Genomic DNA, 57,671 nt, shown 5'->3' with positions numbered 1-57,671 from the left:
CGCAAGAAATCCAAGACCTGGGCTCGCTGGACCGCGAAGCAATGCCGCAAACTCTTCGCCGCCAAACCCATGCCCGAACTCCAATCCCCCGCATGGGAGCACGCCTTCTCCTCCGCCAACCTCCGACGTCCCGCCTTCCTCGGCCCCCAGGAGAATCCGTCCCCCTTCACTGTCATCACAAAGCTATAGCAAGTCAGCGGATCAGCAAGCACGCTGATTGAATTGCCTTGCCAACCTCTTCCAAAGATGCAAAAGTGTTCCCCTATGGGAGCACAGCGAATCTTTCATCCTCCTCTGCCAACTGTTGCGTTCATAGTGCTGGCGCTTTTTCTTCACTGCCCACAATCTGGAGCACAGCAAATTCCCACTTCGCCGGCCTCTCCCGACAGGCTCGATAGGAACGCTTTTCGAACGTTGTTCCGGCAATCGATTACATACGAGAAACTCGCCGATGAAGCCGAAGCTTCGCACGATCCTAAACCATATTTCAGGCGCCTTTTGGCGGTCCGATTCCAACTGAGCGACGTTGACAGTGCAAATCTAAAAAGACTGTCGCTCGCCTATCAAGGAGAAATCGATCCAATTCATGCGCGGGTCGTCGAGATCATCACCCGGTTTCACGCTCGTTTCCCCTACGGCGTTATTGGACCAGGAGAGGACCCGAATCCTCCAACAGAGCTCAAAACTTTGGAGCAACAAGAAGATGCCGTCACCCTTCGGTATCGCGATCTACTTCGTAACAGTATGAGAGAAGAGGCTTTCAAAAAGCTCCATGCAACGATATTGGAGAGTTTTGGAAAGCCGCTCTGAAGGTGTTTCCATACGCCACAAACACATTGAGGAGATACGATATGAGGCGTCTTACTCGAATCATCTTTGCCGTCCTTCTCTGTATCTGCCTTGGCCGCAAAGGATCGGCTCAGGGAGTAACGGGGAGCACTTCAATCGATTTCGACGAAGTAAGTGGCATGTTGATCGCGACATGCGAGACCGATTTGGATGCCACCACACAGGTCTTCTATAAAGCAACCGTAGAGTGCACTGTGAAAGATGATGATGGAAATATCGTTGCTACCGGACGATTCCTCGACAAAAAAGGGACTCAAGGCTATGCCCAGGTAGTGCTTTCATTCCCGGGTGTTCCTGGGACAAATTACATCGCCTCAGCGGATCACTCCCTGGAGGTCGAGTTAGAACGCTCCGTAGACCCTTTCTCAGGACAATCGGATTGGTACGATCCATTCAATTTTGGCGATCTTGAAAAGCTTCACGACTCGTACCGCAACATGTACGAATGGTTTGGCCCTGGGACCGGGCAGACAGGGCAAACAAAGTAGCATCCCCACCTGCTACGCTTTAACCGATGCCGCCCCAGCCCCATCTCAAGCAGATCCTCGAAGCCCGTTCCACTCTCACCCGCGAACAAGCCCGCGACCTCATGCAGCAGATCCTCTCCGGCCAGCTCACCGACCTCGAGATCGCCGCCCTCCTCGGAGCCCTCGCAGCCCGCGGCGAAACCGCCTCCGAGATCGCCGGCTTCGTCGACGTCATGCGCACCGCCGTAACCCCCATCCCCCTCACCGACGCAGAGCGGAAGAATCTAGTCGACACCTGCGGCACCGGCGGCGACGCCAGCGGCACCTTCAACATCTCCACCGCCGCCGCCCTCGTCGCCGCCGCAACCCCGGACGCAAACCTCATGGTCGCCAAACACGGCAACCGCGCCATCACCTCGCAGACCGGCTCAGCCGACGTCCTCGAAGCCCTCGGCATTCCCGTCGACCTCACCCCCGAGCAAGCCGCAACCGCCCTCCGCACCCACCACTTCGCCTTCCTCCACGCCCCCAGCCTGCACCCCGCCATGAAGGCGGTCATGCCCGTCCGTCGCGCCCTCGGAGTCCGCACCATCTTCAACATCCTCGGCCCCCTCACCAACCCCGCCGGAGCCTCCGCGCAGGTGATGGGCGTCTACGCCGCGCATCTCGTTCCCATCGTCGCCGAAGCCATGTCCCTCCTCGGCACCCATCACGCCTTCGTCGTCCACGGCAGCACTCTCCGCGAAAAAGGTCTCGACGAGATCTCCATCAGCGGCCCCACCCAGCTAGCCGAAGTCCACGACAGCGCCGTCACCATCGCCACCGTCACCCCCGAAGACCTCGGCCTCCCGCGCGCCCCCATCGAAACCCTCCAGGGCGGCAACGCGCAGACCAACGCCGCCATCCTCACCACCATCTTCTCCGGCGAGCAAGGCCCCCGCCGCGACATCGTCCTGCTCAACGCCGCCGCCGTCCTCGTCGCCGCAGACCTTGCTCTCGACCTCCCCAACGGTATAGCCCTCGCCGCGAAAACCATCGACTCGGGAGCCGTCACCCGACTCATCGCCAACCTCCGCGTCTGAGTCAAGCAACAAGCATCGAGCAACAAACAAGGGAGCCCCATGAACCCAGAGCACCCCACCAAACAAAGAGTCTGCTTCCTCCTCCAAATCAAGCCCGACCGCCTCGACGAGTACCGCCGTCGCCACGCCGCCGTCTGGCCCGACATGATCGCCGCCCTCCAGCGCACCGGCTGGCACAACTACTCCCTCTTCCTCACCCCAGGCGGCCAGCTCATCGGCTACCTCGAAACCGACGACTTCCAGCTGGCCCAGACAAGAATGCGCAACGAACCCATCAACGCCCTCTGGCAGTCCGAGATGAAGGACTTCTTCGTCCAGACCAACGGCAAAGACCCCGGCCAGCTCATGTCCCCCCTCGACGAAATCTTTCACATCGACTAATCTCCTATCGCTATGGGGGTGGTCTACTCCTCTCCCTGTTGTCATTCCGCAGTGAAGCGGAGGAATCTGCTTTTGCCCTCCATTCGGTAGCGTCTACCCCAACGCGAAACCCGCATTAACACGCACACCGGAACCAAACCCAACCCCAACCCGTATCTTCTCCAGCAAGTCAGGAGCCTGCTCCAAATGTCGACCTACCCGCCGCCCGCAAACTCCATCAACCCGGCCTTCGTCACCTCTGCCCTCGAGCTCCCCGGCTACCGCATCGTCCAGAACCTCGGCATCGTCCGCGGCATCGTCGTCCGCTCGCGCAACATCGTTGCCACCATCGGCGCCGGCCTCCAGACCATCGTCGGCGGCGACATCACTCTCTTCACCGAACTCTGCGAGAAGACCCGCCAGGACTCCTACGCCATGATGACCCTCCACGCCGCCCAGCTCGGTGCCAACGCCGTCATCGCCTTCCGCTACGACGCCAACGAACTCATGAACGGCGTCACCGAAGTCCTCGCCTACGGCACCGCCGTCGTCGTAGAAAAGCAGTAAAGCAAAGCAGTAGAAGCCGCCACCCTCCCCATCAACCTCGCGTCTCAAACACCATATTGAACGGCGTCTCCGCAGCCTTGCGGAAGTGTGTAAGCCCGCCCTCCCGCACCACCTTCTCGATCCTCGCCGGCCCCGCCTGCGCTCCCAACCCCAGCCCAACCTCCTGCGCCAGCGAGCAAGGCACGCAGATCGTCGCCGAAGCCGAGTAGTAGATTCGCCCCACCGGATTATGATTCGCCGCCGTATCGTCCTGGGCAGACGGCTCAACAATCATCCAGGTGCCACCCGGCGCCAGCGTCGTCTTCACATGCTTCGCCGCCCCCGCCGGATCGCCCATGTCATGCAGGCAGTCGAAGAACGCCACCAGGTCATAATCCTTCCCCGGAAAATCCTTCGCTGAAGCCACAGCAAACGTCACGCGATCCGCCACCCCCGCAGCCTCCGCCTTCGCACGAGCCTTCTCGATCGACGGCCCATGATAATCAAACCCAAAAAACTTCGAGGCAGGATAAGACTTCGCCATCAGCAGCGTCGAAGCTCCATGCCCGCAGCCAATATCCGCCACCCGCGCCCCCGCCTTCAGCTTCGCCTCCACACCCTCCAGCGCAGGAATCCAGCTGGAGACAAGATTCGCAAGATAGGACGGCCGGAAGAACCGCTCACACCCTTCAAACAGCCCCTTCTCATGCTCGTGCCAACCCATCCCATTGCCCGTGCGATAGATCTCCGTCAGCTTCTCTTCATCCTTCATCACCGAGGCCATCATGTGATAAAACCCCGGCAGATGCACCGGCGTATCGTCCAGCGCCAGCACCAGCGCCTGCTCCGGCGTCAAAAAATAAGTCCCCTTCGCCGCATCAAACTCCATCAGCCTCCCAGCAGTATTCGCATTCAGCCACTCGCGCACATAGCGCTCCGCGGTGCCCGTCTTCTTCGCCAGCTCCGCCGGAGTCACGGGCTCTCCATCCCCCATCGCCCGATAGAGCCCCAGCTTGTCGCCAATCAAAATCAGCGGGGCCTGCATCGCAGCACCCATATCCTGAACCACACGCCCCAGAAGCGCATTCAACGCATCCGGATTAATCTCTCGCCCCTGTGGGGTCGCCTGCTGTGTCGTAGCCATCGCAATCTCCTCGGAAAAAATTGATTCGGGGTTCGCGACAGCAGTTCTAAGTTGTGCGCAGGAGTAGTCGAGAGCAAGCACACGAGCCGGCACATGATGTCGCGCAGATTCCCGGGCCCACCAACTGCCGAGGAGCATACTCGGACACTCACCCCAGCGTCAACGTCGGCGCCTAGGTCCCTCCATCCCGCATCCCGGAATTCCCGTGTATATACTCGTCTTAAAATCAAGGAGGCATTCATGGCCCGAGTCACCGGCATTGGCGGCATCTTCCTTCGCGCACGCGATCCCAAAACCCTCTCCGCCTGGTACGCCAAACACCTGGGCCTCACCCTCTCCGAATACGGCGGCGCCACCCTCCTCTGGACCGACGAGATCCCCGCCACCACCGGAATGACCATCTGGTCTCTCTTCCCCGAAGACACCCCCTACTTCGGCAAGGGCAACGAGAAAGGCCCGCAGCAAGCTATGGTCAACTATCGCGTCGACAATCTGGATGAACTCCTCGCCCAACTCGCAGCAGAAAACATCCCCATCGATCCCCATCGCGAAGACTCCGACTACGGCCGCTTTGCCTGGATCACCGACCCCGAAGGCAACCGCATCGAACTCTGGCACCCCCTCGTCGCCGTCGAAAAGAAAGAAGAGCCTCCCGCATAACCAACAGGAGCCCGCCCTATGACCGTCGAAACCTATCCGGAAAAACTCGCTCCCAACATCCAGCAGGTAGTTCCCTTCCTCTGGGTCTCGAACCTCGAAGCGTCCCTCCGCTTCTACCTCGACGGCCTGGGCTTTGAAAAGACCAGGGAGTGGATCGACGACGGCAAGCTTCGCTGGTGCTGGCTTCAACTCGAAGGCGCAGCCCTCATGCTCCAGGAGTTCAGCCCCGAAAGACGCCCACCCGGCAAACTAGGCGAAGGCGTCTCTCTCTGCTTCCAATGCAAGGACGCCCTCGCCATCTACCACGCAGCGCTCTCACAGGGTCTTCAGCCCCAACGGCCCTTCGTTGGCAACGCGATGTGGGTCACCATCCTTCCGGACCCCGACGGTTACAAACTCGACTTCGAGAGCCCCACCAACGCCCCGGAAGAATCCCTCTATCCCATCGAAAAGTAGCAACCTCAGAGTTGACCTCACGCGAAACCCGCCGCGCTAAAGCCTCCGCGTCTGCATCCGATCGGTCCATACTGATCAGGACAAACCAGCTCACCTGGTCCTTGAACTTATCCATCCACAAGGAGATCCCATGCCCGACGAAAGCAAGAGCTACCCGATCGAAGAAGCCATTCGCGCCCAGAACGCGCTCCGTAAACTCGCAGGCCTGGGAGCCGAAATGTTTCCCATCCAATCTTTCGTCGGCATGATCAGCGACGAGATTGAAACTCTCCGCAAGCAGGGACACACCGATCAGCAGATCGCACAAACAATTGCCGCCAGCTCCAAAATCGATATCACCGCGACTGACATCACGACCCACTACGCATCACCAGAAGACCGCCATCAGCCCCACGAATAGCAGCCATACGGTCCTCTCCAGCCAGACGAAATGAAGGGCGGACGTTCGTCAGAACGCACGCCCTTTGCCTCAATGCACTTGGTAAATGAACGTACCCCAGTTGGTGTATTTGGTCCGTGGGCGAGAGAAAGTATTCGGGATATACTCTGCAGCCATCCAGAGGTCTCCATTCGGACTCACCATCGCCGCGGAATAATCGCCCCAGCGACCCACTCCTCCGCCCCCAAACTCCGGGTAGCCAGAGAAACCGTCGTCCGGTGTCTGACCAATGCCGGCCAGATGCACCTTGGGCGAAACGCTCCCCTTGCTGAAATCCACGTAACCCGTGCTTGGAAAATAGTTCTGGCCCGTAAGGCTGAAGGCGATCACGCCATCTCCTGCAGCGTTCACCGCGAATGCGGGGTACATGACCGAACCGTCGTCGATCCCTATCAGTCCCTGCTTCCATATCTTCGCCGACAAAGAAGCGAAGGTGGCATTCGGCTCAATCGCGAACCAGGCAGCGCCCGCTCGCGGTCCAGTGGTCTCCTTCGGCTCAAGAAGCACTGTGGTCAACCCCGTGTAAAGTTTGCCCTGTGAGTAAAACACCTGCTGCAGGCGGTCGTCGCCCGTGTCGATCGCCTCTTCAGGCTCTCCCAGGGATTGACCCAGCGGATAGCTTCCAGGTCTCTGTACCGCGGGAACCGGTTGCCCATACTCCTGCGTTGTAATAACCGTCACTTGCAGGTTCAGGTTAGGCACACTTCCATTCAGACTCTGAGTGTTGGTGAGCGACCACACTGCCAGACGGTTGTCCACCGTTCCGGTGAAGTCGAGCGAACTAACAAGGTACTCCGTCCCGCGATTCTCTGTGGTCGAGGTTCCGGGCGAAGGAAACGAAGGCTGAATCGAAAACGCCTGCCCTTCTGCCACCGGCAGACCGTCAAAGCCTGCAGCGGAAACGCTCGACGATCCTGCGATCAGGTCGCGCTTGCTGACCGCAATCAGCAGTGCCGTCTGAAAGAACCCCGTCGTGTTCGAGTACTCATTCGTGTTCAGATACACACCATCCTTGTTCAGTCCCAGCAACGGCTGGTCACCCAGGCACGGGCACTGACCAAAACTCGCGTCAGAGACATCGATGGACTGCACCGTGAAGCTGCCCAGAACGTCGCTCGTATCGCTGACGGCAACCAGCACCTCCGACCCTCCGCTCAAATTCCCCGCAGGCGTGGTGGCGTATTCGAGTATCGTCACGAACCAGCGTTTCGACTCCCAATCATAGAACGCACGTGGATCGGACAACTGATCCGTCGTGCCGTCCTTATTAGGTGCGGTCGGCACGCCAAAGAACGCATTCAGACTCACCGGCGGCGTCAAAGCAGCTCCCGTCTTCGTGAACACCCGCAGCGCCAGATTCACCGGCTCCAGAATATCCTCTCCGTTGGTCGCAAGACCTTGGTCGGGAGGTTCCACAACAAATCCGTTGGCTTCTCCGGAGTCCGTCGAGTCGAGAGCGTCGAAGCCGGAAAACGTCTTATCGGGAGCCACTATAGGAAAGCCGCCAAATACAAGACCTGCGCTCGTCGCTTGATTCAGCTCCACGCGAGATTTGCTGACGAACGGCTTCGGCATCTGCTTCCGCATCGCCTTCGGCTTCATCGCATAAAGTGCCGAAGTCTCAGGAGCCTCAACCAGTGCTCTGGCCTGAGCCATACTGGTCGTTCCCTTCTTGTGTACATCGATGTGCTTCTGTTGGGTGGCATGGAGTGAGGGTGGGATGGCAAACGCGGCGGAAATCGCCCAGGTTAACAAACGGGAAGTGTTCATAAGTGTCCTCATTGAGTTTTCAAAGATGGACGTACTTCCGGCCGGAGTCTCTGGCGGATCGTTTCGCATGAGACCTCCGGCCCGGATACAACCTCGAAAGATCTAATCCTGCTTCTACTGCACAGCCTTAACTACGTCGTTGATGAACGTCGCTCCATTCGGCGTACCCAGTCCAGTCACGTTGTCCCAGCCGGGGCCCGTGACCAGCGACGAGTCCGTCCCGAACGTCAGCACGTCCCAGCGAGTCGAACTCGGGCTGTTGTACAACGCACTCACAAACAGCTTCGTGTTCTCCAACGGTTGCGCCAGAGCAGACTGACTCTCAAAGATCGGACTATTCGGCGGATCGATGATAAGTCCCGATACGTTCAGCAGCGTATCGACTGGTGTCACATTGACGTCTATGATTGCACCCTCAGACAACTCATAAAGAATTGGCGCAGCCTGTCCAAGCGGCGCTCCGGCAGCCTGGTTCGCGATCGCCCAGTAGCCGGAGAACATCGGGCAAGAAAGACTCGTCCCCCCGAACACCAGCACTTGAGTCCCGTGAGCAGGAACTCCATCGGGCGAAACAACGACCTCGTTGCCGGTCTGTGGGTCCGCATTCATAGAGATATCCGGCAGCAGGCGGAACTTCCCCTTCAGGCTCTTTTGGAACTTAGGTTTGGCATAGACAACGCTGGTGCCTCCCCCCGAACCAGACTGAAAACCAAAGAGGAGTGGAGGAATCACCGGAGGATTCGGATTCGCGTTGGCGATTCGCGCAAGGTTCAAACCCCATCCCGTCTGCAGTTTGATGTTGTTGTGGGCGTCCAGAAACGTACTCGTGCCGCCAACCGCCGTCGCATACGGAGAGTCGGCATTTGCGTTGACAGAGACCGCGTTGATGCCGAAGTCGGCATTATTCGTGATCAGTTCATCCCCGCTATCGCCGGTAGATACGTTCAGCGAGATGCCCAATGCCGCAGCGATCTGCGCAATCCCGTTCTCTACCACCAGCTCCGACGGATCTAACTCCTTCAGCGCTATCTCTGAAATCCCGAAGCTGTTCGAGATCACGTTGCCATATCCATTCTGGATCGCAGCAAGGTTGGAAAGATCGAGGTTGGTAAATGAGTTGTCTGCTCCCAACACCAGGACGATATTGGCATTCGGCGCAATCGCGTGTGCCCATTCCACGTCCAGCGTCGTCTCGTACTGCCAGTTCCCCGCAATGCATCCGTTGGTAGCTGTGCAGGTAGCCGGCCCAGTCGGCTCCACGATCTGGAAGTTCGATGGCGTGAGCGCAGGTAATCCATTCAGTTGAGAAAACAGATTGGCATCTGACACGATACTGTTCGAGCCAAAGGCATCGACAATAACGATGGTCTGCCCGGCCCCATCCAGGCCCTTCTTATAAAGCGGCTTCAGGCCGTACGCCTCTTGGATCTCAGCCGCATCGTAGCCGCACGGCGGCAGGTTAGGCGGTTTGGCATTGGTAATGCTCGCCCCATACAGGTTGCCCGCGTAGAACGCCTCCGGAAATCCGCCGTCCGTCTTGAAAACCTTCGACGCAGCCCCACGGAGACAGTCCGCGCTGTAGAACAGTCCATCGGCGCCAACCGCGGATGGCGAAACCCCCTCATAAGGCACGCCGCTCTCCGGGTTGACGGAAGGCTTCACCAGCGCTCGATATTTGAGATCGCTCAGCCCCTGCACCGTAGCCACCAGCGGAGCCGCTTCTCCTGTAACCGAAGCCTCCGCCGTGTTGGCATGGTGAACCTCTCCGTTCACCATCACCCGGTTGATCTTCGTATTGAAAGCCGCCTGCGCGTCCCCAACCCGGCCCTCAGCCACAACAAACCGATTGTTCTTCTCGGTCGACTTGACCTTCAGATTGTGAGCCGCCAGATATTCGCGAACCACACCGGCTTCCTTCGCAGTCGGCGCGTACTGCTCGTTGAACTGCTTCAGCGTCAGAAAGTGATGATAGCTCGCTGACTCCTTGTCATACATCTGCTGAACCGCCGTATCCAAAGCGGCCTTGTTATGCGGATTCAGCCAAACAGTCACTGAAATCTGCTTCGACTCGTCTTCTGGGCCCAGGTTCGTCTGGCCGGCCGTGGCAGCAAATGCCGAACCCGCCGTCAGCGCCAGAACTCCAAGCGCAGCGGCGAAGGTAAGGCGAGGAGAGACATGATTACGAAAGTAGTGCTGCGTCATAGCTAAAATCCTCGTTGAATTGGGTTTGTCTGTCTGGAGCAGTTGTGGGAGAAGCGTGGGAGAGTACAACCAAAGTGGGATTGCAAGGCTTCGTCGTTGGTGCGCTGTGTCGTCGGTGGATGGATACTACGGTTGCCCCAAGGCTGCGGTCAAGCGTCAAAATCGTTTTTGCGTGAGGCAAAAAAAAACTTCACCAAGCTGTCACATCTTTGAGATCAGAAAAACACGCTGCCAAATCACCGCGTCTACCACGCAATCCACCACGTTCTCACCACCAAAAAACCACAATCAAAACGCCGTTTTTCCCAAAACCCCCAGCAAAAACCACATTTCTCCCGGCAAAAAAATTACTCCCCGGAAATCCACCGCAAGCGCCGTTTAGGATAACCAGAGACCCCAACAAAGGCCTCCGCACAATGACCCACCCCATCCCAGGCAGAATCGAAACCATCGTAGGCCCCATGTTCTCCGGAAAATCCGAAGAGCTCATCCGCCGCCTCAAACGCGCCCGCATCGCCCGCCAGCGCGTCGCCTGCTACAAGCCCGACATCGATCTCCGCTACCACCGCACCTCCATCGCCAGCCACAGCTCCCAAACCCACGAAGCCAGCACCGTCACCAATGTGGAGCACCTCAAAGCCTCATTATTGCCTCAGTTAGACACCATCGACGTCATCGGTATCGACGAGGCTCAGTTCTTCGACGACACCATCCTCCCCATCACCGTGGAGCTCGTTCACCTAGGCAAACGCATCATCATTGCAGGCCTCGACACCACCTTCAACGCCGAGCCCTTCGGCCCCATTCCCGCTCTCATGGCCATCGCCGACGAGGTCACTAAGCTCTCCGCCGTCTGCATGGTCTGCGGCGCCCCCGCCATCCACACCCAGCGCCTGGGACAAAGCCAAGAGCTCGTCCTCGTAGGCGCCGCCGGCCTCTACGAAGCCCGCTGCCGCACCCACTTCGAGCCCTTCCTCGACGACCAGCACACCGAGCAACTGGAGTTCCTCTCGATCCAAAGCAGCAGTTGAAGCCGAGCAACGCGAGGCACACAACAGCCACTCAGCCAAGACAAGGTACACCCGCCACGAAGTGGCCGCCCGCCGCGCAGGCGGCCCGTCCGGCAGGACCCTGTCAGTGCTTCGACACCATCTCCATCACATCCTTGCGCAGCGCCAGCGAACTGGCTGGCCGCGCATAGTACATGTGCCCACCGGGGTACTCATGCACCTGCACCCGCGTCGGATCGCCCATCGGCGGAATCTGGCTCACCGTCAGCACCGACCCCATAAACGGACAAGACAGATCCGCCCATCCATGCGCAATCACCACGCGCAGCTTCGGATCGGTAGCCACCGCAACCCTCAGATCTGTCGCAGAAGCCGACCCCGAAAACGCGCCATTCCGCCCGCTGTTATCCCACATTCTGTTCACATCGAACGACAGCGCGTTATAGCTCGCATCCGTCTTCCAACCAACCGTGCGAGTCACAAAATCCACCATCGCCGTAGTCGTCGGCGCAATAATGCTCAACAGAATCGGGTCCTGCGTCTCCTGCGTCGGGTTGTAAGGAAACGGATCGTAAGCCGTCACATTCGGGTCATAGCGACTCCCCAGCTTGCCCGTCTCACGAAACTCTTCCCGCAGAAACGCCTGCGTCTCCAGCCGCCCACCCGACTGCTTCACAAACGTCGGATCAAGCCCCGTCAGCTCCGTCACCCTCTTCACCAGACGAGGCGTCGCCGCCGGATCGCTGTTGCCCTTCATCAAATCCACCGCATACTCGCCGCGCGTGTAGTCGATCACCTCGGCCATACTCTCGTTCGTCAGCTTCCCTTGTCGCTCATAGTTCGCCGCGACGATCGAAGGCAGTGTGATCATCCACGGAATCGGCGAGATATCCTGCGAACCAGCCTGCGGAGCCAGCGCCGGCGAAACTAGCACCAACCCATTCACCGCGACGCCAGTCTGCGATTGCAGGTAAGCCGTCAGCCTCGGCCCGCGATACCCCCCGTAGCTCTCGCCCACAATGTACTTGCGAGACTGCAGCCGCCCGTTCTTCACCAGCCAGTCGTAGATGTTCCGCGACAGATACGCAATATCCTGGTCCGGGCCATAGAACTGCTTCTTCGACTCCTCCTCCGACACGAGCGAACGAGAAAACCCCGTCCCGATCGGGTCGATAAAAACCAGATCCGTAAAATCCAGCCACGTCCCCGGATTGTCCATCAGAGTAGCTGGATCCGACGGACTCTGCCCCTCCGCCCCGAACGCCACCCTCTTCGGCCCAATCGCCCCCAGGTTCAGATACACCGAAGCCGCACCGGGTCCGCCATTGAACGCAAACGTAACCGGCCGGTCCTTCCCCTCGACAACGTACGAGGTATAGACGACCTCCCCGCTCAGCCCGCCTTTACTATCCCGCACCGGCAGCGTGCCTACGGTCACGGTGTAGTGCAGCGTCTTTCCCTCAAACTGCATCGTCTGATCCACGTGAGCATCCGCCGGCAGGGGTGGCAGTGTGACCGACAGTCCTGGCGTAGCTGCGGGTTTCGCATCCACCGGCTTCGCATCCGGCGCGGTCTGCGCAGTCGCAGAGAGAGCAACCACAGCAGAAAAAATCGTTGGAAGGAACGAAAAAACAAGCAACTTCGTCAGGATCGAGGACCGCGTTGAAATCATGATCCAAATTTTACATAGATGTTTCGAAACAGCACGCAACCCAAACAAATACTTCGCTATTCTCATGTGTAGGTAATTCGGAGAAACAGCTTATGCGCAGCATCCTCGCCGCCGTCACTCTCAGTCTTCTCGTCGTTCCAGCCTTCGCCAAACCAAAAGATGCCGTTGTCGTCCCCATCAAGACCGCCACCGGCGAGGACGCAGGCACCGCTACCTTCAGCCCTACGAAGAAAGGTGTTCACATCAAGCTCGACCTCAAGAACCTTCCCGTAGGCGAGCACGGTGTCCACATCCACGCCAAACCGCTCTGCGACGCACCCGACTTCAAGACCGCCGGCGGTCACTTCAACCCCGAGAATAAGCAACATGGCTTCCAGAACCCCATGGGACACCACGCGGGCGACCTGCCGACCAATGTCACCATCGGCGAAGGCCATCTCGGCCAGGCCACCTTCAACGTCGACTATCTCTCGATGGACCCTGCCGCCGCCAACAGCATCCTCGCCAACGGCGGAACCTCCATCGTCATCCACGAGAAGGGCGACGACATGAAGACCGACCCCTCCGGCAACTCCGGCAACCGCATCGCCTGCGGCGTCATCTCGGCTCCTACTCCCTAACCCACATCCACTGTCCATCTTTGAACAAACCGGAACGCCCATGCGTATAGCAATGCATGGGCGTTTTACACATGACGATTCCAACCGCGAGCCGATACACAGAGCTCAAAGTTGCGACGCGCCGTCTGCCCAGAATCCCCGCGCAGCACATCTCGCAGCCTGCTCTTAAGGCTATCGAGAACCCACATATCCAACAGCAACAAATCAATCCAGCGCCCGTTCCACGCGGTACACTTCTCCCACCGACAAAATCACTTGAGGCGAAGTTGGAGCGTACCCCAGAACAGGAAGCAGCGCAGGAAGCAGTCGCCAAACTGGTACGCCAGTGCATGGCCGGCGACTCGCAGGCCTGGCAGCAGCTGGTCGCCTCCCAGCACCGCCGTATCTACGCCATCTGCTATCGTTTCACCGGTTCGGGTACCGACGCCGAAGACCTGACGCAAGAAGTCTTCCTGAAGCTCTACAAGAACCTCTCCAGCTTCGACACCCAGAAGGGCAGTTTCCAGACCTGGATCACCACGCTGGCCCGCAATCTCCTGGTCGACCACTTCCGCCGCACCCGCCTCGAGCGCGCCTCCGAGTCCCTCGACGCCACCTTTGACGGCGAAGAAGACGGTCCCACCATGGCCGACCGGCTCGCCGACCCCCGGCCCTCTCAGGAACATCATGTCGCCGGTCTCGAGCTCAAAGTTCGCGTCCAAAACGCGCTAAAGCAGCTCTCCCCAGAGCTTCGCGAAGCTGTTATCCTCCGCGATCTCGAGGATATGGATTACAAAGAGATATCACAGGTTCTCCGCATACCCGAAGGTACGGTAAAAAGCCGCATCAGCCGCGGTCGCGGGGAACTAGCAAGGCTTCTGCAACGTATAGAAGGGCAGGTGGTTTAAAGTGGCAGACTTCAACCAATTCGGCAGCGTCAAACCCGGCGCACCCGGCGATCCTCAGCACTGCGCGCAATGCGAAGCCATGCTCGTGGACGCGCTCGACGGCACCCTCTCCGCGGCAGATCAGGCCACCTTCGACACCCATATGATCGGCTGCCCCAGTTGCGCCGGCCTGCTCGCCGACGCCCAGCGCGGAGCCGCCTGGATGGAGATGCTCAAGTCTCCCCGCCCCGAACCCCCCGCCACCCTCTTTGAGAGCATCCTTGCCCAGACGAGCGGCAAAACCGCCCTCGGCCCCGCCAAAGAAGACCAACCCCCGATCGTCCTCGGCCGAACCGACTACCTTCGCACTCCGAATACGCTCCTCAGCCATCCGACTCTGCTTCCCTCCGCGTCAGGCAACCTCGCAACCAATCCCTTCGCCTCTGCCAAGGTGCTTCCCTTCCGCACTCGCGTCACCTCCGGGCTCCGCTCCTTCGGCCAGACCATGCTGCAGCCGCGCTTGGCAATGACTGCTGCCATGGCCTTCTTCTCCATCGCCCTCACCATGAACCTCACCGGGGTCCGCCTCAGTCAGCTTCGCGCCAGCGACCTCAAACCCTCCAGTATTCTGCGTAGTTGCTACGAGGCCAAAGCCAAGGTAGTCCGTTACTCCGACAATCTTCGCGTCGTCTACGAACTTGAATCGCGCGTCCGCGATCTGCAGCGCTCTTCCGACGATGAGGGATCCGCCGGAACGACCAGCACCCCAACCAACCAGAACGACTCGTCCCAGCCAAACAGCAAGCCAGCTGGCACCCAGCCGAATGATCCAAAGGATCAGAAGCCCGGCCAGAAAAATGACCAGAAGCAGAACAGCCCCAAACCCAACCCTGGCTCCAGCCGTCGCGAAACCCCCGGCGGCAATATCCAGCTAGTAGCGTCAGTTAGTACCCGGGCCCCTCTCCCCTTCCAGTCTCAGAATTTTGTTGTCTTTACTCCCAGTGTCATTAAGTCGGAAGGGGGATTGGTATGACTTGCGCAAACCATCCTGAACGTGAACGTGTTGCTTTCTGCCAGAACTGCGGCAAGCCACTCTGCCAGGAGTGCACCCGCACCGTCGGCTCTGCTGTCTTCTGCGAATCCTGCCTCGCCGCCAAACTCTCAGGTGCCGGAGCCCCACCACCCGCTGCCGGCTCTTACGCCTATAGCGGAGCGGAAGCCGGCGTAAACTACTCTGCCAGCGGCGTCATTCCGCCCCCCATCCCTCCGGGAGCACCAAACCCCGGCCTCGCCGCACTCTTAGGCTTTATCCCCGGCGTAGGTGCAATGTACAACGGCCAATACGCCAAGGGAGTCGTGCATCTGGTCGTCTTCGCGATCCTCGTCAGCCTCGCCGACGAGCACGGTATCTTCGGGCTCTTTATCGCCGGCTGGGTGTGCTACCAGGTTATCGAGGCCTACCACACCGCCAAAGCCCGGCGAGACGGCACCCTGCTCCCAAATCCCTTCGGCCTGAACGATCTCGGCGAACGCCTCGGCTTCGGAAAGTCCTGGCCCGGCACAGCCCAATCAGGCTCAGCCGCCCCCTTCGTTCCGCAAGGAACCGCTCCGACACCCGACGTCCCAAACTCCCCGCCCAGCAGCCCCTACACCCCACCGCCCTCCGGCTATCCGCCCCAGCAGCCGCCCTCCGCCGCCTGGGGAACTCCTTGGGAGAACTACGCTCCTCCCGTACCCCCGATCCCGCCCTACGGCGCTCCCGCCTACCCGCTGGATCCTGGCCTCACGCCACCGCGTAACCGCTTTCCCGCCGGCGCTCTCTGGCTGATTGGTCTCGGCTGCATCTTCCTGATCGGCAACGCAGGCCTCTTCCACCACTTCCCCATTCACCGAATCATCCCCTTCTTCCTCATCGGACTCGGCGTCTGGCTCTTCGTCCACAAGATGACCGGCACAGGGAACGGCCTCTCAGATGACGGCACCCCCGCCTACCAATACCGGCTCTTCAGCGCCTTGCGCGGTTCCATCTGGGTCATTCTCGTTGGTATCCTCTTCCTGCTCGACTCCTTCGACATTCTGTCCTGGTCCCATAGCTGGCCGCTCTTCATCATCGTCGCCGGCCTCATGGCAGTCTTTCAACGCACCTCTTTCAACTCTGCCGCAGCCGTAGCCTACCCTTATGGGGTTCCTCCGGCCTCCCCGGTCGCTCCACCCCCACCGGCCCCTCCAAGCACCAGCATCGTCCCCTCCAACCAGCACGATCAGGAAGGGAGCTAGGCCATGGGAAGTTATCCTCCTCCACCCTATCCGCCACCGCCCGGCCCACCCTACGGAGGCGACTGGAAGTATCAGCGCCGCGTCCTCAAAGAGCAGGCCCGTGCCCAGCGCGACATGGCCCGCGCCCAGCGTGACGCCTACCGCTATCAGGCCCGCAGCCTCCGTCGCAGCTCCATCCTTGGACCTCTGCTGCTCATCACCATCGGCATCCTCTTCTTGCTGGTGCAAACCGGTCGCGTCGCAGCCCACAGCCTCTGGGACTGGTACGCCCGCTTCTGGCCGATCCTCCTCGTAGGCGCCGGCGTCATCATGCTCCTGGAATGGGCATACGACCAGTACATGCAGTCCGATGACACCCAGCCCCGTTATCGTCGCCGGCTGGGAGGTGGGGTCTTCGCCCTGCTCCTGATCCTGGGCATAACCGGGATCGTCTTCAGCAGCGTACGCAACGGCAACGGTCACAGCTACGTGCTCAACGGTCTCAACCTCAATCAAGATAACCTCGACGAGTTTCTCGGCGACAAACACGAGAGCGACCAGATGCTCTCGCAATCGTTCCCCGCCAACAGCGGCTTCACCGTCGATAACCCGCGCGGCGACGTCTCCATCTCCGGCACCAGCGATGACAACCAGATTCACATCTCCGTCCACAAAGAGGTCTACACTCGTTCCGACTCTGACGCCGACAGCAAAGCCAAAAAACTCAGTCCGAATCTGACCAACACCGGAGACAGCCTCTCTCTCTCCATGCCAGCCATCGACGGCACCCGCGCCGACCTCACGATTACCTTGCCGGCGACTGCACCTGTAATTGTCTCCGCCAACCACGGCGACATCCACGTCAGTGCACTCAAGGCTCCGCTTCAGGTTACCGCCAACCACGGCAACATCGAGCTCACCGGCATCACCGGACCCGTCGTTACTCACGTCAACAACAGCGACTCCGACCTCTCCGCGCATAGCGTCTCCGGCCCCCTCACCATTCAAGGTCGCGGCCATGACACAACACTCTCTGACCTCACCGGCCCGGTCACCATGAGTGGAGACTTCTTCGGTACCACGCACTTCGAACACATCCGCGGTCCCATCAAATTTCACACCAGCCGCACCGATCTTCAGTTCGCCCGTCTCGATGGCGAGATCGATATCAGCCACTCCGACATCACCGCCAGTGAAGCCGTCGGTCCCCTTACGCTCACGGCAGGCAACCGCAACGTGACCCTGGAGCGGGTCGCCGGCGATGTCACCGTCACCAATCGCAACGGGTCGGTTGACCTCACCAGCGCACCCCCTCTCGGCAATGTCACCGTCGAGAATCGCAACGGCTCCGTCAACCTCACCCTGCCCGAGCAGGCCAACTTCGCCTATCAACTCGACGCCACCAACGGCGACATCGAGAGCGACTTCTCCGAGATTCAAATCCCCGATGGCGGCCTCCAAAAGAAGACCATCAACGGCACTGCAGGCAAAGGCGGTCCCCTTCTGCATATCTCCACCAGCCAGGGCGACATCTCCTTGAAGAAGGGGAGCATCATGCCGCTGCCCCCTCTGCCTCCCATGCCAAAGATCACCGCCATGCCGGAAGATGCACGCCAGGCTATTCAGGACGCGAAGCGGGAGGCGCAGGACGCCGCCCGTGAAGGCAAGCAGGCTGCGGAAGAGGGTAAGCGCGAAGCAAAGCAGGCAGCAGATGAAGCGAAACGCCAAGCCGACGAAGCGAAGCGTGAAGCCAAACAAGCTGCCGACGAAGCCAGACGCGAGGCCAAACAGCAGAAAGATCAAAACCAATAACCATAGTTGCGCTGACAAAGGCAGCACCTGGGCGGGATCTGGATGTGCAGTGCGTGAACTCGATCGGCTGCACGTCGAGGCGTCTGTCAGTCCTCGGACAAAAAAGTTGGCCTCTTCGCTCGAGAGGCCAACACGAAACCTGAAGGACCCTCTGAGTAAGTGCTCACCAGTTTTTGCTGTCATCCTGAGCGGGAGCGAAGGATCCCGACAGGCTTCACACCCCATACCATCAAAGCCTTTCTACCCTTACTTCCGGATTCTTAGCACCCACACCCGCCACCAAACCCTTCTACTTCCGGCTCAATCAGAGGTCCCGTAAGTCATCTCTTCGCAGCAATCGAGATTGGAGTCGAGGCCCGAACTCCATAGGTATTGGCAAAACTGTTTTGATTGATGCCGAGGCTTAGCCTGCCGCGCGAATCAATGTAAGCCAGTGGTTTCCCAACCGCTACGTCGCTGAAGGTCTTTACAAACGGCAGCTGGTAAAGGTGATCGCCTACCTGCACCGGCACGATATCCCCCACGCGATACCCAAGCTTCGCAAACGTCTCAGCCGGAACGTTCAGCACAAGGTTTCCAAAAGGCCCATCGGTCCCGATCACCTCACCATGTAGGCCCGACGCATCCACCACTGCGCTTCGCAGATCGAGCCTTACCAGACTCGCCACCTCCACCGCCGGGCCAGCCTTCGTCCAATCATCGCCTCGCGCAAGATGCGCCCCCGCCGGAGAAAAGATATCTCTGCCATGAAATGTCGAAGAGGTCTTCGCCCCGATCATCCACTCCGGATTAGTGATCTGTCTCGCACCGTCAATTCCGTCCCGATCCTGGATCAATGTCAGCAGGCCGTTATCCGGCAATACAAAATACTGCCCCGTTTTGGAATGAGCGATGATGGCGCGACGCGTACTTCCCACCGTTGGGTCGATGACCACAACAAACACCGCATCCTTCGGGAAGTAGGGCGAAGATCCTGCAAGAAATCGAGCACCCTCCGCAATGTCGTATGGCGTGGCCTGGTGAGTAATGTCAATGATCCTCACCCCAGGCGCCACTCCGTTCATAACCGCCTTGCAGATTCCAACAGCATCGTCCTTCACATCGAAGTCCGTCATGAAACCAATCGTCCGCAGCGCAGTTTCACTCGAGCCGCTTTGGGCCGAGACTTCGCGGACAAGACCCGTCCATGAGAAGCCCGCCATCAGCAACAGAACACAAATCTTCTTGAACAAATCGAGTCGTCTCACCAACAACCTCACAGGAATCAAATAGGGATCTCTTCAATCATACCCAGTCTGTGGTCAGATACCTTGCGAGCCGGAGATCTTCCAGGCCCTTCCGCCGAATCAAATCGGTCGGTCTTGATATATTGAATATCTCGACAGATGGTTCAACATCATTTGCTGCGTTTCTCTCAATCTCCTTCAGGAGAACTATCGTGCGACGTCGTTCCTTCATCGCTTCTCTTCCGTTGGTTGCCGCTGGGTCTCTCTCCTCCATTCAACCGAATCTCCTCGGTCAGAGCCCTGCCAACAAACTCGATCAAGGTTCAACTCCCAAGTTTCAGCCGGCAGGCGATGAGCGCTTCATCCGTTCCGATGTCCACGCTGGTGACCGCGTCTCAGGAGCCAGCTTTGCCAGCCGATCCGCTGTCATGGGCTGCTCAGGCGCAGCCGGCACAGCCCATCCGCTCGCGACTCTGACCGCAATCGAGATCTTGAAAAAAGGCGGCTCAGCCATCGACGCTGCAGTAGCTGCCAACGCCTGTCTCGGTTTTCTCGAACCCACCAGTTCAGGCATCGGCGGCGACTGTTACGCAATGATCTGGGACCCGAAGCTCTCCAAAGTGGTGGGATTAGCTGGCTCCGGCCGCTCGCCGAAGTCACTCACCCTGGAAACAGCACGCGCCCGCGCCAAAAACGGAGCACTCCCACCCCTCGGAGCAGTCACCGTCTCCACCCCCGGCGCCCTCGATGCCTGGTGGACGCTTCATCAACGCTACGGCAAACTCAAATGGGCTGAGCTCTTCGAACCCGCCATTCATCTCGCCGAATCCGGCGTCCCCGTGCCTCAAATCATCGGGTACTACATCAAGCGAAATCTCGCTGCCTTCACGCGCCCAGGCTCTGGAGTCGAAGAGACCGCAAACGCACTTCACACCTGGGCTCCGAATGGTAAAGCTCCGAGCGAAGGCGACGTCTTCCGCAACCCAGACCTCGCCCGCACCTACCGCCTTATCGCCGAGGGAGGCCGCGACGCCTACTACGACGGCCCTATCTCGAAGACCATCGATGCCTACTTCAAGCGCATCGGGGGCTGGCTTTCCGCACAAGATCTCCGCGACCAACATGCCGAATGGACCGATCCCCTCGTGACCACCTACCGTGGCGTCGAGGTCTACGGAATGGCCGCTAACACCCAGGGTCTCGCGACCCTCCAACTGCTCAACATCGCAGAGAACTTCGACCTGCGCAACATGGGCTTTCAATCCGCTCAATCGCTCCACGTTCAGATCGAAGCCAAACGACTGGCGTACGAAGATCGAGCGCGTTACTACGCAGACCCGGACTTCGCAAAGATTCCAATCGAATGGCTCAACTCCAAGGCCTACGCCGCCGAACGAGCAAAACTCATCAAGCTCGGCAGCATCCTCACCCCAGTTCATCCGGGCCAGGCCCCGAGCCACGGAGACACCACCTACTTCACCGTCGCCGACAAAGACGGCCTCATGATCTCTCAGATTCAGTCGAACTTCCGCGGCATGGGCTCTGGCCTGGTAGCCGACGGCTTAGGTTTCATGTTCCAGGACCGCGGCCAACTCTTCTCTCTCCAGGACGGTCATCCGAACATCTACGCCCCAGGCAAACGCCCCTTCCAGACCATCATCCCCGGCTTCTCCACCAGAGACGGAAAGCCCTGGATGTCCTTCGGAGTGATGGGCGGAGACATGCAGCCGCAGGGACAGGCCCAGATCATCATCAATCGCGTGGACTACGGTCTCGACATCCAGGCCGCAGGAGACAGCCCCCGCTGGCACCACGAAGGCTCCTCCCAAAGCATGGGAGAAGATCCACCAAACCTCGACCCCAAAGGCATCGTTCGCCTCGAAGCCGGAGTCCCAGAATCCACCCGCAACGCTCTCATTGCCCTCGGTTGGCCGATGGGCCCATCCGACGGCGGCTACGGCCGCTACGAATGCATCGAACACCGCATGAGCGGCTCCGATCGTTTCTACTCCGCCGCCAGCGAGATGCGAGCCGACGGCTGCGCCCTCGCCTACTAGCGGAGAAACTAAGCGGCGAAAGTTCAGACGCTACTCTTCGGTCGCCAGCTTTCCGAAGACATCTCCTACCCACACGTCATCTCGACCGGAGCTACAGACAGACTCATCGTCTGCAGCGTAGTGGAGAGACCCCCCGCATTTTGTCTCTGTCTTTCGCTGTCATGCCGCAGCGCCTTCTGAAGACCAGACGATCAGAGTCCCATCGGAAGATTTTCGAGCATCTTGAGGCCACCGGGTTGTCGGCTTGCTTGAATTGGTGATAAGTTGCCCAGCGTTTCAAAAGACCTCTCGGTCCAATCGTCCGACTTTCGGAATGGGTACATAAGCCGTAAGAGATATCTCAGCTCTTCGTCGCCACCTCCTAAGCGTCCAACTCGACAGCACTCTTGCCAAAGTGCAGTGTGGAATACTGACTCGGCAAGATGTTGAGCCTGCATAGCCTCTAACCAACTAACCGGGTGGGAGCGACGACGAACACCGTGGGCGGAGGTAGCATCTCGTAGACTTTGCAGGGCGTAAATAGCGTCGCCGAGTCTCTTCCGGCGTGTGCCCGGAAAACCTACTAGTTCGTTGAAATCAAGCCCCCGCGACATAAGAATTGCTCTAAACCGATGTTCCTTTCCTGGCTCACCAACAACCGCTTCGACTGTTCTAAAGGAACTGAGTATGACGTTTTCCAGTTGCACTCGATCACGCTCATGCTTCACAGGCATGCTTCTCTGTCGCAAAATGTCGCTTATCCCGTCGCCAGTGAAAGCATAATCGGGACAGGCGGACTGAAAAAAACTACAGGCTGCAAATAGCCAGTCAGACTGCAACAATATTGGAAGCTGGAAGAACAAAAAGGCGACAAGAATGTCGGGCACCATATAAAAACTTCAAAGCTGGGATTCAAAAGTTCTCTCCAAGAAGAAATCACCATCTCGGCGAGCTCGAATCTTTACCGCTTGAACAAGATCAGCGCCAAGTATCTCGCGGTCACGAACAACTTCTGCGGGAAGCAATTGCAAAGAAAGATCTTCAATACGGCCATGATTTAATTGGGTGAATAGACCTTCGAAGTCGCTTAGTACTCGTCTCGCTGACGTAAGATTGTTTTGCTCAACTTCTATACACAGTCTCCATTGGCCAACGTGGCGACTACGAAGGTCAGATAGTCTGAGGCTCACGATTCGGGAATTCTTGATTCCCGTCGAACACAAAATGTACGGCGGAATATCTTTTTGGTGTTCAAACCAAGTGCCGAGCGAGAATCCCAAGATGATGTAACGTGAGTATCGACGTGGGGCCATAGTTTGAAAGTTTATAACGTACAACAGATCTTGATTTTGAAGGCGCGTGGCCCATATCTAGGAAGGCAGGGCACGTCAAACGAATCACAACTTTTGGGGACCCGACCTTCGCACTGCCTCATTGCGCTAAGGTGGGCATTCGAGCGAGGCTCGGAACCCTTCACCCTCACGACATCCAGTACATCTAGCCAACCAATGGCTCTGTCTGCATCCATTGTCGATATGCTGTTGAGGTCGAGCACCTCACCCCGGCCCCCCGCAAGTCCATATCTCGGCTCCGCCTCAAAGGAGAACTGAATGGCAACCAGTGGCACTCTCATCCCAGCAACCGAACTCGCAGCAAAGAACAAATCGCACTTCCCCAATGAAAGCCCCGAGTACCGGAAGGCGCGCAACGCCCTCCTCGCCGAAGAGATCGAACTCAGGCGTCACATCGAGCGAGTCGCAGAGCTGCGCCGTGCATTGCCTCCCGGTGGCACCCTCGAACAGGACTACACCCTAGAAGGCGAAAAAGGCACGGTACATCTGTCGGAGCTCTTCGGCGACAAGCAAACCCTCATCATCTACAGCATGATGTTCGGCCCAGAACGCCAACGCGCATGTCCGGTATGCACCTCTTTTCTCTCCGCGTGGGACGGAACCGCAAGGAATCTCCGCGAACGCGTCTCCCTGGCGGTCTTCGCACGCTCACCCATCCAGCGGCTTCTCGAATTCAGCAAAGAACGAGGCTGGCAAAACCTGCAACTCTACTCCGACAGCAAAGGCGACTACACCCGCGCCTACGTCAGTGCCGACGACGGCGACGTCCCAGGCTTGAACGTCTTTACCCGCCGCGACGGTACCATCCGCCACTTCTGGGGCGGCGAGATCAGTGGCGAGATGGCCGATCCAGGCCAGGATCCCCGTGGCGCCCCGGAGATCGACCTGCTCTGGACATTCCTAGACCTCGCACCCGAAGGCCGCGGAACCGATTGGTATCCAAAGCTCGAATACACACCGGCCCAACTAACCAACATCAAATAAGACACAAACTCATTTGAGTTGTGGCAATCACGTTCTGATAAGGTTCAGCTCATGCGACCTCAGATCGCTCCGCAAAATCTCAAGCGACGCATTCTGAAAGATGCGCTCCGTAGAAATGAGCCACGCGACGTGGCCTTTCGGCGCATCATCCGTTCCGTTCCCAGGGGGAAGGTCTCGACTTACGGCAAAGTCGCTGCGGCAGCCGGCTATCCGCTGTACCACCGGGCAGTCGCAAAGCTGTTGCGCAGCGCTCCGCTTCACGGACTCCCCTGGCAACGAATAGTAGGGGCAGGCGGCGAGATCAAACTGAAAGGCGATGCTGCCGCAGAGCAACGCCTTCGTCTCAGCATGGAAGGCGTAAAGTTTCGAGGCAAGCGCGTCAACATGGAAGTCTACGAACATACCCTCCGAAGTTGGGACACCTTCGACGAGTCTCCTTGACTCCCAATCGACGATCGCATCCCTCATCGATCTCACCGGTCATCAAATGACACCAGTCATCAAAATCGTATAGACCATCCAGAACAGTCGCCGCAAACCACCTTCAGAGCGCTCGCACCCCCCGGTTGTACGAGCGGAAAGACCACAGGTGACCATAGAAATGCACTCATTCACCAGCAAAACACCACGCTAATGACCACGTTTTACTGCACAGAAATTGTCGTCTTCGTCCCAGAAAGCCAAAAGAATCAAGCCCAAATGCCCAAATGGAACCCGCCAAAACCAAAAATCAACCACAACTCACCACAAACCCCTAAGACCTCTCTTATCCACAGGCAAGTGGTCAGTCCTCCGCTCTTGACTTTTCCAGCCCGCGGAAGCGTGGGAGACGTCCTAAAAGGAACGGCCCGGTCAATAAAAAAGCCCCATCCTCGAAAGGATGGGGCTCTGTATTATGCCGGCGATCACCTAATCTCCCACACACTTACGCGTGCAGTACCATCGGCCCAACGAGGCTTAACTTCCGTGTTCGGGATGGGAACGGGTGTGACCCTCGCGGTAAACTCACCGACAAACTTTAGAAATCTCGCTCTCGCGATCTTCCACAACTGAATAGATTGGGATTAGACGTTTGTTGCATTTACTGCGTATTTTCCAAAAGATATAACTACAAAGCTTGTATTGAATGACTCCAGAACAGTGGACTTTCTCACTGCGCAGAGTAAATTCTATGGACAAGCCGAACGGGCGATTAGTACTGGTAAGCTACATGCATTACTGCACTTCAACCTCCAGCCTATCAACCTAGTGGTCTTCTAGGGCCCTTCATTTCCCTTTTGGGTTGGGAGATCTCATCTTAGAGCGTGCTTCCCGCTTATATGCATTCAGCGGTTATCACAACCGAACTTCGCTACCCAGCCGTGCCCTTGGCAGGACAACTGGAACACAAGAGGTTCGTCCATCCCGGTCCTCTCGTACTAAGGACAGCCCTCTTCAAATCTCCTACGCCCACAGCAGATAGAGACCGAACTGTCTCGCGACGTTCTGAACCCAGCTCACGTACCACTTTAATCGGCGAACAGCCGAACCCTTGGAACCTTCTACAGCTCCAGGATGTGATGAGCCGACATCGAGGTGCCAAACCGAAGCGTCGATATGAACTCTTGGCTTCGATCAGCCTGTTATCCCCGGCGTACCTTTTATCCGTTGAGCGATGGCCCTTCCATACAGAACCACCGGATCACTAAGGCCTGCTTTCGCATCTGCTCGACTTGTAGGTCTCGCAGTTAACCACACTTATGCCTTTGCACTCGACGGTCGATTTCCAAACGACCTGAGTGTAGCTTCGCGCGCCTCCGTTACAATTTAGGAGGCGACCGCCCCAGTCAAACTACCCGTCTTACTATGTCCCTCTCCCGGATTACGGGAGCAGGTTAGAATCACAACAACCGCAGGGTGGTATCTCACCGTTGGCTCCACCAAACCCAAAAGTCTGGCATCAAAGCCTCCCACCTATCCTGCGCAGCAGTGGCCGTAACTCATAGTAAAAGTATAGTAAAGGTGCACGGGGTCTTTTCGTCTAGCTGCGGGTAACCGGCATCTTCACCGGTACTACAAGTTCGCCGAGCAACTCGTTAAGACAGTCGAACGATCGTTACTCCATTCGTGCAGGTCGGAACTTACCCGACAAGGAATTTCGCTACCTTAGGACCGTTATAGTTACGGCCGCCGTTCACCGGGGCTTCAGTTCAAAGCTTCGAGCTTGCGCCCTAACCTCTCCCTTTAACCTTCCGGCACCGGGCAGGAGTCAGCCCCTATACGTCGTTTTTGACTTTGCAGAGACCTGTGTTTTTGTTAAACAGTCGCCGTTCGCGTTTCACTGCGGCCCCTCTGGGCTTGCACCCTGAAGGGCGACCCTTCTCCCGAAGTTACGGGTCTAATTTGCCGAGTTCCTTAACAAGCTTTCACTCGAGCGCCTTTGGATATTCTCCTCGTCTACCTGTGTCGGTTTGTGGTACGGTTCCCAATCTCTCTCCTTAGAGGTTTTTCTTGGCAGCATGAAATCAGCAGCTTTCAGCCATTCGGCTTACTGCTTTACGCCTCACTGTTAAGACTCTCCGGATTTGCCTAGAGAATCCAGCTTACGCGTATCGAGCCCCATAGCCATAGGAGGCCCTGCTTATCCTTCTGCGTCACCCCATCGTGATAACGAAAAACTGGGAGGTCCGGAATATTAACCGGATTTCCATCGCTTACGCCTTTCGGCCTCAGCTTAGGGACCGCCTAACCCTGAGCGGATTAACCTTCCTCAGGAAACCTTAGACTTTCGGCGTGAAGGGTTCTCACCTTCATTATCGCTACTTATGCCGGCAGGGTCTCTTCTGTAATGTCCACGCATCTTCCCAGTTGCGCTTCATCCACGACAGAATGCTCTCCTACCACGCACACCTAATGGTGTGCATCCGCTGCTTCGGTATACAGTTTTAGCCCCGTTGTATTGTCGGCACCGGACCGCTTGACCAGTGAGCTATTACGCTTTCTTTAAAGGATGGCTGCTTCTAAGCCAACCTCCTGGCTGTCTGAGCGTTCCGACTTCCTTTCCCACTTAACTGTAATTTTGGGACCTTAGCAGGCGGTCTGGACTGTTTTCCTCTCGACTGTGAAGCTTAGCCCCCACAGTCTGACTCCCGGGCTGGTTGTGATCGGCATTCGAAGTTTGATTAGATTCAGTAAGCCGGAAAGCCCCCTAGTCTATCCATGTCTCTACCACCGATCCAAATCACCCGAGGCTAGCCCTAAAGCTATTTCGGAGAGAACGAGCTATAACGGAATTTGATTAGCCTTTCACCCCTACCCTCAGCTCATCCGAGCTTTTTTCAACAAACACCGGTTCGGTCCTCCAGTGAGTGTTACCTCACCTTCAACCTGGCCAAGGGTAGATCATCCCGCTTCGCGTCTATTCCTGCCAACTTATCGCCCTATTCAGACTCGCTTTCGCTGCGGCTCGCTCACGCTTAACCTTGCTGACAAGAATAACTAGCCGGCTCATTATGCAATAGGCACGCGGTCAGACATTCCCTTACGGGCATAGTCCTCCCACTGCTTGTAGGCACACGGTTTCAGGTACTTTTCACTCCCCTCAATGGGGTGCTTTTCGCCTTTCCCTCACGGTACTGGTTCACTATCGGTCAGAAACGAGTATTTAGCCTTACGGGATGGTCCCCGTGGATTCAAGCAGGGTTTCTCGTGCCCCGCCTTACTCAGGTACCTGCTTCGAGTCTGGATCGCTTTCGTCTACGGGTCTGTCACCCTCTTTGGATCTCCTTTCCAGAAGATTCGACTAGCAACCAGATTGGTAACTCTACTTTTGCAGGCCCTACAACCCCCGAACTACCTAAATAGTACGGGTTTGGGCTGTTCCGATTTCGCTCGCCACTACTATCGGAATCGAGGTTTCTTTCTCCTCCTGGAGGTACTGAGATGGTTCACTTCCCTCCGTTCGCCTGTTCCAACCTATGAATTCAGTTGGACATACCCAGGTTTTACCTGGGTGGGTTTCCCCATTCGGAAATCTCCGGATCAACGCGTGTGTGCCGCTCCCCGAAGCTTATCGCAGCTTGCCGCGTCCTTCATCGCCTGTTTCTGCCAAGGCATCCACCGTGCGCCCTTAGTAGCTTGACCATAGAATTTACTCGCACGCAGCAGAGTGAAAACCTCTGCAACATAGAGAATCTACGTTTGATAATAGTCCACGCCTGTGTCGTACAACCGTCATCTCAACTTGCGAGAATCAGGTCGGTAACACGAAAATTATTCTAAAGACACTCAATACTGACGACAGCGTCGCAATCAGAAACAACCTGAAAGCTAGCTGCTCAGCCTTGTAGTTATATTTACCCAATCTATTCAGTTGTCAAAAATCATGGAGCGATTCGCATTGCTGCGCAATCACTTCGCGCCCTAGGGCGGCTTGAGCATTCCCGCTCAAGGTTCAATCTCCGCAGCGCGGGGACTCAACCTCAAGCAGACATCGCTTGTACTACATATCGAACATGCCAATCGAGAAGTATGGTGGAGCTGAACGGGATCGAACCGTTGACCCCCTGCTTGCAAAGCAGGTGCTCTCCCAACTGAGCTACAGCCCCTTGATGATCAGATCTACTGACCGTCGGGATAAAGGTGGTGGGCCTGGGTAGATTCGAACTACCGACCTCACCCTTATCAGGGGTGCGCTCTAACCAACTGAGCTACAGGCCCGACTCTACAGCACCAGACCCTAGCTTATCAGCAAGGAGCCTGATGCGCAGGCTGCTCTGTTGTTGACTCCGAAGAATCAAGAATCGAGCTCTCTCGAAAGGTTTCGAGGACACAGTTGAACGTGCATAGCGGCTACGCCGCTATTGACCATCGGTGTTGACAGATATCGAAAAAAAGAAGGTCTAGTTCAGGCTCATCGAGATTTGCCGAAGCCTATCAAGATGGTTCTCGACAACGTCACTCTATGCTCAACTTGGTCGCAAAACCAAGCTGCCTGCAATCGCAGGACGCTAGAGTGTGTCGAGGCGTTCTCTTTTAGAAAGGAGGTGATCCAGCCGCAGGTTCTCCTACGGCTACCTTGTTACGACTTCACCCCAATCATGAATTACACCTTGGGCGGCTGCTCCCTTGCGGTTAGCGCACCGACTTCTAGTGCAACCCACTTTCGTGATGTGACGGGCGGTGTGTACAAGGCCCGGGAACGTATTCACCGTGGCATGCTGATCCACGATTACTAGCGATTCCAGCTTCATGGAGTCGAGTTGCAGACTCCAATCCGAACTGAGGCCGGCTTTTTCCGATTAGCTCCCCCTCGCGGGTTTGCAGCGGTTTGTACCGGCCATTGTAGCACGTGTGTAGCCCTGGACATAAAGGCCATGAGGACTTGACGTCATCCCCACCTTCCTCCCCGTTATCCGAGGCGGTTTCGTCAGAGTGCTCAACTAAATGGTAGCAACTGAAGATAAGGGTTGCGCTCGTTGCGGGACTTAACCCAACATCTCACGACACGAGCTGACGACAGCCATGCAGCACCTATATAGCGGTCTATTGCTAGACGCCGACGTTTCTGCCGGATTCCACTACATTTCGAGCCCAGGTAAGGTTCTTCGCGTTGCGTCGAATTAAACCACATGCTCCACCGCTTGTGCGGGCCCCCGTCAATTCCTTTGAGTTTCAGCCTTGCGACCGTACTCCCCAGGCGGATTGCTTATCGCGTTAGCTTCGGCACGGCAGGATTGGGTACCTGCCACACCAAGCAATCATCGTTTAGGGCTAGGACTACCAGGGTATCTAATCCTGTTTGCTCCCCTAGCTTTCGTGCATCAGCGTCAGTTATGGTCCAGTGAGCCGCTTTCGCCACAGGTGTTCCTTCCGATATCTACGCATTTCACCGCTACACCGGAAATTCCACTCACCTCTCCCATACTCAAGCCCGGCAGTTTCTTGTGCAGACTTCGGGTTGAGCCCGAAGATTTCACACAAGACTTGCCAAACCGCCTACGCACCCTTTACGCCCAATAAATCCGAACAACGCTTGCCCCCCTCGTATTACCGCGGCTGCTGGCACGAAGTTAGCCGGGGCTTCTTCTATGGGTACCGTCATAATCTTCCCCATCGAAAGGAGTTTACATACCAAGATATTTCATCCTCCACGCGGCGTTGCTGCGTCAGGGTTTCCCCCATTGCGCAAAATTCCCCACTGCTGCCTCCCGTAGGAGTCTGGACCGTGTTTCAGTTCCAGTGTGTCCGTGCGCCCTCTCAGGCCGGATACCGATCATCGCCTTGGTGGGCCATTACCCCGCCAACTAGCTAATCGGCCGCGACCTCCTCCCCAAGCGCATTGCTGCTTTGACTCGTAAGTGTTATGCGGTATTAGCTAAGATTTCTCTCAGTTATTCCCCACTCGAGGGTAGATTAGTCACGTGTTACTCACCCGTGCGCCACTTTACTCAGGTATTGCTACCCTTTCTCGTGCGACTTGCATGTGTTAGGCACGCCGCCAGCGTTGATTCTGAGCCAGGATCAAACTCTCGTTTAATCTTGGTTTGCTTGCCGCACATCGACAGGGGTCGGTGCGGATCAAGCGCCCCCGGTGCTCGAAAACACCCGGAGGTTTATAACTAGTGAGAATGACTAAACCAAATTTCGTATCATCTCACGACTGGCACGTTCAACTATGTTGTCAAAGATCCGGACTGCATCCACCTAAGCGGGCAGCTTTGGATCAAGGACTGAATCGGCATAAGCCATATTCGTGTCCTCGAACTTGATGCGCTGTTGTCGTCTGTGTTTGCTACCTACTTCTAGCTCTCTCTGTGGCCTTGTTTCGGCTCTGCGAGGTGCCATTCAGTAGCGTGTGACGTTTTAGCGAACTTTTCGAGATTATCAACCTTCATCTCGCTTGTCAACACTTATTCTTATTTCTTCAAGCTTTATTCGGCTCGAATACTAGATAGGAGTTCGACAATCATCCGCTCAGCACAAAATATCAAAACATCGTGACGTTCGAAAACGAACGCAGAGCACTTAGCTCCTGGTATTTCCAAATCGACTGCAGTGGCTTGGGTTTGGATTGCCGGTAGGCCGTTAGGCTCTAAACCGATATCAAACGCTTGGACTGCGCTCCGTCTTCCCTTGTTACTTGCTCTTGTGTTGCCAGAGCCAAGGTGCGAAGCAGTGTTGCTTTACTTCTCACCTAGAGTATCGTGCTTTTCGTCTCTGTGCAAGCTTTATGCTTATCACTTCGTTTCTTGCCGTATGTCTCTTTGCGACTTCCTGAGATTATCAGCGACTAGGCCTCTGCGCAAGCGCAAGGCTGTGAATAATCTCGGTTTCCTGTAGAAAAGTTGTTTTCGTCCAGTAAATACGCGGGTAAGAAATGTTCATTTATTTGCGTGTTGACTGCGATTGCTCCTAGAAATTTGTTTATCACCGCCGGGGCGGGGGTCCACGGTCTAGAATCGTTCCACTATGGAAGCCAATGAAGTCTCGGAATTTGCCAATCAGATGAAGGAGTCGGGAGAGTCCGGCGGGGAGTCGTTGAAGAGCATCTCGCTTGGGATCTCGATCCTGGCGGTGCTGGTTGCGATGGTCACTGTGCTTGGGCATCGCACTCACACCGAGGCTGTGCTTATGCAATCGCGCGCTGGCGACCAGTGGAATGAGTACCAGGCGAAGAAGATTCGCATGGATAATCTGGCGGTCACGCTGGATCTTCTTGCGATGGAGCCTACCGTCAACGCAACTGCTACTGAAGCAAAGCGTAAGGAATATGAGGCTCACATCGAGAAGTGGAAGGAAGATCTCTCCGAGGAGCAGGATAAGGCTCGTGAGTTCGAAGCTGAGGTGACTCGGGCTGAGGCGAAGGCCTCTCGTTATGATCTTGGAGAGGCGTTACTGCAGATTGCGGTGGTTTTATGCTCGATAACCCTATTCACCCGCAAACGGGCCTATTTTCTTCTTGGGCTCTCACTTGGGGCAGCCGGGATCATTGTCGCGGTGTCTGCGTTGCTCGTTCACTAGATCTAGCCCTTCGAAGGCTGGTTGGCGTCATGAGCCTACCGTCCGGTGAGGTACCCCCTGGGGGGTATTTTCCGATAAGCCACTTATTTTCAATATCTTACGCTTTAAACGAAATTGCAAAATATTCATTCCAAAAGAGTTAGACGCAAATACGTCTTTCTAAAGCAGTTACCGGTGAATGCAAAAAAGCCCCGATGACTGTCGGGGCTTTTCTTACCTTCCAATTCCATTATAGCGATCTGGTGATAACTCATACGCCACGTGGATGTTGATGACTGGATGGGACTTATGGTTTCCGGGGGCTTGACAGGGTGAGAACTTACGCTTGGCGGTCAATAGGAGATGGCCCGCGCTGCGTAGTGGCGCTGAGCGAAATACAGGGATCTCTCCGCTGCGCAACGAACGATGAAGTGTTCGTTGCTTCGGTCGAGATGACGTGTTCTAGGTGGTTGAATGAGCGTTGAGAAGGCGCGCGAGCGTATAGGCAACCGCTGCCGCGGCTCCGCCGATGAGGACGGTCTGGAGGGCGCTGCGCAGCCAGCCGGTGCCTACCAGCTTCCCCTTCAGAGCTCCGAAGACTGCGAGGGCGATGAGCGTGATGACGACGGAGAGTTTGAGTGCGGTGAAGTTGTCCGCCACGAGCATGTAAGGCAGAAGCGGGATGAAGCCACCGGCGATGTAGGAGATTGCGATTGTGAGTGCTGAGCGGTGAGCACGGTTCGCGGCGGGCTCTTCGAGGCCCAGTTCGAAGCGCATCATGAAGTCGACCCATGCGGTGGGATTCTCTTTGAGTGCATTGAGGACTGGTGTCGCACTGGCGCGATCGACGTCGTAGTGCTCGAAGATCTCGTAGATCTCTTCTTCTTCGTCGCGGGTGCGTTCGACGATCTCTCGTTCTTCGCGGAGGCGTTCGGAGACGTAGTGTTCGGCATCTCCGCGGGCGGCGAGGTAGCCGCCGAGGCCCATTGCGATGGAGCCAGCGGCTATTTCTGCAAGACCGGCGAGGACGACGATGTGCGAGGAGGCGACTGCGCCGGAGAGTCCGGCGGCGAGAGCGAACGGTACAGTGAGGCCGTCGGAGAGGCCGATGACGATATCGCGAACGGCCTCGGAGGATTCGAAGTGGCCTTCGATGTGGGGGCCGTGGGTGTGGGGTGCGTGGGCTACCTCATGCATTTGGGTAGTGTAGTGCAGCTATTGCGCAGGAAGAAAACAACCCTTGAGCTTTGGCGGTTGTACCGGATGTTTTGCGGACGCCTAGAGTCTTTCGCGCTGGGAGATCGTCTGTATGAGCATTGGAGTCGAGATAAAAGGCGAGGCGGTGGCGGGAGATGAGACGGCGGCGGATTGGGCCCTGTGGAACGGTGATGCTGCTGATGGTTGCGGCAGTTCTACCGTCGACAGTGCGCGCTCAGCAGGGGAATGACGACCCCGGGGACGGCCCTGTCTTTGCGGGTGGGCAGATGGTACGCGGGACTGTGACGACCGCGACCGCCGACCATTTGACGGTGAAGACCGAGGCGGGCGAGGTGTACCAGGTTGTTTTCTCGGCAAATACGCGAGTGAGCAAGGACCGGCAGCCGGTGAAGGTTGCAGATATCAAGGCGGGCGATGGTGTGGGGGCGATGGGCGTGCTCGACCCTGCGACGAAGACGGTACATGCCGTGTTTGTCGGCGTGATGGACGCCGAACAGGTGAAGAAGGCACGGGAGGGTATGGGTAAGGTCTATATCACTGGGAGGGTGACGGCGATCGATATGGACGCGCTGAAGCTGACGGTGTTGCGTCCGGATGGTGTGACCCAGGTGATTGGGGTGGATGAGCAGACCTCGTTCAAGCGCGGCGGCCGCGGGATGGGGATACTTGCGAGCGGTGCGGGAGTGACCGAGCTGGGGCCAGGGGGTGGAAGAGGGAGCGGTGCGGGAGCGGGCTCCGGAGATAGAGCAGCCGGGGAGAGTATTACGCTCGCGGATGTGAAGGTTGGAGATGCGGTAGCGGGACGAGGGGCGCTGAAGAATGGGTTGTTTGTGCCGACGGAGCTGGGGGTGTCTGATGCTGCGTCGGTGGCGCGAAGGCGAAGACGCGAGCTTGATGGCAGCGGGTCTGCTGCGGCTCCGACGGGGGCTGCTGCTCCGGCGAAGACCGGCGCGGTTCCACAGTAGTGCGAGCCATGAGTTGTCGGGCGATGGAGCGAGGCGAGGTAAAGGTGCGGGGATCGATTCGATGGATGGCGTTGGGCCTGGCGTTGGTTGGGAGTGCGTGGGGGCAGACTGTGACGCCGACTCAACCGGCTACGCCGGCGGTGACCCAGAATGGGGGGGTGCCTGCTGCGGTTGAGGCGAGTGGCGGGACGATTACCGGAACGGTGAAGGCTGGAGCGGTTCCCTTGCCAGGAGTTGCTGTGACAGCAAGCAACACCCTGACCGGGAAGAAGTATGCGACGACAACGGACGTGAATGGTGCGTTTGCAATGACGGTTCCACGCAACGGCCGCTATGTGGTGAAGACGGAGCTGGCGGCGTTTGCAACGGAGACGAAGGAGGTTCTAATCAACGCTGCCGGACAGAATGGCGGCAAGCCGGCGCAGGTGGCGGAGTTTGGGTTGCAGCTGGCTTCACGGGTGCAACAGCAGGAGGAGCGGCAGACGGCGGCAGCGAGTGCGGGAGTTGCGCGTGGATTGCAGGCGTTAAGTGTGACGGGAGATGCGTCGGGGTCTGCGGATGCGACGGCGGGCGGAGGAAACGCTGGGGCTCAACTTCCATCGTTGTCGGGGCTGGGCGGAGGCGAAGCGGCGGCCAGCGATTCGGTCACTGTGAATGGTGCTGTGGGGCAGACAAATGGTCTTGCGGGATATAGCGAAGACGACATCCGGGAGCGGGTGCAGGATGCGATTGCACAGGCGCAACGGCAGGGTGGAGCGGTTGGCGATATCGCAAATACGGTGGCGGGGATGCTGGGCGGAATGATGGGTGGGGGAGGATTTGGCGGCCCGGGCGGAGGATTCGGGGGACGGGGCGGAGGTGGTGGAGGGGGACGTGGTGGAGGCGGTGGGGGAGGAGGGTTTCGAGGATTCAATCCTACGCAGCCGCATGGAGCGGTGTTCTATCAAGGTGGCAACGGTGCGTTGGATGCGACGAACTTTTCGCTGACGGGCGCGCCTGTGGTGAAGCCGAGTTATAGCTCGAACAGGTTTGGTGTGAGCTTTACCGGGTCGCCGTTTATTCCGGGAGTGGTGAAGGCGAGTACAAAGCAGTTCGTCTTCTTCAACCTGACGGGGCAGCGGAATACGACACCTTCGAATCTGTACGGCACGGTGCCGACGCTGGCCGAGCGGAGCGGAGATTTTTCGGGGCTTACCAACACAGTCGGCGGCGTGACGACTCCGGTGACGCTGTATAACCCTGCGACGGGGCAGCCATTTTTGAATAATCAGGTGCCTGTGTCTTCGCAGGCTGCGGCGCTGCTGAACTATTTTCCCGCACCGAATATCTCGGCGACGGGACGACAGGGGTACAACTACCAGACGATTACGACTGCAGGAAACAACGCTACGACAGCGGCGTTGCGATATGTGCGGAACTTTGGGCAGAACAATACTTTTGGAGGCGGACGCAGGCAACAGCAAGGGAGCGGACCGGCGACGCTGCGGCAGAATATCAACTTTAATGGGAGCTATTCGCATACAGCTGCAGATAATCGAAATATCTTTTTGCCGCTGGGTGGTACGACTGAGACGGACGGGTACGGCGTGACGGCGGGCTACACGATTGGATATGGGAAGCTGACCAACAATGCTTCGATCAACTGGAATCGATCGCACGCTACGGCGCGTAATTACTTTACGAATGGCGTCAATCCGCTGGATGGGACGGGCATCAGTGTTCCGAAGCCGGTGATTGGCGGGGAGCCGGGGATCTATAACGGACTGCCGAGTGTGGGGATCTCGAACTATACCGGGTTGACGCAGGCGCTGCCGAGCGATGCGGTGAATCAAACGATCTCGTTCTCGGACTTTGTGAGTTACAGATATAAGAAACACAACATGCGGTATGGAATTGATATTCGTCGGGTGCATGCGGATACGGTGGGCGGGACGAATGTGGTGGGGTCGTTTACGTTTACGGGGTACGCGACTCAGAATCCGGCGAGTGGGTGTACGCCTTCGTCGACGGTGACGTGTCCGGTGTTGTCGCCGAGCGGGTATGGGCTGGCGGATTTTTTACTGGGGTTGCCGCAGCAGTCGGCGATACAGGCGGCGACGCAGAAGACGTATCTGCGAGCGAATGTTTTTGACTGGTATGCGCAGGATGATTGGCGGGTGCTGGCGAATCTGACGCTGAACTATGGGTTGCGGTATGAGTATTTTTCGCCATACGTTGAGAAGGACAATCGGCTGGTGAACCTGGATCATAATGCGGATTTTTCGGTGGTGATACCGGTGTGTCCAGTGGCGATTGCGGGGGCATGCGGAGCGGGGACGGTGCGGTCGCTGGTGAATCCGGATAGGAATATGTACTCGCCACGTGTGGGGTTTGCGTATCGGCCGAAGCTGAAGATCTTCAAGGACACGGTGGTGCGCGGTGGGTATGGGATCAACTTCAACACGGGGCAGTATGCGACTCTGGCGAGGAATCTGTCGGCGCAGGTGCCGTTTGCGCTGACGCAGACGAACGTGGTGGGGCAGACGGGATGCTTGCCGACGACGTTGACGCTGGCGAATGGGTTTGGCTGCTCGACTACGCCGGTGCAGAACAACTACGCGGCGAATTTGGACTACAGGCTGGGGCATGTGCAGGTTTGGAACCTGGATATCCAGCGGACGTTTCCGCTGGGGATCGTGGCGAATATTGGATACAACGGGGCGAAGGGTGGAGAGCTCGATATTGTGCGGGCGCCGAACCGAACTGCGACTGGCGTGCTGAATCCGGGGGCACAGCCGTACAACTATGAGGATTCGCTGGGGTTTTCGCGGTTCGAACAGCTGAGTGTGAATGTGAGGAAGCGGCTGCAGAAGGGAGTTTCGCTGCAGGCGACGTATCACTATGGGCACTCGATTGACAATGCTTCGTCGATTGGCGGGACGACGGTGGTGCCGGCGCAGAACGATATGGATTTGAATGCGGAGGAGGGAAATAGTTCGTTCGACGTGCGGCACCAGGTGACGGGAAACTGGGTGCTGGAGCTGCCGTTCGGGCCGAATCGGGCTTTCCTGACGAAGGGGGGATTCTGGTCGCGGGCGCTGGACGGGTTTTCTCTGTCGGGCGACTTTACGTTTGCTTCGGGGACTTACTTTACGCCGCACTATGTTTCGACGGTGGCGGAGACGGCTACGGGGACGAACAATACTCTGCGACCGGACAGGGTGTTCTCTGAGCCGATTCCGGGGAGGGGAAATATTCTGAACTGGTTCAACACGGCGGCGTTTACGGCTCCAGCGAACGGATATGGAACGGCGTCGCGCGGGTCGATCGAAGGGCCGGGGATCGTGGCGGTGGATGCTTCGCTGTCTCGGACGGTGGCACTGGGGGAGACGCGGTCGTTTGAGGCGAGGGTGACGGCGAATAATGTCTTCAACACGGTGCAGTACTCGGGGATTGATACGACGTTGAACTCGCAGACGTTTGGGCAGGTGACCTCAGCGGCGGCGATGCGGCGGTTGACGGTGCTGGCGCGGTACCGGTTTTGAGGAGCGGGGCGATGAGTTTGCGACGGGCCTTAGGTTTGCGAATGGTGGCTGCGACTCTGGTGGGCGTGATTGCAGGGATGCCCGTGGCTGGATGGGCGCAGCAGCCGGACCAGTCGGGTGGCTTCACGCTGAAGGTGCAGAGCGATATCGTGCTGACCAACGTGGTGGTTCGGGACAAGAAGACAGGCGAGGTGGTAAAGGGGTTGAAGGCGAGCGACTTTACGATTCTGGAGAATGGAAAGCCGCAGAAGATTGAGAGTTTTGACTATCAGAATGTCGATGAAGCCGCGGTGCTGCGGGAGAAATCTACCGTCATCGGGAAGGCTACGATTGCGGATCTGGTGAATGGCGAGTTTGCCGCTAATCCGGCATCGCTGCGGGATCACCGGTTGATCGTGATGTTCTTCGATTTGAGCAGCATGCAGCCGGAGGACATCGACCGGGCGGTGGAGTCTGCGCAGGACTACGTGAAGAAAAAGATGCAGCCGGCAGATCTGGTGGCGTTGGTGAGCATGGCCACTGGTCTCAGCATGGATCAGGATTTTACCTCCGACAAGGTGGCCCTGCTGAGGGGTTTGGGCAAGTACAACGGAACCGAGGGGACGGGGTTTGCAAATGGGAACGAGGGAGGCAACTCGGGTGGGACGGCGGATGATGCTTCGAGCTTTACCTCGGACGACAGCGAGTACAACGCGCTGAATACGGATCGCGAGCTGTATGCGATCCGGACGATTGCGAAGAGTCTGGAGAGGGTGGATCAGAGGAAGAGCCTGTTGTACTTCAGCGGTGGGTTGACGCGACAGGGGATCGAAAACCAGGCGAGTATGCGTGCGGCGACGAATGAAGCGGTGAAGGCCAACATGGCGATCTACAGCGTGGATTCGCGCGGGCTGGAGGCTCTGCCACCGGTGGGCAACGCGTCGACTGGGAGTTTGCGAGGGACAGCGGCTTACAGCGGAGGCGCGATGCAGAGCCAGCTGGATGCGAACTTTGGCTCGCAGGAGACGTTGGCGACGCTCTCCTCCGACACGGGCGGGAAGGCGTTCTTTGATTCGAATGATTTTGCGCCTGCGTTTCAGCAGGTGCAGCATGACACAGAGGCTTACTACATCGTCGGTTTCCGGTCGACCAATACGGCGCGGGATGGAAGCTTCCGACACCTGACGGTGAAGCTGAATCGCACCGATGTGAAGCTCGACTACCGGCCCGGATACTACGCTCCGGCAGACTTTCAGCACCAGAAGACAGAAGACCGGGAGCAAGCCTTGATGGAGGAGCTGCGAAGCGATCTCCCGGCGACCGATTTTGCGGTGTATCTGCAAGCGTTGTACTTCCGGATGGGGGATAACAAGTTTTTTGTTCCTGTGTCGCTAATCATTCCGGGGTCGCAGATCCACAGCGTGAAGAACGGCGACCGGGACAAGGCAAATATCGACATCATCGGCCAGGTGAAGAACGCTGAAGGGATCGTCGTCGGGAATGTTCGCGATACGGTGAAGCTGGCGCTGGATGCGGCGCAGCAGGTTCAACAGAAGAAGATCCAGTATTCGACGGGCTTTACGCTGGCTCCCGGGAGATACCACCTGAAGTTTGTGGTGAGGGAGAACCAGACGGGAGCGATGGGGAGCTTCGAGACCGACCTGCAGGTGCCGGATCTGAAGAAGATTCCGCTGAAGCTGAGCTCGATTGTACTGTCGAGCCAGCGGGTGCCGAATACGGCGAAGAAGACGGCTAGCCCGCTGGTGCGGGACGGGATGGAGTGGATTCCGAATGTGCCTCATGTCTTTCGGCAGGATCAGCATCTCTACTTTCTGTACGAGGTGTACGACCCGGCGAAGGAGAGGGGTTCGCCCGAACCTGCGAGTTCTCCGGGTTTGACGCGGAGGGAGGGCGGACCGGTAAGGGTGCTGACCAGCATCGAATTTCTGATTGGGGGCGTGAAAGTGTATGAAACGCCGCTAGTTGAGGCCAAAGCGGTTAACATTCCCGAGCGGGGCGCCGTGGCGTTCCAGTTCGATGTGCCGCTAACACCGCTGAAACCTGGGACCTATGTATGCCAGGTGAACGTGATCGATGATGCCGGTGGAAGCTTCAGCTTTCCCCGGATGGCGATGAGGGTAGAGCCGGGAGCCGCGCCGGTTGTGGCTCCTGCAGCCGCTACTGGCGCGCCGGTTACCTCTGGTGGTCCTATGAAACCCTAGCGAAGTGGCTATTGACAGTGATAAATGCGAGGCCGATGATGATGGCGAATTAGTGAGGTCCTCGTATGAGACCGCAACTTCGCTTGACTCTTCTCCTCCCTGTTCTCGGTTTGGTGCTTTCCAACTCTCCCCTGACGTCGCAGAAGCTTTCGACATCCGCTACCCCCGACGCGGCTCGCGATTTACGACATCAAAGCGCAGACTGGTTCGCGATCGAGCCGCATCTCCCTGATCCGGCGACTGCGAGCCCGCAAAAACTGGAGATAGCTGGCGACGTTCTGCGCGCGCGGCGTTTTCCGGAAGATGCCCTGGTCTATTACGGCTATGCCCTGCAGCGCGGCGGCCCGGAGCAGGAGCTGTTGATTCGAATGGGGGTCACAGAGCTTGATCTGAGGCACATCGAGGTTGCGCGGACTTATTTCCAGCGGGTGGTTCATCTGCAGAAGAAGAACGCACAGGGATGGAACAACCTTGGGGCGGCCGAATATGTGGAAGGGCGCTACGGGAACGCTGTCTCCGACTACAGCAAAGCGATCAAGCTGGACAAGAAGTCCGCGATCTATCACTCCAACCTTGGAACAGCTTACTTTGAAGAGAAGGACTTCGAGAAGGCGCGTCGACAGTTCGATATCGCGCTGACACTGGATCCGGACATGATGCAACACCACGGAGCGAGCGGAATAGAGGCTCACATGCTCTCGCCAGCGGATCATGCGCATTACTGCTTCGAGATAGCGAGGCTCTATGCTCATCGCGGCGATGAAGAGAATATGCTTCGCTACCTCACGCTTTCCAGTGAGGGCGGATTCGACGTGCTGGGATCGATGAATTCAGACGAGGTGCTGGCGAAGTATCGCAAAGATCCGCGCGTGATAAGCCTGGTGCGGAACGCGAATGCTCTGCGGAATCAGAAGACCGCGGTTGCCGATGCGCGCAACGGTGGTGTTCCACCACTGCTGCCACAGATCCCCAACTGAATTGGGATTGACCTATTTGTAAGGGCAGTGACGACAATCTGAGTTACAACAGTAGCCGCGCTTGAGATGGTAGGCGGCCGTGAATACGAGGTATGGGCCTTCGTAGTAGAAGTCTTCGGGCAGGAGTTCCTGAGGCGCGTCGTCAGAGGGTGGAGCAGAGGGTGGGATGACGACGGGTTTGATGGAATCCTGCATTGATCGAGTCCTGCATTGCTGACATAATCCTAGATCAGTTTGAGACCTGCGGGTGGGGCGACTGCGGGGCTTCATTTTCAAAAGAGGGTCTGGGATGGATCGTCGTACTTTTTTGAGGAGTTCCTTTGCCACTGGAAGCGCCGCCCTGTTTTCGAGCCCTGGGCTGGCGGCGAGTTCAGCGACGTTGCAGGACCGAGTTCCGGGGTCCTTAGCAGAATCTGAGATTGAAGGTGCGCACTTCCCGGATGGATTTTTGTGGGGGATGGCTTCGGCGGCGTACCAGGTAGAGGGCGCGTGGAACGTCGATGGGAAGGGCGAATCGAACTGGGATCGGTTCGCGCACACGGTTGGAAAGGTGAAGGGTGGGGCTAAGGCCGACGTCGCCTGCGACCAATATCACCTCTACAAAGACGACATCGCGATTCTGAAGCGGCTCAATCAAAAGAGCTATCGGTTTTCTACGTCGTGGTCACGGGTGCAGCCGAGTGGAACGGGACCGGTAAATCAGAAGGGTATCGACCACTACAGTCGGCTGGTCGATGCGTTGATGGAAGCCGGGATTCGCCCGTTCTGCACCATCTATCACTGGGATCTGCCGCAGGCGCTTGAAGACCGCGGAGGGTGGCCGAACCGCGATCTGGCGTCATATTATGCGGATTTCGCAGGGATTCTTGCGAAGCATTTGGGCGATCGGATCACGACGTGGGCTCCCTTCAACATGCCGTGGACGTTTACCTACTATGGCTACGGAGTCGGTGTCTTTCCTCCGTGCAAGTCGGACTTCAATCAGTTTCTCAAGGCTGCGCATACGGTGAACCTAGCGCAGGGCGAGGCGTTTCGCGCGATCAAGGCGGCGTCGGCGAAGGCTACTGTGGGCAGCGCTTACGGGATGGCCCCGGCGTATCCGAAGACCGACAGTGAGGCGGATCGAGCAGCCACGGCGCGGTATCACGCGATGAACAACCTCTACTTTTTAAATCCCGCGATGCATGGGGAGTATCCCAAGGCGTTTGTTGGCGCGACGCCGTATGAGGCGATGGGATTCAAAGCGGGCGATGAGAAGATCATGAAGGTTCCGCTGGATTGGGTTGGGTTCCACTACTACACCCGGCGAGTCGTATCGAATGCTAGCGGGAGTGCGGGGGTTGGGGGACACTTCGGCACGGAGACCGAGGGTGAGGGAGGAGGGGCAGCACGTGATCCGCTGACGCAGATGCATGTGGAGATGCCGACCGAGGGGCCGTTGACGGAAGCTGGGCTGGAGATCTGGCCGCGTGGCATCTATGACCTGGTGACGCAGATCTCGCGGGAGTTCAACCACCCGATTATCGAGATCAGCGAGAATGGCTGCTGCTATCTGGATGGGCCTGATGCCAGTGGGCGGGTTCCTGATGCGCGGCGGATTGCGTTTCATCGGGAGATTCTGGCCGAGTTGGCGCGGGCAATTGCGGATGGAGCGAAGGTTCGTGCGTATCACGCGTGGAGTCTGGTCGATAACTTCGAGTGGGCAGACGGATTCACGCAGCGATACGGGTTGACTTATGTCGACTTCCGCGATCAGAGGCGGATCGTGAAGGATTCGGGACTCTGGTATGGGCGAGTTGCGGGCTCGAATCGGCTCACTTGAGGAGTAGCTCGGTGGGTGAGCTTTCAATGGAGAAGCCTCGCGTGGTGTGGCTCGCGGGAGGCTCTTATTCGCGCGCGGGTGTTCAGGTTATTTCGAGACGTCCTGGGCGAGGCGCAGGCCGGAGAACTGCCAGCGCGTGGAGGGCGAGAAGAAGTTTCGATAGGTGGCGCGGATATGGGTGGTTGGCGTAACGCAGGAGCCTCCGCGAAGAATGACCTGAGACGACATGAACTTGCCGTTGTACTCGCCGAGTGCGCCTGGCAGCGGCTTGTATCCGGGATAGCCGGTGTAGCCGCTGGCGGTCCACTCCCAGACGTCGCCGAAGATCTGCTGGAGGCCGGAGACTGCCGAAGCTGGTGTCGGGTGGAGGTTGCCGGTCTCGAAGAGGTTCGCCTGAACGGCCGGGATGGCGGTGAGCTTCTGCGCGGGGTCCGGCTGGTAGGTGAGGAGCGCGGGTTGTGAGTTGACCTCTTTGCGTAGAAGGCCAAGCTGGCTGGCGGCGTGCTCCCACTCGAACTCGGTGGGGAGACGGTGCCCGGCCCAGCGGGCGTAGGCGTCGGCCTCGAAGAAGCTGAGGTGGCAGACGGGGGTCTCGCTGAGGTCGTCGAGCGAACGAAAGCCGTTCATGGTGTAGATGGACCAGCCGGAGTTCGTCTCTTCGTCGCGACGCCAGTAGAGGGGCGCCTGCCAGCCCTCGGCTCGGTTGGTGGTCCAGCCCTCGGAGAGCCAGAGCTCGGGGCGGTTGTAGCCGTTCTGGTCGATGAAGGCGAGATACTCAGCGCAGGTGACCAGCCGTGTGGCGAGGCGGTAGGGCGCGAGATAGACGGGGTGACGCGGAGTCTCGTTGTCGAAGGCGAAGAAGGATACCGATTGAATAGGATCGGCGGAGTCGAGTTTAAAGCCGATCTCGGTGATGCCGCCGGCGAAGTCGATCCAATCGAGAGGCGGTGCGATAGTGTCGAGTTTCTGCTTGGCGGGTCCGTCGATGTAGGGAGGATGCAGCGGGTTGGTGAAGAGAGCGTGCTTGATGTCGGTGGCGATGAGCTCCTGATGCTGTTGCTCGTGCTCGAGGCCGAGGGCGATGCGGCGGGCGGCCTCGTCTTCGAGCGGATGCTGCATGAGGGCAGTCATTGCGGCGTCGACGTGGGTGCGGTAGGCGAGGATCGATTCGAGGGGAGGGCGGGAGAAAGAGGCGCGGAGTTTTTTCTCCGGCATCTCGCCGAGCGAGTTGTAGTAGCTGTTGAAGAGCCAGTGGAAGTCGGGATGATAAGGCTGGTAGCCGGCGGCGAATTCGCGTAGAACGAAGGTCTCGAAGAACCAGCTGGTGTGGGCGAGATGCCACTTGACCGGACTGGCTTCGGGAGAGGACTGAACCATCATGTCCTCAGGGGATAAGGGACGACAAAGATTCTTGCTCGCCTGGCGAACGGCTTTGTATCGAGCGAGGAGTGATGTTGCTGCGGCGTTTGCTTCTACGGTCTGGGACATATTCTTCTCGCTTCGTAAGATCGAGGACGGAGATGTGATGCCCGGTTAGAGGTCAAAGTTGCCGAAAAGTTACCCGACGATTAATGCCAGCATATGCGCAAACGGTCTTTAGAGACAGCTCAAAATCGCTTACGGTTTGTTGATAACGCCGAGATCGACCATGCCGTTCACAAAGTATTGCACCGCAAGGGCAACCAACAGCAGACCCATGATGCGGACGAGGATTCTGACGCCGGTCTCTCCCATGGCCCGAGCCACGCGGTCGGAGTTTCCGAGGACGAGGTAGCAGATGGCGGCCGTGATGAAGATCGACACTAGAATCGCGATCATCTGCCAGCGCGTCTGCGCCTGGCCGACTAATACCATCACGCTCGTGATGGAGCCTGGGCCGGCGAGCATCGGAATTCCGAGAGGAACGATGCCTGCATCTTCTTTCTGAGCTGCTTCCGTGGTCTCCTCAGTTGACTCCTGAGTAGGCGAGCGTTTGGCCTCGAGCATGTCCAGACCGATGAGCAGGAGGATGATGCCGCCGGCGATCTCGAAGGCCGGAAGGGTGATGCCGAACATCTTGAAGATGTACTGCCCGGCCACGGCGAACGCGCTGAGCACGACCAGCGCCGTGACCGACGCCTTCCAGGCCATCTTTCGTCGACGCGGCGCATCCGCACCCGCCGTCACCGCGAGAAAGGTGGGCAGAGCTGCGAACGGGTCGACGAGAAAGAAGATGGAGCTGAGCGCGAGAACAGAAAACTGCACGTACGCCGAGTGCTCCAACCCCGCGAGACTGACGGCATGGGGATTGAACATCACTCCCTATTCTCCCATGACGGGCAACCGCTATAATGATCCTTCAGCGCTTAGGAGCGTACGAATGCCCATACAGACCACCACGAACATCTGGCACAACGGTAGCCTCATCCCCTGGGACAAAGCTCAGATTCACGTTATGTCCCACGTCGTCCACTACGGCTCTTCCGTTTTTGAGGGCATTCGCTGCTACGCGCAGCCCAACGCTGCAAGCATCTTCCGCCTGCCGGAGCACATGGCTCGGCTGGTCGATTCGGCCAAGATCTACCGGATGCCGCTTCCCTACAACGTGGAGCAGCTCTCGGCCGCAGTCATCGATGTAGTGGAAGCCAATGGCGTCGCTCCGTGCTACATTCGCCCGATCGCGTTTCGTGGGTATGGTGAGCTTGGCGTCAATCCGCTGAAGTCGCCCGTTGAGGTGTACATCGCGAACTATCCCTGGGGCAAGTATGTTCCCGGCACCTCCGGAGCCGATGTCTGCGTGTCGAGTTGGAGCCGGCTCGCCCCGAACACGATGCCGACGCTGGCCAAGGCCGGAGCGAACTACATGAACTCGCAGCTGATTCGCATGGAGGCCGAGATCAACGGCTACTCCGAAGGCATTGGCCTGGATACGAATGGCTACCTCTCCGAAGGATCGGGCGAGAACCTGTTCCTGGTACGCGGCGGCGTGCTGTACACCACACCGCTGGCGAACTCGGTGCTGAACGGCATCACCCGCAGCTCCGTTCTTACGCTGGCGAAGCAGCTTGGCATCGAAGTGGTCGAGCAGGCGCTTCCCCGCGAGATGCTCTATATCTGCGATGAAGCCTTCTTCACCGGCACAGCGGCAGAGGTGACCCATCTCCGTTCGGTCGATCGGATTATGGTTGGCGACGGCACGATGGGCCCGATTACCAAAGCGCTGCACGATGAGTTCTTCGGCATCGTCCATGGCACACTTCCTGACCGCCACAACTGGCTGACGCCAGTGAATGTGAAGGTCGGCGAACCAGTCGGCGTGTAAGCAACTGGACGGTCAAAAATAGAGAAGAGGCAGCCATAGCGGCTGCCTCTTTCTTGTAGGTGCGAGCTCCTTCGCGTTTATTCGGGAGTGATGACCGTCTTCTTCCTGGCAATGTTGCGAAGAAAATCTTCGCCAGTGGCGATGTGCTCGTCCACCAGACGCGAGGGAGTATGGGCCAACCACTCTGCAAGAGAGATGTCTTCGTAGTGAGCGGTCGGGAAGACCTCCAGGAAGACGAGATCCGAGTCGCCGGTGTTCTCGATGTAGTGCGGGGCAGACCGATCGATGTAGCCAACGTCGCCCTCCTCGAAGTCCATAGTTCGAGCATGACCTCCCGCTGTGAAGACCGTCATTCTTCCTTTTCCTTTGACGTAGTACTGCCACTCGTCTTCATTGGGGTGCCAGTGGAGTTCGCGCAGGCCGCCCGGCTTCAGCGTAACGATCGCAGCAGCGATGTTTGTTGCCGGGAAGTTTTTCTGATCGACGATCTTGACCTCGCCGCCCTTTGAGACCTTAGTCGGCTGCATCTTCCCGGTAAAGAAGGCGAACGTATTTGGCACCATCCCGGTTCCAGCAGAGGCATCGCGCTTCTCCTCCTCGAGCGGACGGGGCAACGGGCGCTCGAAGATGAACAGCTCTTTCTTCGGCACCTTGTCAAAGGTGGATGCCGGCACGTCGAAGTTCTTCGCCAGAACCTCCTTTGGGGTGTGGGTCAGCCAGTCGGTCAGCAGAAACGTCTGAAACTCGTTGAAGTTTCCGTCATCGAAGACGAGCAGGAAGGTCGCGCCATCTTCGCCGACGCCTTGAATCGAGTGAGGAATTCCACCAGGAAAGAGCCACAGGTCGCCGGCGCTTACATCCTCTACGAACGCCCGGCCCTGCTGGTCGACTGCGGTGATGCGCGCGGTTCCGGAGATCATAAATGCCCACTCTGAGCCGACGTGCCAATGGAGCTCGCGAATGCCGCCCTTGATGAGCCTCATTTGGACGCCGGCCATCTTTTTCGAGATGGGCAGGTCACGAACCGTCACCTGCCTGGTCCAGCCGCCCTCTTCGATACGCTTGTGGGCAAATGAAAACGGATACTTGAAGGGAGGCTGACCGCCGGAGTCGGTCTCCGGCGCCCATACCGACGACGGATTCTGATCATCAAGGGCGCTGTTGATGGGGAGTGGCTGGCTCTCGTTGACGCCCGGATGGTTTGGGGTGGCTACAGATTTTTCCTGACCCTGGGCGACCTGCATGCCTGCCGCCGCTACCAGCATTGCCGAACTGGCTTCGAGAAACCTGCGCCGGCTTACCTTCGACTGATCTTTTTCCTCATCCATTTTTGGAACATCCTCCCTGATGAACTACCCTCTGTGATTTGATCGTACCCGGAGATATCAGATACCTCCACCATTAGAAGCATGTAACAGTTGTTGCCTTCCGACGCGCTGACGACTTTCTCCTCCAGAGGGGACCCGCTACGGAGCGACACTCTTGTGATCCAACCTGAATCGGTAGGTCAATCCGAAGTAGGCAAGCGTTAACGGAGTTCCATGCGAGTTCTCCCGCAGCAGCGTGCCTGACGACAGGTGGCCGACGCCGACGTTCAGCACGAGGTAGTCACGAAAGACATACTTGCCGGAGGCATCGAACTCATGTCCGAGATCTCCGCTGCGAAATCCAGCAGTGGGCGCTTTGATGGTCGTCCCTGCGCTGCCGCTGTAGACGTTGTCAAACCTGGACGCGACCTGCAGGGACTCCTCCTGGATCAACAGGGAGAGATGTTTGACCGGAGTCAGATCCAGATTGATCCGCTCCTGCTTGATGTTCTGGTATCCGAACAGATCGGTCAGGCCGAACGCGTTGTGATTGCTGGGATACTGCTGATCGAAGGTGCCCATGCGAAAGGGATTCGTATGCGGGTTGCCCGAGGCATAGTCATACTCCGCCTGCAGACGCGGCTGCCATGGAAGGTGTGATGCAACGTAACCGGCCTTGACGTAGCCGGCAGCGGCTTCGATCGACTCGTTCGAGTAGCTGCCGCGCTGGAGCGCTCCGAGGACGTCGAAGTCGAATCCGCCAAAGTCGCCGGCGAATTCCGCACCAGGCGTCACCGTTGTCTCGGTGCCGAAGACGCCATTTGCACCCTGTACGCGCGGAAGGGCTTTGATAAAGACAAACGGCTGAAGGACCGCATGGGGTACCCACGTTCCAATAGTGCCGACCGCGCCGTGGAAGGTTAGGCCCGCTCCATGCTTGTCGAGCGAAGTAGCATGAACCTCCACTACCGAAGTGCTGAAGACGTCGATCCGATTGTTATCTCCATAGCACCCGAGGAAGCCGTCCCAGGTGCGGCTGTTGTTGGTCCAGTCGCTGATACCGACCAGCCGCTCGCCGCCATACTTCAGCTCCTGCCGTCCGGCGAAGATCTTCGTTTGCTTGAAATGGAATTCGAGGTACGCCTGCCGGTCATCGAAGACGTCGCGCTGATTCGCTGATACATACTTCAACGGCAGTCCCAGGGCGTGGGTGTCTATGAACTGGATATATCCCGTGAGCCACTTTGTCGGACGGATCTCCAACCCGCCGTAGACCCGAGTCAGAAGATAGGACTGCCCGTTGCCGGAGATGTAGTCGTCCGAAGACTGATTCTCGAAACGTCCGCGAAGCTGAAAGTCTATGGTGGCCCACTTCGGCAAGGCTTCCAACTGCAACGGCTGTACCTTGCCCTGAAGCTGCGGATACTCGATGTAGCGGGCGGCGGCCTCTTGCGCCAATGCCTGTGACCCTTGAGACAAAACAGTGAACAATCCCAGAGTTAACGCCAGCCTTTGCGAGACGGGTCGAGCGGATCGCGTGGAAAAAGAACCAAATGAAATTCCAGCCAACTGAAAGACCACAATTCTCCCACTATCTGATATGCGAAGAACCCCTTCCCCATCAGACACCCAAAGGTATTGAATTTAATTTACGTCCGTCGATCAATAGATCGGCAGTAGCGGCAGTGGGAATAAACCAACACAGGAAGGACGTACGATAAGGCGAAAAGCATCAGTGGTTTGAAATGGCCTTCCTTGTGCCGCGACTCCTGTTGTTCCGTTATCGCTCGTCAGGTGTTGACCCTGTCGCCATGGCTCGGAGGTTGACTCGTGACAAGCAGGCGCGTCGGGTTCGTACCGCGATTGAAAACCCGATGACGCTGCCCGGGAGAAACCTCGAGGCCAGTGCCGGCGTGAAGAACGAAGCTGTGTTGCTCCACGTCAATGGTCAACTCTCCCGCGAGAACGTAGAAGAACTGGCGCGAATGGAGGTGGAGATGTTGGACCTCACTCGTGCCCGGCGGCATGAGCTCTTCGATGACGCTGAGATCTGGAGTCCTGACGAGATGCCAGCCGTCGCAGTCCTCTCCTCGAGGACCACCCCATTTGTAATGCTCGGCGGTTTGCGGGCTGACGATCTGTGTCATCGCGATGGATGTTGCCGCTCTTCTAGCGGACTAGTTGGAGCTTCTGGGAACGTTTCGCATTCCGAGGACATGGAAGTCCTTGAGTCCGCCCTTGAGAACGTAGACCAGGGTGTTATTTCCATTCGGATCGGTCGGCCGCAGGAAGAAGCCTGATTCGAGCACGAAGTCCCGGGTGTTGCTGATGATTCCTTCGATCATCTCTCCGTCGTAGAAGTAGACGCGCACCCACAGGCCCGGCACGACGGGTGCATGCTCGTGAAAGTGAAGAGCCCTGTGGCGAAGATCGCCATCGAAGGTCTTGACGAAGAAGACTGCCTTGGCGTCTCTGGTGGGCACGTCCTCGATGGTGTCCGAGCCCAGAAGCTTCAGCCGGATGGAGTCAAGCGGATAGATGGGATCGTTGCGCAGAAGCTGTTCGATCGAACCAAGCTCATGTGGCTCAGCGAGTCCGCGAACGGCATGATTCTCGTAACGGACTACGACTCGATACGCCTCGGACAGCTCTTTTTCGGCGACCTGGGATTTGGCCTGGGACCTTACGATGCGTGGTTGTTCCGCGGTGACAGGTCGTACTGCTTGATCTTGTACAGGAGCGCCTTGTAGCTGATTTGCAGATCGTTTGCCGCGGCCTTCCTGTTCCATCCAGTTCCCTCCAGTACCTGTGCAATTGCCGTCGACTCCGCATCTCCTTTTAGGTTGCGGACCATCGCCTTGAGCCCAGCGCCATTTGGCACCTCCTGGGCTGTTGTCGTTGTTGCTGCTCCTCCCTGATAGACCGTTGAGGGGGAGAGTTCGTCGACGATGGATCTTTCCTCGCCAAGCACTAGATAACGGTTGACTACATTTTCCAGCTCGCGCAGGTTGCCCGGCCAGGAGTGCTCGGATAGCGCGGTCAGCAGGTTTTGCGAGAAAGGTAACGGGTCACGACCATACCGCTTGGCGCCCTTGCGCATAAAGTACTCCGACAGAACCGGAATCTCCTCGCGGCGCTCCCGCAACGGCGGAATGCTGAGGGTAAACCCGTTGAGGCGGTAATACAGATCCTCGCGAAACGTCTTGTTGGCCATGGCCTCCTTCATATTGATGTTGGTGGCGGCGATCACGCGTACGTCCACCTTCATCGGCGAACGGCTGCCCAGGCGAGAGAACGTTCCATCCTGCAAGACCTGCAGAAGCTTAGCCTGGAGGATGGCCGGCATCTCGCCGATTTCGTCGAGAAAGATCGTTCCACCGGTGCAGACTTCGAACTTGCCGGGCTTGGTCTTCACCGCTCCGGTGAATGCTCCCTGTTCGTAGCCGAAGAGTTCACTCTCCAACAGGTCGGCCGGGACTGCGGCGCAGTTGACCTTGAGAAAGATGTTCTGGCTGCGGGCAGACATCTTGTGGGTGTAGAGGGCGAGGATCTCCTTGCCGGTTCCGCTCTCTCCAAGTATGAGGAGTGGAATGTCGGCGCGGGCTACCAAGGCGGCCTGAGCTTCCAGTTCGCGCATTCTCTTGCTGGACCGCACAAAGGAGTGCGTCTCGTTGAGCGGAATCTCTTTCAGTGCATCGGCGACGGGAATCTTTTTCTCAGCAGAGGCGAGGTGCTCCTCGATGGCCTGCTCGACGTCGCTGCCAGTAAACGGCTTCATCACGATGGCGCGGACGCCCAGACGGATCACCATCTCCAGGTCGCGAAGTTCGGCGGAGCAGGAGAGGACGACCACGGCGAGATTTGGCTTGGTGCACCGGATGTGCGTTAAGAGCGGCAATGGGTCGCGGTTGGTGTGCAGGGCAAGCAAAAGCAGATCCGGCTGCTCGGCCTTATCCAAACGCTCGAGCAGGGTCTGCTCGTCTGAAAAGAGACTGAGTGAGTACCGGGAGCCGAGAGTCGATCGAAGATAATCCAGAACGGCGAGATCCGGCTCCAGAATCAGAATCTGGGCGCGCGCCCGCGTGTTGGGCTTCAAGGCAGGAACGGGATACGAAAGCGCAGCTGACATACAAAGTACCTCAAATTGCGGTTTGGACTGTCTCCCAAACCCGCGGTGATCCTGAACCTGGTTGGCCCCCAGGGACAGGCTGTACTCGATCCAGACAGTTGCAAGAGCGGCGGAAGGCATCCTGCCCCTTGCGCCAGCAAATTCTAGCTCGTCCGACACAACGTTTACACAAAAATGTTACGAACTTTGCCGACAAAAGAGATAAACGTTTACCACTCTCCTATCGAGTAGGCCTAGCTTACATGGTACTGGCACGAGTGAAACTAAAAAAATGTGAACTTTTTTTTGCGGGTTACTTTGGTGAAAGAGAGCTTGGTGACCTCAAAATCCAAAGTAAAAGCGACACTTCGATCCAATTTTGGCTCTTCTTCGTATATCTCGATTGATAATTTAGGCCATGGAATCCTCAACCTTTTCTCCTGGTATCGCGGAAATGGCGCTTGACGTGCAGTGTGAAGGGTATTGCAAACTTGCGGTTTCTGCCCAACGCCGATAGGAAAAAATGACCTTGGATCACCACGCTGAATCCGCCTCTTCTCTCAATCTGCCGCCCCTCGAGATCTTCTTTGGCAAGACAGCCGTTATGCAGGCGGTGCGAAATAAGTTGGAGCGCGTTGCCGAGACCGATGTCCCTGTTCTGATTCAGGGCGAAAGCGGTACCGGCAAGGAGATATGCGTGCGCCTGCTGCACGCCTTCTCCTTGCGGGCCAGGGGTTCTCTGGTCAAAGTAAGTTGTCCGGCGATACCACATTCGCTACTCGAAACAGAGCTGTTTGGCTATGAAAAGGGCGCTTTTACAGGCGCCATGTCCACGAAACTGGGACGCGTAGAACAATCGCACAACGGCACACTGTTTCTGGATGAGGTAGGCAGCCTAGACCTGGGAGTTCAATCCAAGCTCCTTCAAGTGCTGCAGGACGGAACCTTTGTCCGCGTGGGCGGCCACGAACCCAGGAGCATCGTTACCCGGTTGGTCTCGGCTTCTAATACAGATCTTCGCAGCCAGGTCGAGGATGGGTCCTTCCGCCTGGACTTCCTCTTCCGCATCAATGCAGTCACTATTAACCTGCCGCCGTTGCGTCAACGGATCGCCGATCTTCCCATCCTGATCGATTACTTCATCGACCACTATGCAAAGATCTTCCACAATGCACCGGAATTACTCTCCAAGAGCGCGGTTCGCCTGATGCAGAACTATCATTGGCCGGGAAACATCCGCCAGCTGGAGAACCTGATCCGCAGCTACGTGTTGATCGGCAGCGAGGAGGCGCTCGTCGCTGAGCTTATGCCCGAGACTCCGCGCGGCGGTATTACTACAGATATCGACCTCAGCGAACCTGTCTCCCTGAAGCACATCACCAAAAAGGCGACTCAGGATCTTGAACGGCAGATCATTCTGAAAGTTCTGCAGGAGAATAGCTGGAATCGTCAAAAGACGGCGAAGTGGCTTCAGATCAGTTATCGGTCCCTGCTTTATAAGCTGAGCGAAGTCGGCATGCCTGAGGTTCCGCCTCGGCCTCTGCGGATACCTCATCTGGTGAAGAAGGAAGAGCGGACGTTGAAGCCTGCACTGTCCTCACGGACGCGCATCTACTAACTGCCTCTTCTGATTCTGAAGAGATGTCCTGCCGGACGGGCCCACTACGCGTGGTGCTGTCACTTCGTGACTTGTATACCCTGTCTAGACAGGATAGGCATCGCTCGTCCTCCCGTTGGTCGGAAGGAGAATGAGCTACTGCGCGCCCTGCCGCCGGATGATCGTCTTGATCGTTTCGAACATGATTAACAGATCGAGCCCAAGCGTCATGTGCTTGATGTAGTAGAGATCGAACTCCAGTTTTTCGCGGCTCTCCGCCAACGTCGCTCCGTAGCCGTAACGCACCTGCGCCCAACCTGTGAGGCCTGGGCGAATCATGTGACGAAGGTTGAAGTAGGGGATTTGCTCGGTAAGCCACGGCACAAACTCAGGCCGCTCCGGACGCGGACCGACGAAGCCCATATCGCCGCGCAACACATTCCAAAGCTGGGGCACCTCATCGAGCCTGGTCTTGCGCATAAACATGCCGACACGGGTTACGCGCGGATCGTTCTTAGTCGCCCACTTTGCTCCAGCTACCTCTGCGTCGGTTCGCATCGTACGGAATTTGTAGACCGTAAAGTTCTTGCCGCCAAGACCTACCCTGGTCTGCCGAAAGAAGATCGGCCCCGGGGAGGACAGCCGAACCATCAGCACAACGATCGGGAAGAATGGCAGGAACAGAAGCAAACCGAACGCGGCCGTCAAGGTCGAGACGATCCGCCGTGCGATCTGCTGGGACGGCTTCACGCGAAAGCCTTCGCTGTAGATAAAGCTGCTGGGATGAAGGCCATCGAGATGCAGCTTGCCAGTAAGCCGCTCCAGCAGGCTGCCGGCATCTTCGATGACAACTCCGTTGAACCGCAGCTTGAGTAGCTCTCGCACCGGAAACTCGCCGCGACGGTCCTCGATGGCGACGATGACGCGGTCGACGGGCGGCTTCGGCACGGAGAATCTCTCTAACGCAGCATGGATCGCCTCTTTGCGCTGGTCTCGGTCGGCAACGACGCCATCCCATCCCAGGACCTCCATGCCCGCATCCTTGCGTGCTTCGAGCAGGTTGACGATCGCCTGCGCACGGTCTCCTGCGCCGAGGACATAGACCCGCTCGCGGAACATCTCACGGCCGATGATCCATTCGTACGCACTGCGCCATGCGACCAGTGCCAGGGTGAGAAAGATGAGACCGAGCAGCAGAACATAGTGAGCGATGTCGGCGGCGGGAAAGAGATAGATGATGGCCGAGAGCAGAAACGACAAAAAGCCGAGAACCAGCAGCAGGCGAAAGTAGATCTCCCAGCTTGCGGAGATGCGCTGCGGCTCATAGAGATCGAAGTAGTACGAGCAGAGCAGCGTCAGGATCGTAAGGCCAAGAATCTTCAGCCCACCATTCTCATAGTTCAAAACGAGATAGGTATCCGGCCCCAGCAGCAGCACCGTCGCCAGCAGGAAGCAACCACTCACAATCAGCGCTTCGCACAACAGGAGAACGATGGTACGCGTGGGATAGTACACATTGAAAAGCCGGATCATCTGGTCAATCGCTCCCTCTTACGATTTGGCGGCGTCGTACCCATAGTAGCTGCCGACCTGGGGCGCTTCCTGCACGGCGTTCAAGACAAACCCCAGAATGTTCGAGGCTTTGAGCTCACTTTGTGCACGCTGCGCAGTGGGGAATTTAGTCTGTCCGCTGCGTGCCACCAGAAGGACGCCGTCACAGGATCGGGCAAGGTTAACGGCATCGGAGACAGGCAGGACGGGCGAAGAGTCGATGATGATCCAGTCGAAGTGTGGCGCAGCCAGCCGAATCAGTTCGCCAAAGCGCGGGCTGCCGGAGAGATCGGCTGCCTTATCGCCTCCGTTGCCGCCTGCGATAAAGGTCAGGTTGTGCGCAACCGCGGCAGTTCCCGCGGTCATTCCCTCAAATGTCTCGGACCGCTGCATCACCTCGACCAGGCCCGCCTTGCCGGCGAGATAGTCCGCGAGGCCAGGATGCGACTCGCAGCCAAGAAGTTGATGGAGGGTGTAGCGCCGCATGTCGCCGTCAATCAAAAGCACCTTGCTGTTTTTGTGGCGGGCGAGGCTCATGGCCAGATTGGTTGAGATGAAGCTCTTACCCTCCTGTGGCAGGCCACTGGTGACCATGATGCTTTTGAGCGGGCTGATGTCGCGGAGCTCGAAGATTCGGGAACGGAGGCTTCGAAACTGTTCGACCGCGGGTCCTCGTTCGAGCAGTGACGGCAGGTGCTCGAGCGACAACGCCCAGGGGCGGACGGGAATCTTGCTGACATCGAGCGCGTTTGGGTCCACTCGAACGACAGACGGCTCGACATAAGGTTCAGTGACCGTAGCAACGTCTGTGCGCTCTTCCTCAGCTGTGGCGACGGCCGTCGCATAGATCGTTGAGTTGAATGGCTCCTCCGGAGTTCGCGGCTCCGGCTCGCGCCGCTCCAACCTCCGCTCGGACTCTGCCTTCTGGAGTGCTTCGTAAATGCGGCTCATCGGTCGTGCCTTCCCGGCTCTCTATTGAAAGCTGCCATAAAATTGTCTTCTTTCGAGTTAAAAGCGGGCTGCTTGTCGCCGTTACCAATCACCGCCGACGAGAGCATGAACGGCAGCACCTCCAGCTCAAGCTCCGCCGCGACACCCTCGACGATCGTCGCAGTCACCTGCTGCACCTGTTCGACATAGGCCACGATAAGTGAGTGCTCGCAAAGCAGGTTGATGATGCGCGGAATTCCCCGGCTCGCGCGATGAACCAGATCCAGCGCCTCAGGCGAGAAGAGCGGCCAGCTTGCACCGGCTATTCTCAGGCGCTCGGCGACGTAGGCATGGGTCTGGCTCTCGGTCAAAGCCTGGGTACGGCACCACAGAGACACGCGCTGCCGGAGCTGCCTCACGCTTGGATGGCGCAGCTTCTCTTCGAGCTCGGGCTGGCCAGATAGCACAATCTGCAACAGCTTCTCCGACGAGGTCTCAAGGTTGGTCAGCAACCGAATCTCCTCCAACAGCTCCCAGGAGAGATTCTGAGCCTCATCGACAACCACCACGCAGGTCTCTTCCATACGGAAGCGTTCGATCAGCCAGCGATTCAACTGCAGCAGCATGCCCGACTTGGTTCGCGTCGCCGGCACAATGCCGAAGTCGGTCAACACAAACTCCAGGAAGTCCAGCACATCGAGGCGTGGATTGAAGACGAACGACGTGGAGACCTTGCGGCCGCTGAAGGAGCTCAACGCCCGGCGGAGCAGTGTCGTCTTTCCGGTGCCCACCTCGCCTGTCAGAACCGTAAACCCCTTTCGTGCGGAGATTCCGTACTCCAGACACGCCAGGGCCTCGCGCGTGTGGGGCATCATGTAGAGGAACCGGGGGTCGGGACTGGTTCCGAACGGACTGCTCTGTAGCTTGAAGAAGGTTTTATACATCTCAGCCCCCCGCATTCATCAGTGGCTTACCGCCCGCGGTTATGTCAGGGCTACGACGGCCAAATAGGTTCCGCTTGGTGGCCACCGGCTCCGGATCGCCGGTAAAACCGATGACGCCGAGGGTAGGCAGCTTGGTAAATGCCCAGATATCGCGCTCGCTACGAACGGCCGTGTCCAGATATTCGAGCAACGCTACGATGAACAAGCCCAGTCCCAGCCCTGCGGCAAAGCCTCCGATGACGAAGACCGAGCGCTTGGGAGAGGAGGGCGACTCGGGAAGGTTGGGCTCATCCATAACCCGGAACTGCTCCCCCTGCTGCCGCCGTTCCAGGTCGGTTGCCATCTTGGACTGATTCAGCTTGTTGAGCAGATCGTCGTAGAAAGCCTGCGCTGTACTGGTGTCGCGTGTGATGCTCTTGTACTCCTCCTCCACGGCGGGGCTGGCGGCGACGCGATCCTGATAGGTGCGAAGCTCGGCCTGAATCGCTGCCTGGTCGCGCTTCTTCTGAGCGATCCCCTGCTCCATCGCACGCAGCTGAGCACGCGTCTGTTGCACGCTGAGGGAGTCGGTCGGTTTCGGAGCGGAAGACGCCGACGCAACCGACGGTGGGGGCGCCTGAGCTAGTTTGCGTTCCAGCTCATTGATCTTTCTCTGCGTGCTGACCACGTCTGGATAGTCGTCGGTGTAACGCGCCTTCAAGTCCGCCAGTTGAGACTGAAGCTGCTGCAGTTCAAGCTGCTGGGCCTGGGGTGCCACCGCTCCCCCGCCTCGCTCTGTGGTCTGCGGCTGCTGCGCCTGTTGCATCGACAGGATCGATTCCGCATAACTCTTGTCCTGCTCCATGCGAGCAAGCGCCTGAGTCGCGGCGTCCAGCTGCGTGTTCAGGCTGGTCAACATGTTCATGTTGGACGCCTCCGCAGCCGGCAGCTTACCCATGTAGGTCTGCTGGAACTTGGCGAGTCTTGCGTCCTGCTCGTCCAGCTTGGCTTTGGCATCGGCCAGCTGACTCTTCAGAAACTCGGTGGTGCCCGCAGCCGAGGCCGCCCGGTCGCTAAGGTTTTCACTCACGAAGAGCGACTGAATCTCGCCGCAGACCAGCTGGGCCGTGCGCGCGTCGTTCGCCTTGAAGGAGATAAAGAATCCCGGTAACCCGTTGGTTCGCGCAATCTCCGACTGAATCGGCGTGATCCCGATGTTTCTACGCGTCAGATCAATACGCTCGTCCATCGACAACTTTCCATTCGCGAAGAGATTGAAGCGTTCGATGATCGGTTGGAGCCGCGACCGGCTCAAAATCTGCTCCTTCATCGAGGCGAGCCTTCCGCTCAGGTCCTCGGTCACGACCGCCTTGACATAGGACTCCGGGACCTTCTGCTGTTCCACCAAAACCAGCGTCTGGGAGATATACTGCGGCTGCACCAGGAAGGTGAGAGCGT

General features: G+C 57.8%; 45 protein-coding genes, 2 tRNA genes and 3 rRNA genes (2 of these 50 cut by a window edge). 26 read left to right on the top strand and 24 right to left on the bottom strand.

The annotated features are described in order from the left end of the window. From RBB81_RS09445 to RBB81_RS09420, 6 genes are all read left to right on the top strand, one after another. Window positions 1-189: the final stretch of a B12-binding domain-containing radical SAM protein gene (locus RBB81_RS09445; RefSeq protein ID WP_353073502.1), read on the top strand. Its footprint begins 1,425 nt before the window's first position; 189 of the gene's 1,614 nt are visible here — the last part of the coding sequence; the start codon falls outside the window, past its left edge; the stop codon is at window positions 187-189. A 75-nt stretch (window positions 190-264) separates the two neighbouring features. After that, a complete protein-coding gene (locus RBB81_RS09440) occupies window positions 265-810 on the top strand; it encodes a hypothetical protein (RefSeq protein ID WP_353073501.1) in 546 nt (181 codons plus the stop codon). Window positions 811-851: 41 nt separating this feature from the next. Next, complete coding sequence (locus RBB81_RS09435; protein WP_353073500.1) at window positions 852-1,337, top strand: hypothetical protein; 486 nt, start codon at window positions 852-854, stop codon at window positions 1,335-1,337. Window positions 1,338-1,363: 26 nt separating this feature from the next. Continuing rightward, entirely contained in the window at window positions 1,364-2,398 is a 1,035-nt protein-coding gene (gene trpD, locus RBB81_RS09430) for an anthranilate phosphoribosyltransferase (RefSeq protein WP_353073499.1), read from the top strand. A 39-nt stretch (window positions 2,399-2,437) separates the two neighbouring features. Further along, complete coding sequence (locus RBB81_RS09425; RefSeq protein WP_353073498.1) at window positions 2,438-2,779, top strand: L-rhamnose mutarotase; 342 nt, start codon at window positions 2,438-2,440, stop codon at window positions 2,777-2,779. A 186-nt stretch (window positions 2,780-2,965) separates the two neighbouring features. Further along, window positions 2,966-3,325 carry a YbjQ family protein gene (locus RBB81_RS09420; protein ID WP_179581678.1) on the top strand — a complete coding sequence of 120 codons (360 nt, stop codon included), beginning with the start codon at window positions 2,966-2,968 and terminating at the stop codon, window positions 3,323-3,325. Between the two features lie 31 nt (window positions 3,326-3,356). On the opposite strand, the gene RBB81_RS09415 is transcribed toward RBB81_RS09420, so the two are convergent. Further along, window positions 3,357-4,448: a class I SAM-dependent methyltransferase gene (locus RBB81_RS09415; RefSeq protein WP_353073497.1), complete on the bottom strand. Its 1,092-nt coding sequence runs from the start codon at window positions 4,446-4,448 to the stop codon at window positions 3,357-3,359. Window positions 4,449-4,688: 240 nt separating this feature from the next. On the opposite strand from RBB81_RS09415, the gene RBB81_RS09410 reads away from it, so the two are divergent. From RBB81_RS09410 to RBB81_RS09400, 3 genes are all read left to right on the top strand, one after another. Further along, a complete protein-coding gene (locus RBB81_RS09410; RefSeq protein ID WP_353073496.1) occupies window positions 4,689-5,108 on the top strand; it encodes a VOC family protein in 420 nt (139 codons plus the stop codon). Between the two features lie 18 nt (window positions 5,109-5,126). Then, on the top strand, window positions 5,127-5,564 hold the full coding sequence (locus RBB81_RS09405) for a VOC family protein (protein ID WP_353073495.1): 438 nt from the start codon (window positions 5,127-5,129) through the stop codon (window positions 5,562-5,564). Window positions 5,565-5,694: 130 nt separating this feature from the next. After that, window positions 5,695-5,964 carry a hypothetical protein gene (locus tag RBB81_RS09400; protein ID WP_179581674.1) on the top strand — a complete coding sequence of 90 codons (270 nt, stop codon included), beginning with the start codon at window positions 5,695-5,697 and terminating at the stop codon, window positions 5,962-5,964. Window positions 5,965-6,033: 69 nt separating this feature from the next. Here the strand turns inward: RBB81_RS09400 and RBB81_RS09395 are convergent, their stop codons facing one another. Both RBB81_RS09395 and RBB81_RS09390 read right to left on the bottom strand, forming a co-directional pair. Then, window positions 6,034-7,773, bottom strand: coding sequence for a hypothetical protein (locus RBB81_RS09395; protein WP_183789586.1), 1,740 nt, complete (start codon window positions 7,771-7,773; stop codon window positions 6,034-6,036). Between the two features lie 114 nt (window positions 7,774-7,887). Further along, window positions 7,888-9,975, bottom strand: coding sequence for a S53 family peptidase (locus RBB81_RS09390; RefSeq protein ID WP_179581672.1), 2,088 nt, complete (start codon window positions 9,973-9,975; stop codon window positions 7,888-7,890). A 416-nt stretch (window positions 9,976-10,391) separates the two neighbouring features. Here RBB81_RS09390 and RBB81_RS09385 point away from each other — a divergent pair, with 416 nt between their 5' ends. Beyond that, window positions 10,392-11,006 carry a thymidine kinase gene (locus RBB81_RS09385; protein WP_353073494.1) on the top strand — a complete coding sequence of 205 codons (615 nt, stop codon included), beginning with the start codon at window positions 10,392-10,394 and terminating at the stop codon, window positions 11,004-11,006. Window positions 11,007-11,109: 103 nt separating this feature from the next. On the opposite strand, the gene RBB81_RS09380 is transcribed toward RBB81_RS09385, so the two are convergent. Then, window positions 11,110-12,657 (bottom strand): S10 family peptidase, encoded by a 1,548-nt coding sequence (locus tag RBB81_RS09380; RefSeq protein WP_353073493.1) that lies wholly within the window; start codon window positions 12,655-12,657, stop codon window positions 11,110-11,112. A 92-nt stretch (window positions 12,658-12,749) separates the two neighbouring features. On the opposite strand from RBB81_RS09380, the gene RBB81_RS09375 reads away from it, so the two are divergent. The 5 genes from RBB81_RS09375 to RBB81_RS09355 all read left to right on the top strand — a co-directional run bounded on the left by RBB81_RS09375 (window position 12,750) and on the right by RBB81_RS09355 (window position 18,211). After that, the gene (locus tag RBB81_RS09375) at window positions 12,750-13,277 is read left to right on the top strand and encodes a superoxide dismutase family protein (protein WP_353073492.1); all 528 of its coding nucleotides are present in this window, start codon (window positions 12,750-12,752) and stop codon (window positions 13,275-13,277) included. A gap of 71 nt (window positions 13,278-13,348) precedes the next feature. Then, window positions 13,349-14,164, top strand: a complete 816-nt coding sequence (locus tag RBB81_RS09370; RefSeq protein WP_353073491.1) for an RNA polymerase sigma factor — start codon at window positions 13,349-13,351, stop codon at window positions 14,162-14,164. A gap of 1 nt (window position 14,165) precedes the next feature. Continuing rightward, entirely contained in the window at window positions 14,166-15,176 is a 1,011-nt protein-coding gene (locus tag RBB81_RS09365) for an anti-sigma factor family protein (RefSeq protein WP_353073490.1), read from the top strand. Further along, window positions 15,173-16,420: a B-box zinc finger protein gene (locus RBB81_RS09360; RefSeq protein ID WP_353073489.1), complete on the top strand. Its 1,248-nt coding sequence runs from the start codon at window positions 15,173-15,175 to the stop codon at window positions 16,418-16,420. Before RBB81_RS09365 ends, RBB81_RS09360 begins: the two co-directional genes overlap by 4 nt. Window positions 16,421-16,423: 3 nt before the next feature. Next, window positions 16,424-18,211 carry a DUF4097 family beta strand repeat-containing protein gene (locus RBB81_RS09355; RefSeq protein ID WP_353073488.1) on the top strand — a complete coding sequence of 596 codons (1,788 nt, stop codon included), beginning with the start codon at window positions 16,424-16,426 and terminating at the stop codon, window positions 18,209-18,211. Window positions 18,212-18,531: 320 nt separating this feature from the next. Here the strand turns inward: RBB81_RS09355 and RBB81_RS09350 are convergent, their stop codons facing one another. Continuing rightward, window positions 18,532-19,458, bottom strand: a complete 927-nt coding sequence (locus RBB81_RS09350; RefSeq protein WP_353073487.1) for an SAM hydrolase/SAM-dependent halogenase family protein — start codon at window positions 19,456-19,458, stop codon at window positions 18,532-18,534. Between the two features lie 191 nt (window positions 19,459-19,649). Between RBB81_RS09350 and RBB81_RS09345 the strand changes: the two genes are divergently transcribed. Then, window positions 19,650-21,494: a gamma-glutamyltransferase family protein gene (locus tag RBB81_RS09345; protein WP_353073486.1), complete on the top strand. Its 1,845-nt coding sequence runs from the start codon at window positions 19,650-19,652 to the stop codon at window positions 21,492-21,494. 191 nt (window positions 21,495-21,685) lie between these two features. On the opposite strand, the gene RBB81_RS09340 is transcribed toward RBB81_RS09345, so the two are convergent. Next, window positions 21,686-22,363 (bottom strand): hypothetical protein, encoded by a 678-nt coding sequence (locus RBB81_RS09340; RefSeq protein ID WP_353073485.1) that lies wholly within the window; start codon window positions 22,361-22,363, stop codon window positions 21,686-21,688. A 720-nt stretch (window positions 22,364-23,083) separates the two neighbouring features. Between RBB81_RS09340 and RBB81_RS09335 the strand changes: the two genes are divergently transcribed. Further along, window positions 23,084-23,809, top strand: a complete 726-nt coding sequence (locus RBB81_RS09335; protein ID WP_179581663.1) for a DUF899 family protein — start codon at window positions 23,084-23,086, stop codon at window positions 23,807-23,809. A 51-nt stretch (window positions 23,810-23,860) separates the two neighbouring features. Beyond that, the gene (locus RBB81_RS09330) at window positions 23,861-24,250 is read left to right on the top strand and encodes an MGMT family protein (protein ID WP_353073484.1); all 390 of its coding nucleotides are present in this window, start codon (window positions 23,861-23,863) and stop codon (window positions 24,248-24,250) included. A gap of 455 nt (window positions 24,251-24,705) precedes the next feature. Here the strand turns inward: RBB81_RS09330 and rrf are convergent. The 5 genes from rrf to RBB81_RS09305 form a co-directional block, all read right to left on the bottom strand. Next, window positions 24,706-24,822 (bottom strand): 5S ribosomal RNA (gene rrf / locus RBB81_RS09325). 158 nt (window positions 24,823-24,980) lie between these two features. Continuing rightward, window positions 24,981-27,931 (bottom strand): 23S ribosomal RNA (locus RBB81_RS09320). A 388-nt stretch (window positions 27,932-28,319) separates the two neighbouring features. Next, a tRNA-Ala gene (locus RBB81_RS09315) sits at window positions 28,320-28,395 on the bottom strand. A gap of 35 nt (window positions 28,396-28,430) precedes the next feature. Next, window positions 28,431-28,507, bottom strand: a tRNA-Ile gene (locus RBB81_RS09310). Between the two features lie 319 nt (window positions 28,508-28,826). Continuing rightward, window positions 28,827-30,326: ribosomal RNA gene (locus RBB81_RS09305) — 16S ribosomal RNA — on the bottom strand. Together the 16S, 23S and 5S rRNA genes with 2 tRNA genes alongside form the textbook arrangement of a ribosomal RNA operon. A gap of 932 nt (window positions 30,327-31,258) precedes the next feature. Between RBB81_RS09305 and RBB81_RS09300 the strand changes: the two genes are divergently transcribed. Next, a complete protein-coding gene (locus RBB81_RS09300; protein WP_179581661.1) occupies window positions 31,259-31,810 on the top strand; it encodes a DUF4337 domain-containing protein in 552 nt (183 codons plus the stop codon). 441 nt (window positions 31,811-32,251) lie between these two features. Here RBB81_RS09300 and RBB81_RS09295 read toward each other — a convergent pair whose 3' ends face one another. Next, window positions 32,252-32,986 carry a VIT1/CCC1 transporter family protein gene (locus RBB81_RS09295; protein ID WP_179581660.1) on the bottom strand — a complete coding sequence of 245 codons (735 nt, stop codon included), beginning with the start codon at window positions 32,984-32,986 and terminating at the stop codon, window positions 32,252-32,254. A 155-nt stretch (window positions 32,987-33,141) separates the two neighbouring features. Here RBB81_RS09295 and RBB81_RS09290 point away from each other — a divergent pair, with 155 nt between their 5' ends. The 4 genes from RBB81_RS09290 to RBB81_RS09275 all read left to right on the top strand — a co-directional run bounded on the left by RBB81_RS09290 (window position 33,142) and on the right by RBB81_RS09275 (window position 40,674). Continuing rightward, window positions 33,142-33,972, top strand: coding sequence for a hypothetical protein (locus RBB81_RS09290; protein WP_353073483.1), 831 nt, complete (start codon window positions 33,142-33,144; stop codon window positions 33,970-33,972). Between the two features lie 8 nt (window positions 33,973-33,980). After that, window positions 33,981-37,496 carry a TonB-dependent receptor gene (locus RBB81_RS09285; RefSeq protein WP_353073482.1) on the top strand — a complete coding sequence of 1,172 codons (3,516 nt, stop codon included), beginning with the start codon at window positions 33,981-33,983 and terminating at the stop codon, window positions 37,494-37,496. 11 nt (window positions 37,497-37,507) lie between these two features. Beyond that, a complete protein-coding gene (locus RBB81_RS09280; protein WP_183789614.1) occupies window positions 37,508-39,697 on the top strand; it encodes a VWA domain-containing protein in 2,190 nt (729 codons plus the stop codon). A 65-nt stretch (window positions 39,698-39,762) separates the two neighbouring features. Next, entirely contained in the window at window positions 39,763-40,674 is a 912-nt protein-coding gene (locus RBB81_RS09275; RefSeq protein ID WP_353073481.1) for a tetratricopeptide repeat protein, read from the top strand. 12 nt (window positions 40,675-40,686) lie between these two features. Here the strand turns inward: RBB81_RS09275 and RBB81_RS09270 are convergent, their stop codons facing one another. Then, window positions 40,687-40,869 (bottom strand): DUF5522 domain-containing protein, encoded by a 183-nt coding sequence (locus RBB81_RS09270; protein ID WP_353073480.1) that lies wholly within the window; start codon window positions 40,867-40,869, stop codon window positions 40,687-40,689. Between the two features lie 94 nt (window positions 40,870-40,963). Between RBB81_RS09270 and RBB81_RS09265 the strand changes: the two genes are divergently transcribed. Continuing rightward, on the top strand, window positions 40,964-42,496 hold the full coding sequence (locus RBB81_RS09265; RefSeq protein ID WP_353073479.1) for a glycoside hydrolase family 1 protein: 1,533 nt from the start codon (window positions 40,964-40,966) through the stop codon (window positions 42,494-42,496). An 87-nt stretch (window positions 42,497-42,583) separates the two neighbouring features. Here RBB81_RS09265 and egtB read toward each other — a convergent pair whose 3' ends face one another. Next, window positions 42,584-43,984: an ergothioneine biosynthesis protein EgtB gene (gene egtB / locus RBB81_RS09260; protein WP_353073478.1), complete on the bottom strand. Its 1,401-nt coding sequence runs from the start codon at window positions 43,982-43,984 to the stop codon at window positions 42,584-42,586. A 129-nt stretch (window positions 43,985-44,113) separates the two neighbouring features. After that, window positions 44,114-44,791 carry a MarC family protein gene (locus tag RBB81_RS09255; protein WP_353073477.1) on the bottom strand — a complete coding sequence of 226 codons (678 nt, stop codon included), beginning with the start codon at window positions 44,789-44,791 and terminating at the stop codon, window positions 44,114-44,116. A gap of 64 nt (window positions 44,792-44,855) precedes the next feature. Between RBB81_RS09255 and RBB81_RS09250 the strand changes: the two genes are divergently transcribed. Then, window positions 44,856-45,797: a branched-chain amino acid transaminase gene (locus RBB81_RS09250; protein WP_183789622.1), complete on the top strand. Its 942-nt coding sequence runs from the start codon at window positions 44,856-44,858 to the stop codon at window positions 45,795-45,797. Window positions 45,798-45,874: 77 nt separating this feature from the next. Here RBB81_RS09250 and RBB81_RS09245 read toward each other — a convergent pair whose 3' ends face one another. The 5 genes from RBB81_RS09245 to RBB81_RS09225 all read right to left on the bottom strand — a co-directional run bounded on the left by RBB81_RS09245 (window position 45,875) and on the right by RBB81_RS09225 (window position 51,353). Continuing rightward, the gene (locus RBB81_RS09245) at window positions 45,875-47,125 is read right to left on the bottom strand and encodes a cupin domain-containing protein (protein ID WP_353073476.1); all 1,251 of its coding nucleotides are present in this window, start codon (window positions 47,123-47,125) and stop codon (window positions 45,875-45,877) included. 138 nt (window positions 47,126-47,263) lie between these two features. Next, entirely contained in the window at window positions 47,264-48,562 is a 1,299-nt protein-coding gene (locus tag RBB81_RS09240) for an alginate export family protein (RefSeq protein WP_353073475.1), read from the bottom strand. Window positions 48,563-48,894: 332 nt separating this feature from the next. Continuing rightward, the gene (locus tag RBB81_RS09235; RefSeq protein ID WP_179581652.1) at window positions 48,895-49,251 is read right to left on the bottom strand and encodes a cupin domain-containing protein; all 357 of its coding nucleotides are present in this window, start codon (window positions 49,249-49,251) and stop codon (window positions 48,895-48,897) included. A gap of 30 nt (window positions 49,252-49,281) precedes the next feature. Then, window positions 49,282-49,893, bottom strand: a complete 612-nt coding sequence (locus RBB81_RS09230) for a DUF6982 domain-containing protein (RefSeq protein WP_353073474.1) — start codon at window positions 49,891-49,893, stop codon at window positions 49,282-49,284. Further along, the gene (locus tag RBB81_RS09225; protein WP_353073473.1) at window positions 49,788-51,353 is read right to left on the bottom strand and encodes a sigma-54 dependent transcriptional regulator; all 1,566 of its coding nucleotides are present in this window, start codon (window positions 51,351-51,353) and stop codon (window positions 49,788-49,790) included. Before RBB81_RS09225 ends, RBB81_RS09230 begins: the two co-directional genes overlap by 106 nt. Before the next feature lie 382 nt (window positions 51,354-51,735). Here RBB81_RS09225 and RBB81_RS09220 point away from each other — a divergent pair, with 382 nt between their 5' ends. Continuing rightward, on the top strand, window positions 51,736-52,830 hold the full coding sequence (locus RBB81_RS09220; RefSeq protein WP_179581649.1) for a sigma 54-interacting transcriptional regulator: 1,095 nt from the start codon (window positions 51,736-51,738) through the stop codon (window positions 52,828-52,830). Window positions 52,831-52,965: 135 nt separating this feature from the next. Here the strand turns inward: RBB81_RS09220 and RBB81_RS09215 are convergent, their stop codons facing one another. The 4 genes in view from RBB81_RS09215 to RBB81_RS09200 are tightly spaced (at most 18 nt apart) and all read right to left on the bottom strand, a layout consistent with a single transcriptional unit that may run on beyond the window. Next, window positions 52,966-54,342 carry a TIGR03013 family XrtA/PEP-CTERM system glycosyltransferase gene (locus tag RBB81_RS09215; protein ID WP_353073472.1) on the bottom strand — a complete coding sequence of 459 codons (1,377 nt, stop codon included), beginning with the start codon at window positions 54,340-54,342 and terminating at the stop codon, window positions 52,966-52,968. A gap of 18 nt (window positions 54,343-54,360) precedes the next feature. Further along, window positions 54,361-55,311, bottom strand: a complete 951-nt coding sequence (locus RBB81_RS09210) for a CpsD/CapB family tyrosine-protein kinase (RefSeq protein WP_179581647.1) — start codon at window positions 55,309-55,311, stop codon at window positions 54,361-54,363. Beyond that, on the bottom strand, window positions 55,308-56,234 hold the full coding sequence (locus RBB81_RS09205) for an ExeA family protein (RefSeq protein WP_179581646.1): 927 nt from the start codon (window positions 56,232-56,234) through the stop codon (window positions 55,308-55,310). Before RBB81_RS09205 ends, RBB81_RS09210 begins: the two co-directional genes overlap by 4 nt. Before the next feature lies 1 nt (window position 56,235). Next, window positions 56,236-57,671 carry the 3' portion of a GumC family protein gene (locus RBB81_RS09200; protein WP_179581645.1) on the bottom strand. It continues 103 nt past the right edge of the window, so the window shows 1,436 of its 1,539 coding nt (coding positions 104-1,539); its start codon lies off the right edge, out of view — the gene reads right to left on this strand; the stop codon is at window positions 56,236-56,238.

It is taken from the genome of Tunturibacter gelidoferens (assembly GCF_040358255.1).
Classification (GTDB): domain Bacteria; phylum Acidobacteriota; class Terriglobia; order Terriglobales; family Acidobacteriaceae; genus Edaphobacter; species Edaphobacter gelidiferens.
This window is presented reverse-complemented; position numbering and strand designations above follow the sequence as displayed.

Bases quoted from the DNA above. Each gene is read 5' to 3' on its own strand.
- RBB81_RS09440 (WP_353073501.1), top strand. From the start codon at position 265: ATGGGAGCACAGCGAATCTTTCATCCTCCTCTGCCAACTGTTGCGTTC.
- RBB81_RS09435 (WP_353073500.1), top strand. From the start codon at position 852: ATGAGGCGTCTTACTCGAATCATCTTTGCCGTCCTTCTCTGTATCTGC.
- trpD (WP_353073499.1), top strand. From the start codon at position 1,364: ATGCCGCCCCAGCCCCATCTCAAGCAGATCCTCGAAGCCCGTTCCACT.
- RBB81_RS09425 (WP_353073498.1), top strand. From the start codon at position 2,438: ATGAACCCAGAGCACCCCACCAAACAAAGAGTCTGCTTCCTCCTCCAA.
- RBB81_RS09420 (WP_179581678.1), top strand. From the start codon at position 2,966: ATGTCGACCTACCCGCCGCCCGCAAACTCCATCAACCCGGCCTTCGTC.
- RBB81_RS09415 (WP_353073497.1), bottom strand. From the start codon at position 4,448: ATGGCTACGACACAGCAGGCGACCCCACAGGGGCGAGAGATTAATCCG.
- RBB81_RS09410 (WP_353073496.1), top strand. From the start codon at position 4,689: ATGGCCCGAGTCACCGGCATTGGCGGCATCTTCCTTCGCGCACGCGAT.
- RBB81_RS09405 (WP_353073495.1), top strand. From the start codon at position 5,127: ATGACCGTCGAAACCTATCCGGAAAAACTCGCTCCCAACATCCAGCAG.
- RBB81_RS09400 (WP_179581674.1), top strand. From the start codon at position 5,695: ATGCCCGACGAAAGCAAGAGCTACCCGATCGAAGAAGCCATTCGCGCC.
- RBB81_RS09395 (WP_183789586.1), bottom strand. From the start codon at position 7,773: ATGAACACTTCCCGTTTGTTAACCTGGGCGATTTCCGCCGCGTTTGCC.
- RBB81_RS09390 (WP_179581672.1), bottom strand. From the start codon at position 9,975: ATGACGCAGCACTACTTTCGTAATCATGTCTCTCCTCGCCTTACCTTC.
- RBB81_RS09385 (WP_353073494.1), top strand. From the start codon at position 10,392: ATGACCCACCCCATCCCAGGCAGAATCGAAACCATCGTAGGCCCCATG.
- RBB81_RS09380 (WP_353073493.1), bottom strand. From the start codon at position 12,657: ATGATTTCAACGCGGTCCTCGATCCTGACGAAGTTGCTTGTTTTTTCG.
- RBB81_RS09375 (WP_353073492.1), top strand. From the start codon at position 12,750: ATGCGCAGCATCCTCGCCGCCGTCACTCTCAGTCTTCTCGTCGTTCCA.
- RBB81_RS09370 (WP_353073491.1), top strand. From the start codon at position 13,349: ATGACGATTCCAACCGCGAGCCGATACACAGAGCTCAAAGTTGCGACG.
- RBB81_RS09360 (WP_353073489.1), top strand. From the start codon at position 15,173: ATGACTTGCGCAAACCATCCTGAACGTGAACGTGTTGCTTTCTGCCAG.
- RBB81_RS09355 (WP_353073488.1), top strand. From the start codon at position 16,424: ATGGGAAGTTATCCTCCTCCACCCTATCCGCCACCGCCCGGCCCACCC.
- RBB81_RS09340 (WP_353073485.1), bottom strand. From the start codon at position 22,363: ATGGTGCCCGACATTCTTGTCGCCTTTTTGTTCTTCCAGCTTCCAATA.
- RBB81_RS09335 (WP_179581663.1), top strand. From the start codon at position 23,084: ATGGCAACCAGTGGCACTCTCATCCCAGCAACCGAACTCGCAGCAAAG.
- RBB81_RS09330 (WP_353073484.1), top strand. From the start codon at position 23,861: ATGCGACCTCAGATCGCTCCGCAAAATCTCAAGCGACGCATTCTGAAA.
- RBB81_RS09300 (WP_179581661.1), top strand. From the start codon at position 31,259: ATGGAAGCCAATGAAGTCTCGGAATTTGCCAATCAGATGAAGGAGTCG.
- RBB81_RS09295 (WP_179581660.1), bottom strand. From the start codon at position 32,986: ATGCATGAGGTAGCCCACGCACCCCACACCCACGGCCCCCACATCGAA.
- RBB81_RS09290 (WP_353073483.1), top strand. From the start codon at position 33,142: ATGAGACGGCGGCGGATTGGGCCCTGTGGAACGGTGATGCTGCTGATG.
- RBB81_RS09285 (WP_353073482.1), top strand. From the start codon at position 33,981: ATGAGTTGTCGGGCGATGGAGCGAGGCGAGGTAAAGGTGCGGGGATCG.
- RBB81_RS09280 (WP_183789614.1), top strand. From the start codon at position 37,508: ATGAGTTTGCGACGGGCCTTAGGTTTGCGAATGGTGGCTGCGACTCTG.
- RBB81_RS09275 (WP_353073481.1), top strand. From the start codon at position 39,763: ATGAGACCGCAACTTCGCTTGACTCTTCTCCTCCCTGTTCTCGGTTTG.
- RBB81_RS09270 (WP_353073480.1), bottom strand. From the start codon at position 40,869: ATGCAGGATTCCATCAAACCCGTCGTCATCCCACCCTCTGCTCCACCC.
- RBB81_RS09265 (WP_353073479.1), top strand. From the start codon at position 40,964: ATGGATCGTCGTACTTTTTTGAGGAGTTCCTTTGCCACTGGAAGCGCC.
- egtB (WP_353073478.1), bottom strand. From the start codon at position 43,984: ATGTCCCAGACCGTAGAAGCAAACGCCGCAGCAACATCACTCCTCGCT.
- RBB81_RS09255 (WP_353073477.1), bottom strand. From the start codon at position 44,791: ATGTTCAATCCCCATGCCGTCAGTCTCGCGGGGTTGGAGCACTCGGCG.
- RBB81_RS09250 (WP_183789622.1), top strand. From the start codon at position 44,856: ATGCCCATACAGACCACCACGAACATCTGGCACAACGGTAGCCTCATC.
- RBB81_RS09245 (WP_353073476.1), bottom strand. From the start codon at position 47,125: ATGGATGAGGAAAAAGATCAGTCGAAGGTAAGCCGGCGCAGGTTTCTC.
- RBB81_RS09235 (WP_179581652.1), bottom strand. From the start codon at position 49,251: ATGACACAGATCGTCAGCCCGCAAACCGCCGAGCATTACAAATGGGGT.
- RBB81_RS09230 (WP_353073474.1), bottom strand. From the start codon at position 49,893: ATGGAACAGGAAGGCCGCGGCAAACGATCTGCAAATCAGCTACAAGGC.
- RBB81_RS09225 (WP_353073473.1), bottom strand. From the start codon at position 51,353: ATGCCTTCCGCCGCTCTTGCAACTGTCTGGATCGAGTACAGCCTGTCC.
- RBB81_RS09220 (WP_179581649.1), top strand. From the start codon at position 51,736: ATGACCTTGGATCACCACGCTGAATCCGCCTCTTCTCTCAATCTGCCG.
- RBB81_RS09215 (WP_353073472.1), bottom strand. From the start codon at position 54,342: ATGATCCGGCTTTTCAATGTGTACTATCCCACGCGTACCATCGTTCTC.
- RBB81_RS09210 (WP_179581647.1), bottom strand. From the start codon at position 55,311: ATGAGCCGCATTTACGAAGCACTCCAGAAGGCAGAGTCCGAGCGGAGG.
- RBB81_RS09205 (WP_179581646.1), bottom strand. From the start codon at position 56,234: ATGTATAAAACCTTCTTCAAGCTACAGAGCAGTCCGTTCGGAACCAGT.